This window comes from Streptomyces javensis, from assembly GCF_039525925.1.
Taxonomy (GTDB): Bacteria; Actinomycetota; Actinomycetes; order Streptomycetales; family Streptomycetaceae; genus Streptomyces; species Streptomyces asiaticus.
Genome location: NZ_BAAAIF010000071.1, coordinates 1 through 54678 on the forward strand (window position 1 = coordinate 1; position 54678 = coordinate 54678).

A 54678-nucleotide genomic window follows, 5' to 3' on the forward strand; every position below is an offset into this window, starting at 1 on the left:
CGGACGCCCTGGCGGCGGTCGGGCCCGCGATCCGGCGGCCGGTGGGGGAGAGCACCCACGCGGTCAGGTCCAGGTCGGAGCGGAGCAGGTCCAGGACCACCTCGGGGCCGCCGCCCGCGGGCCCTGACGTCATCAGCCTGCGGTGCCGGTCCACGACCGCCGCCAGATCCCCGGCCCGCTCACCGGAGACCTGGCGCACCACATGCTCGGTGATCGTGGCGAACGCGACGTCCTCGACCACGGAGAACAGCGGCAGCCGATGGCGGCCACAGGCCAGCACCAGATCCTCGGGCACGGCGCCCAGCTCCGCCTCGCCCGCCGCGAGACCCGCCACCCCGGCCGCCGCGAGGATGCGGACGAACCGCTCGGAGTCCTCCGGCTCACGCCGCCAGGCGAGCCCGGTCAGCACCAGCTCGCCGCCGGAGAGATAGCGGCTGGGGTCGCGCAGATCGGTGGTCATCACGCCGCGTACGGTGCGGTCCAGCTCGTCCTCGCCGGAGAGCAGGCGCAGCCCCAGGGTGTCGTTCTCCAGCAGTGCGCGCAGCCGCATGCGATGCCAGCCGATCTTTGTTCCGTGTCGCCGGTCGAATACCGCGAGGTTTCCGGTCCCCGCCGTTCGTTCGAATCTACAAGACCCGCCGCCTGGCCAGCCAATTGCTTCATGTCTTTGGTGACTGCACCAAGTGGCCCACACCTCGGTCTACTGGCGGTGAGCCGTGTGCAGAGTTCTTGGAGGACGCCCCCGCGCGTGGGGAGCCACGTATCGGCGGCCACGTGCGGGAAGCCCCTCCCCACGACGCCGACGCCGACGCCGACGATTCGAGAAGAGAGACCCATGGACTTCCTGCGCCCCGCCGGCTGGGAGGAGGCGCTCGCCGCGAAGGCCGAGCACCCCACCGCCGTGCCCATCGCGGGCGGCACCGATGTGATGGTCGAGATCAACTTCGATCACCGGCGGCCCGAGTATCTGCTCGACCTGACCCGCGTCGCCGAACTGGCCGAGTGGGAGACCACCGACCGTACGGTCCGGCTGGGCGCGGCCGTCCCGTACACCCGGATCATCGAGGAGCTCCGGACCGAGCTGCCGGGTCTCGCGCTCGCCGCGCACACCGTCGGCTCACCGCAGATCCGCAACCGCGGCACGGTCGGCGGCAACCTCGGCGCCGCCTCGCCCGCCGGGGACGCCCATCCCGCGCTGCTGGCGGCCGGGGCCGAGGTGGAGGTGGCGTCGGTGCGCGGCACCCGGCGGATCCCGGTCGAGGAGTTCTTCACCGGGGTCAAACGCCATGCCCTGGAGCCCGATGAGCTGATCCGGGCGGTGCACATCCGACGGGCGGACGGACCGCAGCAGTTCTCCAAGGTCGGCACCCGCAATGCCATGGTCATCGCGGTCTGCGCCTTCGCCGTCGCGCTGCATCCGCGCACCCGCACCGTGCGCACCGGCATCGGATCGGCCGCGCCCACGCCCGTGCGGGCCCATGAGGCCGAGGAGTTCCTGGGCGCGGCGCTGGAGGAGGGCGGCTTCTGGGACAGCGGCGCGCCCCTCGACCCGTCGGCCGTCCGGCGCTTCGCCGAGCTGTGCGCCGGGGCCTGCCGCCCGATCGACGACGTACGCGGCACCGCCGACTACCGCCGCCGCGCGGTGGGGGTCATGGCGCGCCGCACGCTCGGCTGGACCTGGGAGGCGTACCGCGAGGGAGAGGGGAGGACCGCACCGTGCGCGTGAACATGAGGGTCAACGGGCGGCCGTACGAGGCCGATGACGTCTGGGAGGGCGAGTCCCTGCTGTACGTGCTGCGCGAGCGGCTGGGGCTCCCCGGTTCCAAGAACGCCTGTGAGCAGGGCGAATGCGGTTCCTGCACGGTCCGTCTCGACGGGGTGCCGGTCTGCGCCTGCCTGGTGGCGGCGGGGCAGGCCGAGGGGTGCGAGGTGGTCACCGTCGAGGGGCTCGCGGACCACGCCCGGCAGCGGTCCGAGCCATCCCGCCCCGAGCCGTCCCGCCCCGGGCAGGTCGCCCCGCTGGCACCGGTCCAGCAGGCGTTCATCGACGCCGGCGCCGTCCAGTGCGGCTTCTGCACCCCCGGACTGCTCGTGGCCGCCGACGAGCTGCTGGAGCGCAATCCCGACCCCTCCGACGCCGACATCCGCGAGGCGCTCTCCGGCAACCTCTGCCGCTGCACCGGCTACGAGAAGATCCTGGACGCGGTCCGGCTCGCGGCCGCCCGCACCGGGGAGGCGGTCTGACCGTGGCAGCCGACCGCACCACCAGCGCCCCCACCACCCTCACCCAGGCCACCGGCGCCACCCGGGGGACCGTCGGCGAGTCCACCCTGCGCCCGGACGGCACCCTCAAGGTGACCGGCGAGTTCGCGTACTCCTCGGATCTGTGGCACGAGGACATGCTGTGGGGCTTCACCCTCCGCAGCCCGTACGCGCACGCCGCTATCCGGTCCATCGACACCGCCGGGGCGCTCGCCCTGCCCGGGGTGTACGCCGTCATGACGCATGACGACCTGCCCGCCGCAACCCACTACGGCCTGGAGATCCGCGACCAGCCGGTGCTCGCCAAGGACCGGGTCCGCTTCCACGGCGAGCCCGTCGCGATCGTCGCCGCCGACCACCCCGAGACCGCGCGCCGCGCCGCCGCCCGGATCGCGGTGGAGTACGAGGAGCTGCCGCTGGTCGTGGACGAGGCCACCGCGACCGCGCCGGACGCACCGCTGCTCCACCCCGGCCGCCGGGACCACCACGCGTCCCACGTCCCGCATCCGAACATCGTGCACCGCCAGCCCATCCGGCGCGGCGATGTGGCCGCCGCCCGGGCCCGCGCCGATGTGGTGGTCCGCCGGGATTACGAGGTGGGCATGCAGGACCAGGCGTTCCTCGGCCCGGAGTCGGGGCTCGCGGTGCCCGCCGAGGACGGCGGGGTGGACCTCTACATCGCCACCCAGTGGCTGCACGTCGACCGCGACCAGCTCGCCCCGGTGCTCGGGCTGCCCGCCGACAAGGTGCGGCTGACGCTGTCCGGCGTCGGCGGGGCGTTCGGCGCGCGCGAGGACCTGTCCATGCAGGCCCACGCCTGTCTGCTGGCGCTGCGCACCGGAAAGCCCGTCAAGATCGTCTACAACCGGTACGAGTCCTTCTTCGGCCATGTCCACCGCCACCCCGCCAAGCTCACCTACGAACACGGCGCGACCCGCGACGGCACCCTGCTCTACGTCCAGTGCCGGATCGTCCTGGACGGCGGCGCGTACGCCTCCTCCTCCCCGGCGGTGGTCGGCAACGCCGCCTCCCTGTCCATCGGCCCCTACGTCGTCGAAAATGTGGACGTCGAGGCCATCGCCCTCTACTCCAACAACCCGCCCTGCGGAGCGATGCGCGGCTTCGGCGCCGTCCAGGCGTGCTTCGCCTACGAGGCGCAGATGGACGCGGTGGCGGCCGAACTCGGCCTGGACCCGGTGGACTTCCGGCAGCGCAACGCCATGGCGCAGGGCGCCACCATGCCCACCGGGCAGGTGGTCGACTCCCCGGCGCCGGTCGCCGAGCTGCTGCGCCGCGTCAAGGCGCTGCCGATGCCGCCCGAGCGCGCCTGGGAGGCGGCGGGCGGCCCGGTGGACGTACGGGCCCTGCCGGGCGGGCTGTCCAACACCACCCACGGCGAGGCCGTGGTGCGCGGGGTGGGCTATGCGGTCGGCATCAAGAACGTCGGGTTCTCCGAGGGCTTCGACGACTACTCCACGGCCCGGATCCGGCTGGAAGTGATCGGTGGCGAGCCGGTCGCCCTGGTGCACACCGCGATGGCCGAGGTCGGCCAGGGCGGGGTCACCGTGCACGCCCAGATCGCCCGCACCGAGCTGGGCGTCGACCGGGTCACCCTCCACCCGGCCGACACCCGGGTCGGCTCGGCGGGCTCCACCTCCGCGTCCCGCCAGACGTATATGACGGGCGGCGCCGTCAAGCACGCCTGCGAGGCGGTCCGGGCGGAGGTGCTGCGGCGCGGTCGCGAGCGGTTCGGCTCCGCCCACCCCGCGTGGGCGGAGCCCGAACGGCTGCGGCTGGCGGACGGCAAGGTGGTCACCGACGGCGGCGAGGTGATCGGCGACCTCGCCGGGATCCTCGGCGACGAGGCGATCGACCTGGAGCGGGAGTTCCGGCACCGGCCGACCGAGCCGTTCGATCTGCGCACCGGGCAGGGCTTCGGCCATGTGCAGTACTCGTTCTGCGCGCACCGCGCGGTCGTCGAGGTGGACACCGAGCTGGGCCTGGTCAAGGTGGTCGAGCTGGCGGCCGCGCAGGACGTGGGCAAGGCGATCAATCCGCTGTCGGTGGTCGGGCAGATCCACGGCGGTTCCACACAGGGGCTGGGGCTCGCGGTGATGGAGGAGATCGTCGTCTCGCGGGACGGGGCGCGGGTGCGCAACCCGTCGTTCACGGACTATCTGATCCCCACCATCCTGGACACCCCGGCCATGCCGGTGGAGGTGCTGGAGCTGGCCGACGACCACGCCCCGTACGGGCTGCGCGGCGTCGGCGAGGCGCCCACGCTCTCCTCCACCCCGGCCGTCGTCGCCGCGATCCGCGCCGCCACGGGCCGTCCCCTGAGGCGCGTGCCCGTCCGCCCGGAGCATCTGACCGGCACCTGAGGGCAGATTTCGCGGGCGCGGCGCGTTGACGCGAATATAGGTGGCCCGCACGTGGCCGTCCGAGGAGCTGATCACCATGCTGGACATCGCCGCCGAGCTGCACCGCTGGTGCGCGGAGGGCCGGGATTTCGCCGTCGCCACCGTGGTCTCCGTGGGCGGCAGCGCACCCCGGCTGCCCGGCGCCGCGCTCGCCGTGGACGCGGAGGGCACGGCGGTCGGCAGTGTGTCCGGCGGCTGTGTCGAGGGCGCGGTGTACGAGCTGTGCCAGGAGGCGCTGCGCACCGGCGAGAGCGTGCGGGAGACCTTCGGCTACTCCGACGAGGACGCCTTCGCGGTCGGTCTGACCTGCGGCGGAGTCATAGATGTCCTGGTCAGCCCGGTGCGTGCGGCCGACCGTGAGCTGCGCCCGGTGTTCGCCGCCGCCGCGTCCGCCGCCGCCGGGGGCCGGACGACCGCGCTGGCCCGGATCGTGGACGGCCCGCCCGAGCTGCTGGGCCGCGCCCTGCTCGTCGGCCCGGACGGCGGCTGGGACGGCACCCTGGGCGGCCACCCCGAGCTGGACCGTACGGCCGCCGCGGAGGCCCGCGCCCTGCTGGACGCCGGGCGCACCGCGACCGTGGAGATCGGCGCCGAGGGAAGCCGCTGCGGGCGGCCCGTCACGCTGCTCGCGGAGTCCAGCGTGCCGCCGCCGCGCATGATCGTCTTCGGCGCTGTGGACTTCGCGAGCGCGCTGGTGCGGATCGGGAAGTTCCTGAACTACCACGTCACGGTCTGCGACGCCCGTCCGGTCTTCGCGACCGGGCCACGCTTCCCGGACGCCGACGAGGTGGTCGTCGACTGGCCGCACCGCTATCTCGACCGGACCGAGGTGGACGGCCGCACGGTGCTGTGCGTGCTCACCCACGACCCGAAGTTCGACGTCCCGCTGCTGGAGCGGGCGCTGCTGCTGCCCGTGGCGTACGTCGGCGCGATGGGCTCCGCCCGCACCCACCGGGACCGGCTGCGGCGGCTGCGCGAGGCGGGTGTGGGCGAGCCGGAGCTGGCCCGGCTGCGCTCCCCGATCGGGCTGGACCTCGGCGCCCGTACGCCCGAGGAGACCGCGCTGTCCATCGCGGGCGAGATCGTCGCGAACCGACGGGGCGGCAGCGGTACGCCGCTGACGGGGGCCCGGACCCCGATCCACCACGACACCCGGGCGCCCTCGGACCGGATCGGCTCGGTCGCCTGAAACGCCGTCGAACGTCGCCGTCCGACACTTCGCGCACCTGAAATCGCATCAGATCACAGAAGGATCGTCTGACATAAGGCCACTCCTGAGCGGGAAAAACCCTCCGCCATCTGGCGGAGGATTCATTTGCCGGGTGCCGGTTTCTGAGTGAGAGTCAGAAACCGACCTTGGTCCTGCCGCCCCCCTGGAGTGCGCACGTGCGTAAGAGACGCAAGATCCTCACCGTGTCGACGGCCGTCGTGGCCGCGGCCACCCTGCCCCTGTTGATCAGCCCCGTGGTGAGCGCGGCCGTGCCGGAGGACGACGACGAGTCCTCGCGCGTGACCCGCCTCTACGCCCCGCCCCCCGACCGGGACTCCTACCGCCAGGTGGCCCGGCTCGCCTGGCGGGGCGACTTCCGCGACTCCGCCGGGCTCCTCGCCATGGTGCGGACACCGCATGCGGTCTGGTTCGGGGACGAGACTCCGGAGCAGGTCACGCGGCTGGTCCGCCGGACGACGCGGAGCGCGGGCTGGCAGGAGAAGCTGCCGGTCCTCGCCCTCTACAACATCCCGGGCCGCGACTGCGGCAGCTACTCGAGCGGGGGAGCGGACGGTCTCGCCGCGTACCAGGCGTGGATCGACGCCGTCGCCGAGGGCATCGGCGACCGTAAGGTGATGATCGTCCTCGAACCCGATTCGCTGGCGCTGCTGCCCTCCGACTGCGCGGACGCCTCGAACGCCGAGGAGACCGCCGTCGAGTCGCAGCAGCCCGAGCAGAACGTCGGCGGGGAGCAGTCCGCCGTCGAGGAGCAGCCCGCCGTCGAGGCATCGCCCACCGAGCTGCCGCCGCTGCCCGACCCCGGCGCCTCCACGGCCCCGCCCGCCGCGTCGGCCGCCTCCGGCACCGGCCAGGGGGCCGCGCAGGCCACGGACCCGCAGTCGACGGACTCGCAGTCGACGGACTCGCAGTCCACGGACCCGAAGTCCACCGACTCGCAGTCCGACGACCCGCAGTCCACCGACCCGCGCCCCGACGCCTCCGAGCTCCTGGCGCCCATGTTCCCCGAGTCCCTGGAGACCGCCGGCCCCGAGCCCGCCGCGTCCCAGAGCCCCGACCCCGAGCCCTCCGCCGAGCAGCCCGGCACCCTGCCCGAGCTGCCCCCGCTGCCCAAGCCAGACCCCGTGACCCCCGACTCCGAGGAGACGAGCGGCACCGGCGACCCGGACACCCCGGTGGTCGAGGACCCGGAGACCGCCGCCCGCTACTCCGAAATCAACTACGCGGTCGACGTCCTCAGCACGCTCGCCAACGCGTCGGTGTACCTGGACGCGGGCCACTCCGGCTGGCACTCCGTCAGCAGCATCGTGCCCCGCCTGATCAAGGCCGGGATCGACCGCGCCACCGGCTTCGCCCTCAATGTCTCCCACTACCAGACCGACCAGGACAGCGTCTGGTTCGGCCGGCTGGTCTCCTCCTGCCTCGCCTACGCCGACGAGGGCGGGGACCCCGAGGACTGCGCCGAGCAGAGCTGGTCGCGGCGGCACGTCCGCCGCTGGCTGCGCCACCACGTACCGGACGACCCGGCCCGTATGAAGCACTTCGTCACCGACACCAGCCGCAACGGCCAGGGTGCCTGGGCCCCGAGGGCCGCGTCGCACCAGTACAACGACGTCGAGTCATGGTGCAATCCGCCGGGCCGGGGCCTGGGCCGGCGCCCCACCACCCGTACCGGCGAGGCGCTGATGGACGCCGCGCTGTGGGTGAAGACGCCGGGCCAGTCGGACGGGCGCTGCCTGCGCGGCACCGACGGGCCCCTGGACCCGGTGCGCGGGACCGTCAACCCCGAGGCGGGGGAGTGGTTCCCTGAGCAGGCGCTGGAGCTGGTGCGCTACGCGGACCCGGCGGTCAACCTCTTCCGCCGGCCCCGCGGCCGCTGACGCCCCGCGGTCAGCCCGCCGGATTGTGCCGGACGAGGGCGTCGACCAGGCCGGACGTGGTGTTCGGGAAGTCCATCGGAACGATCCCGAGCCCGGTCCAGCCCTGTGCTTCGGCGCCCTCCAGGAACGACTTCACCCGCGGGTTCAGCCGGTCCGCGTTGGAGCGGGGCGGCAGCAGGGCCGCGGTGGAGACGTAGTTCATGAAGAGCTTGCCGGGCTGGGCCGCCGCCTTGCGGAACTGCGCCTCGATCTTCGGGTACTTGCCGATCGGCTCCGCCATGTAGTCGTCCTGGATGTCGAAGAGCGCGCCGTCGCCGTACCGCACCCCCGGCATGTTGTCCGAGTCGGCGAGCAGCACCACCCTGCCCCGGGCCTGGCCCAGGGCGGGGAGGGTGCTGTCCAGGCGGAACAGCGAGCGCCAGCCCTTGTCGTCCAGATAGATGTCGAAGATCCGGCGGAACTCCGCGGCGCTCTCCTCCGAGTACTCCTGCTTGACCCGCATCAGCACCGTCTCCGACGGATGCGCGGAGAGGAAGGAGCGGCAGGCGCCGAGCACGTCGTCGAAGTTGAGGTTCTGGTAGAAGGCGCCGTGGTGGATCGGGAAGGCGTTGTCGAAGGCGCGGCAGCGGATGTCCAGGAAGCGGATGCCGCTGGCCAGCTGGTCGGCGATGGTGGTGTTCTGACACTCCGTCCACGGACCGCCGAACCGGGCGCCGGAGTCATGGGTTCCGGGCAGGGTCAGCCGCTGCACCGGAGTGGCGTCGGCGATGGCCGACAGCCAGTCCTGGGCGGCGAGCAGCCGGGGCGGCGCCGCGGTCGCCGTCGCGGTACCGCCGACGGCGGTGACCAGCCCCGCGGTGGACAGTGCGGCCGCGCCCCTGAGGAACCCTCGCCGGTCCATACGTCCACTCCCGTCGCTCGCCCGCCGTGCCGTATCGCACGGCATCGAAGCACAAACGGCATGGAGGGGCTACGGAAAAGGGCTGAATCAGCGGTTCATCGAGGGATTCCCTAGAACCGCCGGGCCGACCGGAGAGACGCGGCCCGGAGAGGTGTGACGCCGTCAGAGCCAGCCGCGGCGCTTGAAGATGAGGTACAGGCTGACGCAGACCACCGCCATCAGCAGGATCGCGAAGGGGTAGCCCAGCACCCAGTGCAGCTCGGGCATATGGGTGAAGTTCATCCCGTAGATGGTGCCGACCAGCGTGGGCGCGAACAGGATGGCCGCCCAGGCGGAGATCTTCTTGACCTCCTCGTTCTGCTCGAAGCCCGCCTCGGCCAGCGCCCGCATCTCGGCGTTCTGCTGCTGGGTCACCAGGGTGGCGTTGACGGCGAGGATGTCGGTGAGGGCGGAGCGGAAGCCGTCCACCCGCTCGCTGGTGTGGGTGACGTGGTCGGCCACGTCCCGCAGATAGCGCTGGAGCTCCTCGTCGGTGCCGTACTTGTCGAAGCCCGCCATCAGCCCGTGCAACATCCCGACCAGGGGGCGGGTGGCGCGCTGGAACTCCACCATTTCGCGGGAGAGCTCATAGATGCGCCGCGAGACCTCGGGGTCGCCGCGGAAGACCTCGGTCTCGATCTCGTCGATGTCGTTCTGCACCCCCGCCACGACGGGTGCGTAGCCGTCCACGACCGCGTCGAGGATCGCGTACAGCACGGCCTCGGGGCCCAGCGCCAGCAGCTCGGGGGTGGACTCCATCCGCGCGCGCACCGCCGACAGGTCCGGCGCCGCGCCGTGCCGGACGGTGATAACGAAGTCGGGGCCCACGAAGACGTGCAGCTCGCCGAAGTCCACCTCCTCGGGCGCGTCGAGATAGCGGGCGGCGCGCAGCACCACGAAGAGGGTCTCGCCGTAGCGCTCCAGCTTGGGGCGCTGATGGGCCTCCATCGCGTCCTCGATGGCCAGCTTGTGCAGATCGAACTCCTCGGCGAGCGAGAGCAGCTCCCCCTCGCTCGGCCGGAACAGCCCGATCCACGCCATGGCGCCCGTCTCCTCGCGCAGCCGCCGGTAGGTGGCGGCGAGGGAGCCGGGGGTGCCGACCCGGCGGCCGTCGCGGTACACCGCGGCGTCCACCACACTGCGCTCGTCGACCTCGGGCGGGGCCCCGTCGGCCGCCGCGGCCGGCGGCTCGCCGCGCGGCGGGCCCGGGGCGGGGCGGGGTGTGGCATCGGCCCGGTCCGCCCCGGCGGGGCGCCGCCAGGGGTAGCGCTTCGTGGGACGCGGGGTGCGGCGGCGCTCGGACATAGGGGGTCCTCACCTTCCTGTCGCGAGCACTGACCTCAGTGCAGGATATCGCCCTATATGACCGTGGTGCGCCCTGGGGGAGCGGCGGGCTGCTTGACGCGATAGTTGCTTCAGGTCAAGTGTTTTTCGGAAGGGGTACCCGGAGGGGCCGCACTGGGGCCCACCGGCCCGCAGTCCCGAGGGGCCTTCGCCTACCGGGTCGCGGAAGCCGCTACTGGCGCCCACCCCCTGCCCTGCGCTGAGGACAAGTGACAGCATTGACGCTCTCCCGCCTAAAGGCGGGAGGTTCCACGGGTCGCCCCGTGGATTTCCTGCTTCGTCGCCGATTGCCCGCCCGGAGTTCTCCGTTGAGGTCTTACACCGGCTCCACAGGCCGACACTGCCCGTCCGGCAGCCAGAAGGTTCTTCGCGGCGTTCACGTCACGGTCGTGGATGGCGCCGCAGCCACACGTCCAGGTGCGGACGTGCAGCGGCATCGCCCCGGCGAGGGCGCCGCAGGCGGAGCACAGCCTGGAGGAGGGGAAGAAGCGGTCGACCGCGATCACTTCCCGCCCGTACCAGGCGGCTTTGTACTCCAGCATGCTTCGGAAGTCCGACCATGCCGCATCGCTGATGGCGCGGGCCAGGTTCCGGTTCCTGACCATGTTCCGCACGGTCAGGTCCTCGATCACGAGCGTTTGGTTCTCACGCACGAGACGAGTGGTCAGCTTGTGCAGCCCGTCATGCCGACGGTCGGTGATCCGAGCGTGGATCCTGGCGACCTTGTGCCGGGCCTTCACCCGGTTCGCCGACCCCTTTGCCTTCTTCGCGAGGCGCCGCTGGGCCAGGGCGAGCCGGGCACGGTCACGGCGCTCATGCCTGGGGTTGGCGATCTTCTCCCCGGTGGAGAGGGCCAGCAAGTGGTCCAGGCCGACGTCGATACCGACCGCCGCACTCGTGGCGGCCAGTTGCTGGATGCCGGGGTCCTCGCACAGCATCGAGACGAACCAGCGGCCGGCACTGTCCTGGGAGACGGTCACCGTGGACGGCTTCACTCCCGAGGGCAGGGGGCGGGACCACACGATGTCCAGTGGTTCGGCCATCTTCGCCAGTGTCAGCTTCCCGTCACGGAGGCGGAAGCCGCTGGTGGTGTACTCGGCGGACTTCCGGGACTTCTTCCGCGACTTGAAGCGCGGGTATTTGGCCCGCTTGGCGAAGAAGTGGGTGAACGCCGTCTGGAGGTGCCTCAGGGTCTGCTGGAGCGGGACCGAGGAGACCTCGTTGAGATAGGCCAGTTCCTCGGTCTTCTTCCACGCCGTCAGCATCGCCGAAGTGGCGTTGTAGTTGACGCGCTCCTGCCGGGCCCACGCCTCGGTCCGGGCCGCGAGCGCCAGGTTGTAGACCTTCCGGACACACCCGAAGGTGCGCGACAGCTCCGCTGCCTGCGCATCCGTCGGATAGAAGCGGTACCGATACGCCCGCTTCACACATGCCGTGGCCATGCTCACAAGCTAGCGGGCCTGCGAGTGAAGGCCAAATCCGCGGGCCAGGGCACGGGGTTCCGCCACGGCGGCGAAACCCCGCTCCTCACCCTGCGCCGCAAGAGCCCATTTCCTCTCCGCCGTGAACGGCGGAGCGACCACGGAGGAACCTGATGAATCCGGCCCACGACTTCCGCGCGGCACGGGACTTCCTGCTCGGTCACCGTGAGGACTACGCGGCGGCGTACGAGGGATTTCGCTGGCCCCGCCCGGAGCGGTTCAACTGGGCGCTGGACTGGTTCGACGGGATCGCCGGGCGCGCCGGTGACCGTACCGCCCTGCATATCGTCGAGGAGGACGGCGGCGAGGTCCGGCTGACCTTCGAGGAGCTGCGCCGCCGTTCCAACCGGGCCGCGAACTGGCTGCGCGAGCGGGGCGTGCGGGCCGGTGACCGCATCGTGGTCATGCTCGGCAACCAGGTCGAGCTGTGGGAGACCGCGCTGGCCGCGATGAAGCTGCGCGCCGTGGTCATCCCCGCCACCCCGCTGCTCGGGCCGCTCGACCTCGCCGACCGCATCGAGCGCGGCCGGGCGCGGCATGTGATCGTACGGGCCGGGGACACCGGCAAGTTCGCGGACGTGGCCGGGGATTACACCCGGATCGCGGTCGGCGGCGCCGCCGAGGGGTGGCTCGCCTACGAGGACGCCGGGACCGCCGCCATCACGGTGGACGGCACGGCGGGCGCCGCGGCCGACGGCACCGGGGGCGACGAGCCCTTCACCCCCGACGGGCCCACCCTCGCCACCGACCCCCTGATGCTGTACTTCACCTCCGGCACCACCGCCCGCCCCAAGCTGGTCGAGCACACCCACATCTCGTACCCCATCGGACATCTGTCGACGATGTACTGGATCGGGGTCGAACCGGGCGATGTCCATCTCAACATCTCCTCGCCCGGATGGGCCAAGCACGCCTGGTCCAATCTCTTCGCCCCCTGGAACGCCGAGGCCACGGTCTTCGTCCACAACTACACCCGGTTCGACGCCGCCCGGCTGATGGCCGAGATGGACCGCTGCGGGATCACCACCTTCTGTGCCCCGCCCACCGTCTGGCGGATGCTCATCCAGGCCGATCTCACCCAGCTGCGCACCCCGCCCCGGGAGGTCGTCGCCGCGGGCGAGCCGCTGAACCCCGAGGTCATCGAGCATGTGCGGCGCGCCTGGGGGGTGACCATCCGGGACGGCTTCGGCCAGACCGAGACGGCCGTCCAGGTGGCCAACACCCCCGGGCAGCCGCTCAAGCCGGGTTCGATGGGACGGCCGACCCCCGGGTTCCGGGTCGCCCTGCTCGACCCGGTCACCGGCCGGCCCGGTGCGGAGGGCGAGATCTGCCTCGACCTCACCGGCCCCGAGGGGCGCCCGGTCGGCCTGATGACCGGCTACGAGGGCGACGAGGGGCGCACCGCCGAGGCCACCGCGGGCGGCTACTACCGCACCGGGGACATCGGCTCGCGCGACGCCGACGGCTACATCACCTACATCGGCCGCGCCGACGACGTCTTCAAGGCCTCCGACTACAAGATCTCCCCGTTCGAGCTGGAGAGCGCGCTGCTGGAACACGAGGCGGTCGCCGAGGCCGCCGTCGTCCCGGCCCCCGACCCGGTGCGGCTCGCCGTGCCGAAGGCGTACATCGTCCTGGCGGAGGGCTGGGAGCCCGGCCCGGACACGGCAAAGGCGCTGTTCGCGCACTCGCGGGCGGTGCTCGCGCCGTACAAGCGGATCCGCCGATTGGAGTTCGCCGACCTCCCCAAGACGGTTTCCGGGAAGATTCGCCGGATCGAGCTGCGTGAACGCACGGCACAGGGCGGCGGTATCGAGTTTCATGAGGAAATCTGATGACTAACGCTCATATGATGACCCACCCTCACGAACGTGAAGGCGTCCGTGACCGTGACACCAAGGAGCTGCCATGACCGACCTGACGTCCGACCCACCAAGCCCAGCCGGGCTCTCCTACGCCAGTGGGGTCGGTGACCTCCCGCTGCTCGGCGACACCATCGGCGCCAACCTGGCCCGCGCCGTCGAGCTGTACGGCGAGCGCGAAGCGCTCGTCGACATCCCCTCCGGGCGCCGCTGGACCTACGCCGAGTTCGGCCGGTCGGTGGAGGAGGTCGCGCTCGGGCTGATGGCCAAGGGGGTCGCCAAGGGCGACCGGGTCGGCATCTGGGCCGTCAACTGCCCCGAATGGGTGCTGTTGCAGTACGCGACCGCCCGCATCGGCGCCATCATGGTCAATATCAACCCCGCATACCGCGTACACGAGCTGCGGTATGTGCTCCAGCAGGCGGGCATCTCGGTCCTGGTCGCCTCCACCGAGCACAAGACCAGCGACTACCGCCGGATGGTCGAGCAGGTGCGCTCGGCCTGCTCCGCGCTGCGCGACGTCATCTACATCGGCGACCGGACCTGGGACATGCTGGTGCGCGCGGGAGCCGATGTCGCCCCCGGGCGGCTGGCCGAGCGCGAGGCCCGGATCGGCTGCGACGACGCGGTCAACATCCAGTACACCTCCGGCACCACCGGCTTCCCCAAGGGCGCCACCCTCTCCCACCACAGCATCCTCAACAACGGCTTCTTCGTGGGGGAGACGGTCCGCTACACCGCCCAGGACCGGATCTGTGTGCCGGTGCCCTTCTACCACTGCTTCGGCATGGTGATGGGCAACCTCGCGGCCACCACCCACGGCGCCTGCGTGGTCATCCCCGCCCCCACCTTCGACGCCGTCGCCACCCTCTCCGCCGTCGAACGGGAGCGCTGCACCGCGCTGTACGGCGTGCCCACCATGTTCATCGCCGAGCTGGCCCTGCCGGACTTCGCCACCTTCGACCTCAGCTCGCTGCGCACCGGGATCATGGCCGGATCGCCCTGCCCGGTGGAGGTGATGCGGCGGGTGGTCGACGAGATGCACATGGCGGAGGTGTCCATCTGCTACGGCATGACCGAGACCTCACCGGTCTCCACCCAGACCCGGCCCGATGACGACCTCATGCGCCGCACCTCGACGGTCGGCCGGGTGCTGCCGCATGTCGAGGTCAAGATCGTCGACCCGGTGACCGGGGCGACCGTGCCCCACGGCACCCGCGGTGAGCTGTGCACCCGCGGCTACTCGGTGATGCTCGGCTACTGGCAGGAGCCCGAGCGGACCGCCGAGGCGATCGACTCGGCGCGCTGGATGCACACCGGCGACCTCGCGGTGATGGACGACGAGGGCTACGTCCAGATCGTGGGCCGGATCAAGGACATGATCGTCCGCGGCGGGGAGAACGTCTATCCGCGGGAGATCGAGGAGTTTCTGCACACCCACCCCAAGGTGGCGGATGTGCAGGTCGTCGGCGTACCGGACGAGAAGTACGGCGAGGAGATCCTGGCCTGCGTCATCCTGCGCGAGGGCGCCAGGACCCTCACCCGCGACGAGCTCGCCCGCTTCTGCCGGGGCCGCCTCGCCCACTACAAGGTGCCCCGCTATCTGCGGCTCATGGACTCCTTCCCGATGACGGTCAGCGGCAAGGTCCGCAAGGTCGAGCTGCGTGAGACGGCCGCCCGGGAACTGCTGCCCGAGACCCGGTCCGAGGCCGATCCGGCCAGACCGGAAGCGCTTGCCGAGCGGGCCGAGCCCCAGGCCGCGCCCAGCTGATGAGATGCGGGCCCCTCTACCACAGCAGGGGCCCACACCCCCGCGCCGGAAGCGCCACGTATCACCGGGCTCACGTCACTGAACGCCGTTCGGCAGACAGGACTTCACCCCGGATCGCGCGCCGCGGCTGAAGTAGGAGACCCGCTGGGAGGCGTCGCCGTGGTCGGAGACATCGGTCCACGGGGTCCGGTCGGCGAGCGCGGTCAGGGCGTCCGCCAGCTCCTCGGTGTCGCCGTCCTCGAAGGTGAGCGTCCCGTCCTGCGCGGCGCCGAAGAGGACCGCCCCGGCCAGGCAGTCGGCCTGGAGCTCACGGGCCAGATCGACCAACCCCGCGTCCAGCCGGTTCTGGACCGCGTGGCCCCACTCATGGGCGATCACCAGATAGACCCAGGCGTCGCCCCGCGCATGGCCCCAGCGCATCAGATCCATGTCCCACGCTATGTAGTCGCCGTCCGGGCAGTACACGGCGTTGTCGTCCGGGAGGGGCGCACCGCCGCACACCGGGGTGCCCGGGGTGTCGCCGTCGTAGGCCCCCGCGACCCGGGGCGGGCCGTAGCCGCCGGTGAACAGCTGGGACCAGTGGGTCTGCCAGTAGGCGTTGGTGACGGAGACCGCCGCCTGGATGTCCTCCTCCACGCTCCCTCCACCGTCGGGGCCCGGGCTGCCGGTCGGCGGCGCGGGCGTGCTGGAGAGCGGCCCGGGTGCGGGCGAGGAGCTCTCCACCGCGGGCGGGGGCACATCGTCGCCGCCACATCCGGTCACCAGGACGAGGGCCAGGGCGGCGGCGACAGCCGCCCATGACCTCGGGTACCACGGAACAGCCATCGTTCGGCCTCCGGCCGGTCGAGTGGATGGGACGGGTGAACGGTGGAGGGCGGTCCCTCAACGGAAGCGTTCCCCGGTCATGAGCACAAGGGCCGACCGGGTCAGCCGTCCGGCGGGCCCATCCGGATCAGCACGTCCGCCGGGTCGTTGACGGGCTGCGGGGTGCCGGTGAGGTCCATGATGAACAGCGGCAGATGCAGCGCGTCGGCGCGCGCCCGCGCCTCCCGGGCATAGCCCGCGAGCGAGAAGAAGACGCTCGTGGCCGACTTGTGGAGGCCGTTCAGCCACAGGCACTCGATGTCCCGCAGCCCGGTGGGGCGGGTGGTCGGATCGACCTGGGCGACCACGCCCGTCCCGTAGAGGTCCACCCCGGAGACGGCCCGGTCCTCGGAGGGCCGCAGGCTGTGGAAGCCGAGCCACTTCAGATACTGCGCGGCGGCGGTGACCGCGTCCCGCGCGGTGCGGATCGTGACCGGCCGGAACGCCGGGCGCCGCATCGCCGGGCCGCCGGGCCCGGCCGAAGCGCCCGGTCCGGCCGGAGGCGCGGCGGCGACGGGGACGCGGACCAGCGCGCCGCAGTCGCAGCCGAGCTCCGGCTGCGGCCAGTGGCCCTGGCGGCCGCAGGACGGGCAGTTCACCGCCACCCAGAGGTTCTCCCAGGTGCGGTGGCCGAGCTCCTCCGGACTGCCGTCGCGGACGACGGGGAGGGTGACCGGGGCGCCGCACGCACAGGGGAAGGCGGGCGGCGTGAACGACTGCTCGCGACGGCACGCGGGACAACGCACCGGCACGTTGTCTGTCATCGGGGCGCTCCGTGGGCGGAAGGCGGATGCGGTATCGGTCCATGCTCCCCGAAGCGGGCCGCCGCGGGGAGGGACTTGGGCGTTCTGTCCCCGGTAGCGGGGGCGCCGTGTTAGAGGGACGCAGTAGGTTGGCGGCGTGAGATTGAGGGTTGAGTTCACCACCGAACCGTTCGACCTCGACGAGGTGCCGCCGCACGCCGTGGCCGCCCGCGAGACCGTTCAGGCCGCCCCGCTGGACGCCGTGGACGTCGGCCCCTTCGGCAACACCGCGGAGGGCGGCACGGAGGCCGTGCTGGAGGCCGTGGACCGGCTGCTGCGCAGCTCCCTCGAAGCCGGTGCCACCCGGATCTCGCTCCAGGTCAGCGTCCTCGGGGAGGCCGAGGCGTGAGCGTACCGGCCGATCACCCCTTCGCCGCCGCGGTGAAACCGCTCGTCGACGCCATGGGCGGCGAGATGATCGCCCCCGACCGGGCCCGGGGCGACGATGTGGTGCTCTCCTGGGAGGGCCGTCCGGTGGTCGCCGTAAGGCTGCCGCATCTGTCGGACTCGCTCGACCGCATCCTCGCCGACCTCCAGCGCCGCCACGGCGTACCGCTCTCGGCCCTCGACCGCAAGACCAAGCAGTCCGTGGTCCGCCAGCTCGAGCAGCGCGGCGCGTTCTCGGTGCGCCATGGCGTCGAGACGGTCGCCGGGGCCCTCGGGGTCAGCCGCTTCACCGTCTACAACTACCTCAACCGTGAGAAGGGCGGGGACTGATCATTCCTCGTCGTTACGTGGGGGATTTCAACAAACTGTTGACGTCCGGTGCGGAAGCCTCCTAGCTTGCGAGAGTGACTTCCAGTGCACCGCCGGGGCTGGCCCGGTTCAACGCGGTGGACGACCGGGACGCCGCCGCGCTGCTCCGCGAGGTGTGCGCGAGCCGGGCCTGGGGCGCGGCGGTGGCGGCCGGGCGGCCGTACGCCACGGTCGGGGAGCTGCTCGACGCCGCCGACGCGGCCGTGGCCGGGCTGACCGCCGCCGACCTGGCCGAGGCGCTGGCCGGGCACCCGCCCATCGGGCGGCCGACACCGGGCGACGCCGCCTCGGCGCGGGAGCAGAGCGGGGTACGGGACGCGGAGCGCGCGGAGCTGCTGGAGCTGAACCTCGCGTACCAGGAGCGCCACGGCCATGTCTTCCTGATCTGCGCCACCGGCCGCACCGGCGGGGAGATGCTGGCCGCGCTGCGCGAGCGGATCCAGCACGACGCGGACACCGAGCGCGACATCGTCCGCACCGAACTGGGAAAGATCAACCGCATCCGGCTGACCCGGCTGACGGAAGCCCTGCCGGAGACCCGGGCGGAATCGCGATCGGAAGCCCGATCGGAGACCCTGGAGCCCCCGCGGGCCCCGGCGGAAGGAGAGCGGTGATGGCGAGCGGCGCCACCTCGGTGTCCACCCACATCCTGGACACCAGCATCGGCCGCCCCGCCGTGGGCGTGGTCGTCGAGCTGTCCGTCCGCTCGGGGCCCGGCGCGGAGTGGACGCCGCACGCCGACTCGCTCACCGACGCCGACGGGCGCTGCCGGGACCTGCCCGCCCTCCCCGACGGCACCACCCACGCACGGCTGCGCTTCGAGACCGGGCCGTATCTGACCCACGCCTTCTTCCCGGAGGTCGCGGTCGCCTTCGCCGTCGAGCCGGGTGAGCACTACCACGTACCGCTGCTGCTCACCCCGTTCGGCTACTCCGTCTACCGAGGGAGCTAGCACCGATGCCCACGCTCGGCCCGAACAGTTACGGCAAAGCCGAAACCCGCGTCGTCCGGGTGGTGCGCGACGGCGCCGTGCACCACCTCAAGGACCTCAATGTCTCGGTGGCGCTCTCCGGTGAGATGGACGAGGTCCACCTCTCCGGCAGCAACGCCAACGTCCTGCCGACCGACACCACCAAGAACACCGTGTACGCCTTCGCCAAGGAGCACGGCATCGACACGGCCGAGGAGTTCGGCATCCGGCTGGCCCGCCACTTCGTCACCAGCCAGGAGCCCATCCACCGCGCCCGCGTCCGCGTCGAGGAGTACGCCTGGGAGCGGATCGGGACGGCCGGGAGCGCCGAGCACTCCTTCGTCCGCCGCGGCCAGGAGGTCCGCACCGCCCAGATCACCTTCGACGGCGAGCGCTGGGAGGTGGTCTCCGGGCTCACCGGCCTCACCGTCCTCAACACCACGGACTCCGAGTTCTGGGGCTATGTGAAGGACCGCTACACAACGCTCCCGGAAGCGCGCGACCGGATCCTCGCCACCGATGTGCACGCCCGCTGGCGCTACGGCTGGAGCGAGGACACCCGGCCGACGCCGGACTGGGACCACGGCCACGCCGAGGCGCGCGGCCATCTGCTGAGCGCGTTCGCCGAGACCTACTCGCTCTCGCTCCAGCAGACGCTCTACCAGATGGGCGCGCGGGTGATCGAGCGCCGCCCCGAGATCGACGAGATACGCCTCTCGCTGCCCAACAAGCATCACTTCCTGGTCGATCTGGAACCCTTCGGCCTCACCAACGACAACGAGGTCTACTTCGCCGCCGACCGGCCGTACGGGCTCATCGAGGCCACCGTGTTGCGGGACGGCGCCGAGCCCCGGATCCCCACCGACTGACCGCCCGCACGACAGATCCCCACCGACCGATACGACGGGAGGGCCACGCGCCGTGAACCGCATCGTCATCGAGAACTGCGCCGTCGCCACCGTGGACGCCCACGACACCGAGTACGCCTCCGGCCACGTCGTCGTGGCGGGCAACCGCATCGAGTCGGTGGGCGAGGGGCGCGCGCCCGGGGGGCTCGAGGGCGTCGTCCGCCGGGTCGACGGCACGGGGCATCTGGTGACCCCGGGCCTGGTCAACACCCATCACCACTTCTACCAGTGGCTCACCCGCGGCCTGGCCCAGGACAGCAACCTCTTCGACTGGCTGGTCGCGCTCTACCCCGTCTGGGCGCGGATCGACGAGCCGATGGTCCACGCGGCGGCCCGCGGCTCGCTCGCGATGATGGTGCGCGGCGGGGTCACCACCGCCATGGACCACCACTACGTCTTTCCGCGCGGCGGCGGCGATCTGCTGGGCGCCGAGATCCGCGCGGCGCGCGAGCTGGGGGTGCGGTTCACCGCCGGCCGCGGCTCCATGGACCTCGGCACCTCCGACGGCGGACTGCCGCCGGACTTCGCCGTGGAGTCCATGGAGGACGCGCTGGCCGCCACCGAGGAGGCCATCGACACCCACCACGACCCGGCGTCCGACGCCATGCTGCGGATCGTGGTGGCGCCCTGCTCGCCCTTCTCCGTCACCACCGAGCTGCTCCGCGAGTCCGCGGCGCTGGCCCGCCGCAAGGGCGTACGGCTGCACACCCACGGCTCGGAGACGGTGGAGGAGGAGAAGTTCTGCCATGAGCGGTTCGGAATGGGGCCCACCGACTACTTCGAGTCCACCGGCTGGCTGGGCGAGGACGCGTGGATGGCCCACTGCGTCCATATGAACGACACCGACATCCAGGCGTTCGCCCGCACCGGCACCGGAGTGGCCCACTGCCCCTCGTCCAACGCCCGGCTCGCCGCCGGGATCGCCCGCGTCCCCGATCTGCTCGCCGCGGGCGTACCGGTCGGCCTCGGCGTGGACGGAACCGCCTCCAACGAATCCGGTGAGCTCCACACCGAACTGCGCAACGCGCTGCTGATCAACCGGCTCGGCGGCCACCGCGAGAAGGCGCTGAACGTGCGTCAGGCGCTGCGCCTCGGCACCCACGGCGGTGCGCGGGTGCTCGGCCGCCAGGAGGAGATCGGCTCGCTGGAGCCGGGCAAACTGGCCGACCTGGTGCTGTGGAAGCTGGACGGCCTCGGCCACTCCTCCATCGCCGACCCGGTCGCGGCCCTCGTGCTCGGCGCCCCGGCCCCGGTGACCCTGTCCCTGGTGAACGGCGCTCCGGTGGTGGAGTCGGGCCGGCTGCTCACGGCGGACGAGGACCAGATCGCGCGGGAGGCGCGCACCGAGGCGCGGCGACTGGCCCGTATCGCGGAAGAAGACTGAACGCGGGCGGCCGATTCATCGGATGGGTTGCCGAGATGGCCGCCTTACGGTCGTCACGGGCGGCCCGTCAGGGCGCTCGGGCCCCGTTGACATCCCACCTTTCCGGCTCTAGGTTCCCGTACGCGGCTGGCCAGCCCTCCTGTCCGACCACCCCACGAGCACAGGAGCCGCCATGCGTACGTCCAGACGACGGGCCGTCATCCCCCTCCGAGCGCTCAGCCTGCTGCTCGGCATGGTGCTGGCGACGATCCTCAGCGGCCCTTCCGCCGCCACCGCGGCGCCCACGACCGCGCGGGAGCCCGGACCCGGGACCGACTACGCGACCGACGATCCGTTCACCTCCGCCCGCACCGACTGGTGGCGGCAGGACCGCTTCGGGATGTTCATCCACTTCGGCGCCTACTCCCAGCTGGAGGGCGAATACCGGCGGGCGGACGGGACCGTCTGCCGAGACGCGGAGTGGATCAAGCGGAACTGCCAGATCCCGATGGACGAGTACGAGGACGCCGCCCAGGACTTCAACCCCGCGTCCTTCGACGCCAAGGCCATCGTCAAGGCGGCCAAGGACGCCGGGCAGCGCTACATCGTCATCACCTCCAAGCACCACGACGGCTATGCGATGTGGCCCACCAAGCAGAACAGCTGGAATCTCCGCGACCACTCCTCGTTCGACCAACGGCGCGACATCCTCGCCGAGTTGAAGTCCGCCGCGGACGCCGCTGGGATCAAACTCGGCTTCTACTACTCGATCTGGGACTGGCACGACCCCGACTTCGCCGACCCCGCCACCTTCCCGCGCTATGAGAAGCGGATGTACGCCCAGCTCAAGGAGTTGGTCGACGGTTATCACCCGGCGCTGCTCTGGTTCGACGGGGAATGGGACGCGGACAACCCCACCAACCGCTGGTCCGCCCAGGACGGTGAGCGGCTCCAGTCCTATCTGCACGGACTCGACCCCGATCTGATCACCAACAACCGGGTCGGCAAGCGGCGGGTGGTCGACGGCGACTACGGAACGCCCGAGCAGGAGATCCCGGACGCGCCCGTGGCCGGGCAGCTGTGGGAGAGCTGTATGACCCTCAACGGCCACTGGGGCTTCGCCAAGTACGACCAGGACTGGAAGTCGCCCACCACCCTCACCCGCAATCTCCTCGACATCGCGAGCCGCGGCGGCAACTACCTGCTGAACGTCGGCCCCGACAAACTGGGCCGGGTGCCCCAGCCCTCCGTGGACCGGCTGCGCGAGATCGGCTCCTGGCTGCGGACCTCGGGACAGGGCCGGGCGGTGTACGGGGCCGGGGCCACCGGGCTGGTCGACGAGCCGTCCTGGGGCGCGGTCAGCCGGTCGGGCAACCGGCTGTACGCGTCCGTCACCTCCTGGCCCACCGCCGGTCAGCCCCTCCACCTCACCGCGAAGGCGCCGTTCACGGTGGTCGGCGCCCGGGTGCTGGGCAGCGGACAGCGGGTCGCGGTGGCGAAGGCGGGCGACGGTTTCGACCTCACCCCCTCCGGCGGACCGGCCGACGACACCGCGTCGGTGATCGAGCTGACGGTGAAACCGGCCCCGGCCGCACCCCAGGGGCGGGGCCAGGGGCTGCGGGAGGAGGTCTTCGCCAATGAGACCTTCACCGGGCCGCCGGCCGTCACCCGGACCGACCCGACCGTCAACCACACCTGGCGGTTCGCCGGCTCCCCGGCCGCCGACGTCCCCGCCGACCACTTCGGCGTCCGCTGGACCGGCCATCTCCAGCCCCGGCACAGCGAGACCTACACGCTCTCGACCGTCTCCGACGACACCGCGCGGGTGTGGATCGACGGCCGTCTGGTCATCGACACCACCACCCCGCACGGTCCACAGGTCGACAAGGCGACCGTCGCGCTGCGCGCCGGAGCGAAGCACGCCATCCGGATCGAGTACACCGAGCAGACCGGTGAGGCCCATATGAAGCTGCTGTGGTCCAGCCCCAGCGTGCCCCAGCAGATCGTGCCGCGCACCCAGCTCTACACGCCGTAGCGACGGCAAGGGCCCCGGACCGCATCCAAGGCGGCGGTCCGGGGCCCTGGCCTTCGCGTGAACGGACCGGCTCAGTCGAGCAGTTCGTACGCGGGCAGCGTCAGGAACTCCGCGTAGTTCTCGTCCAGCGCGACCCTCAGCAGCAGATCGTGCGCCTGGCTCCACCTGCCCGCGGCGAAGGCGTCCTCGCCGACCTCCTCGCGGATCGCCGCCAGCTCCTCGGCGGCCACCTTACGGACACGATCGGCGGTGGCCTTCTCGCCGTTCTCGAAGACGACCCCCGCGTTGACCCACTGCCAGATCTGCGAGCGGGAGATCTCGGCGGTGGCCGCGTCCTCCATCAGATTGAAGATCGCGACCGCGCCGAGGCCGCGCAGCCACGCCTCGATATAGCGGATGCCCACCTGGACGGCGTTGCGCAGCCCCTGTTGGGTGGGGGCGGCGTCGAGCGAAGCGATGTCGATCAGCTCGGCGGCGGTGACGTGGACGTCCTCGCGCAGCCGCTCCTTCTGGTGCGGCCGGTCGCCGAGGACCGCGTCGAAGGAGGCGCGGGCCACCGGGACCAGATCGGGATGGGCGACCCAGGAGCCGTCGAAGCCGTCGCCGGCCTCACGGTCCTTGTCGGCCTTGACCTTGTCGAACGCGACGGCGTTGACCTCGGGGTCGCGGCGCGAGGGGATGAAGGCCGCCATGCCGCCGATCGCGTGGGCGCCGCGCTTGTGGCAGGTGCGGACGAGCAGTTCGGTGTAGGCGCGCATGAACGGGGCGGTCATCGTGACCGCGTTGCGATCGGGGAGGACGAAACCGGGACCGCCGTCGCGGAAGTTCTTGACGATCGAGAAGAGGTAGTCCCAGCGGCCCGCGTTGAGCCCGGAGGCGTGGTCGCGGAGCTCGTAGAGGATCTCGTCCATCTCGTACGCCGCCGTGATCGTCTCGATCAGAACGGTGGCGCGGATCGTCCCTTGCGGAATCCCGAGGTGGTCCTGCGCGAAGACGAAGACGTCGTTCCAGAGGCGGGCCTCGAGGTGGGACTCGGTCTTGGGGAGGTAGAAGTACGGCCCCTGGCCCCGGGTGAGCAGCCGGCGGGCGTTGTGGAAGAAGTACAGCCCGAAGTCCACGAGGGCGCCGGGGACCGGGCGGCCGTCGGCGTCGCGCAGATGGCGCTCGTCGAGGTGCCAGCCGCGCGGCCGGGTGACGACGGTGGCCAGGGTGTCGTCGGGCCGCAGGGCGTAGCTCTTGCCCTCGGGGGAGGTGAAGTCGATCCGGCGCTCATAGGCGTCGATCAGATTCAGCTGGCCGCCGATCACATTCGCCCAGGTCGGGGCGGAGGCGTCCTCGAAGTCCGCGAGCCAGACCTTGGCGCCGGAGTTGAGGGCGTTGATGGTCATCTTGCGGTCGGTGGGGCCGGTGATCTCCACCCGGCGGTCCTCGAGCGCGGGCGGGGCCGGGGCGACACGCCAGTCCGGGTCGTCCCGGATGTGGGCGGTCTCGGGGAGGAAGTCCAGGGTGCTGGTGCGGGCGATCTCGGCGCGGCGCTCCGCACGGCGCGCGAGCAGCTCGTCCCGGCGCGGGGTGAAGCGGTGGTGGAGCTCGGCCAGGAAGGCCAGGGCCGCGTCGGTCAGCACCTCTCCCTGACGCTCCAGCGGTTCGGCGTCGACGATGGCCAGCGGGGACGGCGCTGATGCGGACATGGGCTGTCACTCCTTGGGCGAGTCTCGGTTGAACGCTCGCAATACCTCTGCTTTGCGGATACTAATTTCCTCATGGTGGAAGTTCAATCTTCTGTTGAACCGTGCCTGCGCGCTGTGCCCGTCGGTGCCCCTCACTCCAGCAGCGTCAGGTCCTCGGGGGTGTCGATGTCGTCCGTACGGGCGATGTCCGAGCAGTCGACGAGCGTGATCGCGGACTGATGCGCCCGCAGATAGGCGCGTGCCCCCCGGTCGCCCACCGCACTCGCCGCGACATCCGCCCACCGGTCCGCGCCGAACAGCGCCGGATGCCCCCGCTCCCCGCCGTACGCGGCGGCCGCCAGGGTGGCCGGTGAGCGGTACGCGGCCACCACCCGCGCCACCGCCCCGGCGCCGATCCCCGGCTGGTCCACCAGCGCGACCAGCGCCGCTTTCGCCCCCGTACCGGCCAGCGAGGCGAGCCCGGCCCGCAGCGAGGAGCCCATGCCCTCCTCCCAGTCGGGGTTCTCCACCAGGACGTACCCGTCCAGCCGGGCCCGCGCCCGTACGGTCCCGGCGGCGGCGCCCAGCACGATGTGCACCGGGGCGCAGCCGCCCTCCCGCAGCGCGTGCGCGGCGTGCTCCACCAGCGGCCGCCCCCGATGCGTCAAAAGGGCCTTGGGCCGCCCGCCCAGCCGCCGGCCGCCCCCGGCCGCCAGTACGATCCCGGCGACCTGCGCGGAGTCCTCCGTCGTACGTTCCATGGGCCCTGCTTACCGCACATCGGGGCCGGGCGGGGGCTTCATCCCAGCCGGTCTGATTTTCGCTCTCCGTATAGCGCGTCGTGCACTGAGTGGCGTTAACTGATCCGCGGCCCCTTGTGTCCGAATCCACGCGAGGTGGAGGGTTGGGGCGGTCATGCGGGAGAGGGGGCAGGCTCGTGCGAGAGGGCGCGAGGGGGAGAAGGGCAGTGTTGGCCAACGAAGGCGCGAGGCTCTGGGGTGAACCCGGCGCCTTGTCAGTGGAGGGCGCCGCAGTCGTGGAAGTCAGGCGAGTGGCGGGCACCGAGGACGATCCGAGGGCGGCCGAACTGCGCCGTGCCGTGGCCCGGCTCAGGCGCGATCTGGCCGCCCACCCGGCGGAATTACCCGACCGGGCGATCGCGGACGACGAACTGGCCGCGCTCGACGCCATGGCCCGCACCGGCGCCCCGGAGCTGCACCGGCTGCGCCGCTCGCTGCTCCTCATCGCGGGCGCCCTGGGCTCGGTCAGCGCACTGGGGCCCGCCCTGACGGGCGTCCGCGCGGCGATCGACCAGTTCGGCAGTGTGCCCCGGACGGGCATAGGGAGAGACTGAGCGACCGGACAACGGACAAGGCCGCTCCGCCCGGCTCGGCGACCCCGCTCGCGCCGGGCGGTGGTTCGGGGGCTCGCTCGCGCCGGGCGGCCGGGTGGTCCGGCTCGCGCCGGGTGGTGGCCGGGCCTTCTCGCCCGGCGCCCAGGGTCAGCCTCAGCGGTTCCGTCCGCGCCGGTCAGGTGACGCCTGCGGCGGGCTGCTCCCCTCCCCGCCCCTTCCCGAAACTCGGGCTCCGCCCCAGACCCCGGGCCGGGGCTCCGCCCCAGATCCCCCTGCTCCAGGCCCCGGGCCGGTTGCGCCCTAGATCCCGGAGCAGGGCTCCGCACCTCCCCGCGGCATCGCTGTGCGGCTCCGCCGCGTGGTGGGGCTCCGCCCCAGGCCCCAGGCCCCGGGGTCCAGGGGCGGAGCCCCTGGTTACGGGAAGGGGCGGGGAGGGGAAAACATCGCTATGCGGCCGTCAGGCGCGCCGGGTGGTGGTTCGGGCGGTGGCGGCCGGTGGCGGCTCGGCGGGCCACATCGCTTGGGCGGCCCGCCGTCGCTCCCTCCGCCGTCAGGCGGACCCCGTGCTGGCCAGCGCGCCCGACAGTTCGACCGCGACCTCCTTGAGGATCGGCACGATCCGTTCCGTGGCCTCGTCGGTCACCCGGCCCGCCGGGCCCGAGATGGAGATGGCCGCCGGGGCGGGGGAGTCGGGCACCGGGACGGCGAGGCAGCGCACGCCCATCTCCTGCTCGTTGTCGTCCACCGCGTAGCCGTGCTCGTGGACCTGCCGCAGCGCCTCGAGGAACCCGTCCGGCGAGGTGATCGTCTTCTCCGTCGCCGCGGGCATACCGGTGCGGGCCAGCAGGGCGCGCACCTCCTCGGCGGGCGTGCCCGCGAGCAGCGCCTTGCCGACGCCCGTGGTGTGGGGCAGCACCCGCCGCCCGACCTCGGTGAACATCCGCATCGAGTGGCGCGAGGGCACCTGCGCGACGTACACCACCTCATCGCCGTCCAGCAGCGCCATGTTTGCGGTCTCGCCGGTCTCCTCCACCAGCCGCGCCAGATACGGCCGCGCCCAGCTGCCCAGCAGCCGGGACGAGCTCTCGCCGAGCCGGATCAGCCGGGGCCCCAGGGCATACCGGCGGTTCGGCTGCTGGCGCACATATCCGCAGGCCACCAACGTGCGCATGAGTCGGTGGATGGTGGGCAGGGGAAGTCCACTGCTGGCGGAGAGCTCGCTCAGTCCGACCTCGCCCCCGGCGTCGGCCATCCGCTCCAGCAGATCGAAGGCGCGCTCCAGGGACTGGACGCCACCGGATCCGGCGGTGGTGGCGGCGGTCTTGGACTCGGCGGACGGCACGTCGGTGTTCCTTTCACAGCGGTTGGCACCGGCCCGCACACGGTGACGATCCGCTGCCGACCGGCCACGGGCAGCCTACCGGTCCCCGGCGACGCCCACAGCGGGCTTGGAAATGCTGTCGGTGCCGGTCACGGCCGGTATGGGGGACTGGCCATGATCGGCCGATGCCGGAATACCGGGTTCCCTCGACGCCGGTGGCGGGGCTGGCTAGGTTCTCTGTACCGAAAGTCAACTTTCATCCTACGGAATCGACGTCCTGAATCACTGGACCGGAACCGCTGCGGGAGTCCCATGCGCATCCTCGTGCTGAACCCCAACACCACCGCCTCCATGACGGCCTCGATCCGGGCCATCGCGGAGGCGAGCGCGAGCCCCGGCACCGAGATCGTGGCCACCGAGCCGCTGTGGGGGCCCGAGTCGATCGAGGGCCACTTCGAGGGCTATCTCAGCGCCGCCGCCGTACTGGACCGACTGGCCACGTACGACGAGCCCTTCGACGCCCTCGTGATGGCCGGCTTCGGCGAGCCGGGCCGAGAGGGGGCGCAGGAACTCCTCGACGTACCGGTCCTCGACATCACCGAGTCCGCCGCCCAGATGGCCATGATGCTCGGCCACGCCTACGGGGTCGTCACCACTCTCGACCGGGCCGTACCGCAGATCAGGGACCGGCTGCTCATCGCCGGGCTGGCGCAGCGCTGCGCGGCGGTGCGCGGCACCGGCCTGGGCGTGCTGGAGCTGGAGGAAGACCCGGAGCGGACCGTCGAGGCCGTCGTGCGGACCGCGCGCGAGGTGGTGGAGCGGGACGGCGCCGAGGTGATCTGCCTGGGGTGCGGTGGCATGGCCGGGCTCCAGGACCAGGTCTCGGCGGCGCTGGGCGGGGTCCCGGTCGTGGACGGCGTCGCCGCCGCGGTGCGGTTCGCCGAGTCGGTGGTCGGGCTCGGTCTCTCCACCAGCAAGGTGCGCACCTTCGCCCCGCCCCGTCCCAAGGCCATCGGTGGCTGGCCTGTCAGCGCCCGGCCGTCCTGATCCCACGGGTGAGTCCGCGGGCAACGTCGGCGTAATCGAACGGCAACACCTTCAAGGCACCGTCATGCGGAAAAGTTATTCCGGACGACTCTTATGGAGGGCGCCATGGCATCACCCGTCGAACCGGACCCCCGCCTCCACAACGAAGACCTCGCGCCCGCTGTGGAGCGCAAGTGGGGAACGTACAGCATCTTCGCCATGTGGATGTCCGACACCCATGCGATCAGCAACTACACCTTCGCGGCGAGCCTGTTTGTGCTGGGGCTGCCCACCTGGGAGGTCTTCCTGTCCCTGCTGGCCGGTGTCACCATCCTCTACTGGTTCATGAACCGCATGGGCCATGCCGGCCACCGCACCGGAGTGCCCTTCCCCGTGCTGGCACGGGCCAGCTGGGGTGTGTACGGGGCCAATATCCCCGCCCTTCTGCGGGCGGTGATGGCGGTCGCCTGGTACGGCATCCAGACCTGGCTGGCGTCGGAGGCGTTGATCCTCCTCGGCGTCCAACTGGCGCCCTCGCTCGCCGAATACGACCACAACTCCGTCTTCGGGCTGTCCACCCTCGGCTGGATCGCCTTCCTGGTGATGTGGCTGCTCCAGGCGGTGCTGCTGACCCGGGGCATGGAGTTCATCCGCAAGGTGCAGGACCTCGCCACCGGCCCGGTGGTCTGGCTGGTCATGCTCGCGCTCGCCGTGTGGCTGATCGCCAAGGCGGGTGGCGACATCTCGCTCACCGACAGCCTGACCGGGCTGAGCGGGCGCGAGCAGCTCCACCAGAGCCTGATCGCGGTCAGCCTGACCGTCGCCACCTTCCTCACCCTCGTGCTCAACTACGCCGACTTCGCGCGCTTCACCCCGGACCACCGGGCCTACCGGCGCGGCAATCTGCTGGGGCTGCCGGTGAACTTCACCGCCTTCGCCGTCGTCTCGGTGCTGATGACGGCCGGCACCATCTCGGTCTTCGGCGAGGCGATCTCCGATCCGGTCCACGTCATCGCGCGGATCGACAACCCGGTGGTCACGGTGGTCGGCGCGGTGTCCTTCATGGTCGCCACCATCGGCATTAACGTCGTGGCGAACTTCGTCTCGCCCGCGTACGACTTCGCCAACCTCGCGCCGAAGTACCTCGACTTCCGGCGCGGGGGCATGATCACGGCGGTGCTCGCGATCGTGGTCATGCCGTGGAAGCTCTACTCGAGCCCGGTCGTCATCCAGTACTTCCTGGGCGCTCTCGGCGCCTTCCTCGGCCCGCTGGTCGCCGTGCTGCTCGTGGACTACTACCTGGTGCGGCGCGGAAACATCGATGTCGACGCGCTCTTCAGTGCCGACAAGGCGGGGGCGTACTACTACCGCAAGGGTTTCAACCCGGAGGCGATCATCGCTTTCGTGCCCTCCGCCACGGTCTCGGCGGTGTTGGCCCTGGTCAAGGGGTTCGAGGATGTGGCCCCGTTCTCCTGGGTCTTCGGAATGGCCATCGCCGGGGTCATCTATGCCGTGAGGTCCGCGAAGGTCCGCGTCGGTGGCGAACTGGCCGATGTACCGATTCCCTCGCAGGTCACGGCGGGCGGGGCCTTGACCGGGCCGACGACGGAGTGAAGAATGCAACGAAAACTGAATTCCGGGTAGCGGAAAATCCGGAGTTGGCGGGTGAGGAGGATGCCGGTGTCCGACGTTGACCTGGTGCTGCGCTCGGCCAATGTGGTCACGCCGGACGGCCCGCGCGCGGCCTCCGTGTCCGTCGCCGACGGCCGCATCGTGGCCGTCGGGCCGTATGACGCCCCGGATCCGGAGGGCGCGCGACTCGAAGACCTCGGCGACGACGTCCTGCTCCCCGGCCTCGTCGACACCCACGTCCATGTCAACGACCCCGGCCGCACCGCGTGGGAGGGGTTCGGCTCGGCCACCCGCGCCGCCGCGGCCGGCGGCGTCACCACCCTCGTCGACATGCCGCTCAACAGCGTCCCGCCGACCACCACCGTCCCGGCCCTGGAGGTCAAACGGGCCGTCGCCCGGCGGTCGGCCCATGTCGACATCGGGTTCTGGGGCGGGGCCGTGCCCGGGAACGTCCCGGAGCTGAGGCCGCTGCACGACGCGGGCGTCCTCGGCTTCAAGGCGTTCCTGCTCCCCTCCGGCGTGGACGAATTCCCGCCACTCGACCCCGGTCGGCTCCGGACCGCCCTCCGCGAGATCGCGGGCTTCGGCGGACTGCTGATCGTCCACGCCGAGGACGGCCGCCTCATCGACGGCGCCCCGCCGCCCACCGGCCCGCGCTACGCCGACTTCCTCGCCTCCCGTCCGCGCACCGCCGAGAACGAGGCCATCGCGGGCCTCATCGCCCTCGCCCGCGAGCTGGACGCCCGCGTCCACGTCCTGCACCTCTCGTCCGCCGACGCGCTGCCGCTGATCACCGACGCCCGCCGCGAGGGCGTCCGGATCACCGTGGAGACCTGTCCGCACTTCCTGACCCTCACCGCCGAGGAAGTCCCCGACGGCGCCACGGAGTTCAAATGCTGTCCGCCCATCAGGGAGGCCGCCAACCAGGACGCGCTGTGGGCGGGCCTGGCGGCCGGGGAGATCGACTGCGTCGTCTCCGACCACTCGCCCTGCACGGCCGACCTCAAGGTCGACGACTTCGGGCGGGCCTGGGGCGGCATCTCCTCCCTCCAGCTCGGGCTCCCCGCCGTCTGGACGGCGGCCCGGCGGCGCGGCCACACCCTCCACGACGTGGCCCGCTGGATGTCCACCGGCCCCGCCGCGCTCGTCGGTCTCGACCGCAAGGGCGCCATCGAGCCCGGTCGCGACGCCGACTTCGCGGTCCTCGACCCCGACGAGACCTTCACCGTCGACCCCGCCGCACTCCACCACCGCAACCAGGTCACCGCCTATGCGGGCAGAACGCTGTACGGCGTCGTACGGTCCACCTGGCTGCGCGGCCGGAAGATCGCCGACCACGGCACGCCGACGGAACCCACCGGCCGACTCCTGGAAAGGCAGGCCCGCACATGACCGCGCCGATCGCCCGCTTCACCGGTGACGCCGCCCCGTACGGCGGTGGCGACCCGTACGCCGACTACCGGACCGCCGAGCTCCCCTTCACCCACCTCGTGGACCTGGCCGACCGGCGGCTCGGCGGAAGCGTGATCGCGGCCAACGACGAGTTCTTCGCCGAGCGCGAGAACCTGCTGAGGCCCGAAGCGCCGCGCTTCGACCCCGAGTCCTTCGGCCACAAGGGCAAGGTCATGGACGGCTGGGAGACCCGGCGGCGGCGCGGGGCCTCGGCCGACACCCCGCATCCGGCCGAGGACGACCACGACTGGGCCCTGATCCGCCTCGGCGCGCCCGGGGCCGTCCACGGCATCGTCGTCGACACCGCCCACTTCCGCGGCAACTACCCGCGGGCGGTGAGCGTCGAGGCCACGGCCGTGGACGGCACCCCGTCCCCCGAGGAGCTCCTCGCCGACGACGTCGTGTGGACCGAACTCGTCCCCCGTACGCGGATCGGCGGCCACGCGGCCAACGGCTTCCCCGTCTCCGTACGCCGCCGCTTCACCCACCTCCGCCTCAAGCAGCACCCCGACGGCGGCATCGCCCGCCTCCGCGTCCACGGCGAGGCCGCCCCCGACCCGGCCTGGCTCACCGCCCTGGGCACCTTCGACCTGGTGGCGCTGGAGCACGGCGGCGTGGCCGAGGACGCCTCCGACCGCTTCTACTCCCCGCCCGCCAACTCCATCGGGCCGGGCCGCTCCCGCCGGATGGACGAGGGCTGGGAGACCCGCCGCCGTCGCGACACGGACCACGACTGGGTCCGCTACCGCCTCGCCGCCCAGGGGACCATCCGCGCCCTGGAGATCGACACCGGCTGCTACAAGGGCAACGCACCGGGCTGGGCGGCGCTGTACGGCCTCGACGCGACAACCGGCGCGGACCCGGCCGACCCCACGGCCCCGGCCTGGACCGAACTCCTGCCCCGCACCCGCCTCCAGCCCGACACGGTCCACCGCTTCCTCCTGGACGCGGCCCCGCCGGTGACCCACGTCCGGATCGACATCTACCCGGACGGCGGCGTGGCCCGGCTGCGGCTGCACGGCTCGCTGACGGAGGAGGGCGCGAGGTGGCTGGCCGCACGCCACGCGGAGCTGGGCGGCTGAGCAGGTCGGAGGAAGTCCGCTACGGTTCGGGCAGCGCCCCGAAGGGGCGCGGGGCTGTGTCGATATGCGGCTCCGCCGCGCGGGCGCGACCAGCCACGACGGCGCCGCAGTCGACCGACGACCCATCGCGACACTTCCAGCGGAGCGCTTAGTGGCACTTCGTCGAGCTCTAGCGCTGGTCGGCGTTGAGTGACGCGGTGTGCTCCCGTACCTGCCGCGGTGTCAGGTAGGCGTCGGTCTGTTCGAAGTGCCGCAGCGACGGCTGTTCCTCGGCGAGGAACCCGATCCGTACGAAGTCGTCGCCCGCGGCGGCGTTCAGTATCCAGTTCGTCAACGCCCGCGCCTTGGCGACATTGGTGCGCATCGCCCCCACGTGGTAGCCCCGGGTCACCGCCTGCGCGGGCATCCCGCGCAGCTCGACGCCCACCGGCTTGGCGACCGCGTCCCTCCCGCCCAGGTCGACCACCAGACCGAGGTCCCTGTGCCGGTAGGACCGAAGCGGCTCGCCGCGGAGCGTGGCGATGACGTTGTCCGCCACTGTCCTGGCCTGCCGGTGGGCGTGCTGCGCGGTGGGCGGGCAGACCGCGCCGTGCCCTCCCCTCAGGTTGGGTACGGCGGCGCCGTCGCCCAGCGCGAAGACGCCGTCGAAGCCGGGCAGCGTCATCTGCGCGGTGGCGGTGAGCCGTTGAGCGCCAGTCCGTAGCGGATCGTTGAGAATCCTGTGTTTTGAAGGCCCTTGTCGACCGTAGAAGGAATTCTCATACGGGTGTCCCTTTCACCTGTGCACTTCAGAACTCCCTGTATCTGCCCAGCGTACGCCAGGTCCACCTCGCGGCACCCGCTATGGCGTGCCGGTGAGCTGCCCATCGCGTCGTACCTTTGTTGCGGGGTCAGCGGGGCACTGATTTCTACAGGTACCGGACGCGGATGCCGGGGCCGAGGTGTTCGGTCCCGGTGACGGCCTGTGTGCTGCCCACCTCGACGGTGAGCTGTGTCGGTCATGACCGGCCGCCGAACAGGCCCCGACCTCCGTGCTTCTTGTGGGCCGCCTGCTTCGAGACGCCCAGGACAGCGGCGATCTGCGGCCACGTGGCGCCGTTGTTGCGTGCGCGGCGTACCAGCACCGCTTCGATACGTTCCATCTCGGCGCGGAGTTGCGCCACGGCGCTCAATCCCACCAACGGCTCGTCATCGGCCGTCGACGCCGCGAGCTTGGTCAGCTGTTCCACATCCATGCGTCAGCCGTAGGTGACCGCCCATAGCTCGTCAATGGACGTTGACCATAGCGGGGTGATCACAGCTGCGGACGAGGCGCTGATCGACCCCGCCCAGGACGGTGGCACTTCCCGGCGCGCTATCGGTGGCCGCCACCGCGGTGGTGACGCGCGGTGGTCCACCGTCGGTGGCGTCGATACGGTGACCGGATGGATCAGGATGAACGGCTGCTTCATTCCTCGTCGTTCGGCGCGGCGGCGGTCGCGTACGCCGAGCACCGGCCGGACTACGCGCGGGCCGCGGTGCGGTGGGCGCTTGAGCCCGCGTCCGGGGCGCGGGTGCTCGACCTCGGTGCCGGAACCGGCAAGCTGACCGCCACGTTGGTCGCGCTGGGTGCCGAAGTCATCGCGGTCGAGCCCGATTCGGCGATGCTGGCCGAGCTGCGCCGCTCGCTGCCGACGGTCCGTGCCCTGTCGGGTAGTGCCGAGGCGATACCGCTGCCGGACGCGTCCGTTGATGCCGTGCTGGCCGGCAACGCCATGCACTGGTTCGACATGGCCGTGGCGGGGCCCGAGATCGCCAGGGTCCTCGCGCCCGGCGGCGTCCTGGCAGGTCTGTGGAACGTCATGGACGACGGGGTCGAGTGGGTTTCCGGGCTCGCGCGGGTCAGTGGGAGCGCGGCCATAGGACCGCGGGACACGCCCGCCGGCTGGCGCGCCGAGACGGCGGACACGCACATTCCACGGAATGGTGTGCCCGCCCGGTTCGGCTCACCGGAGCAGGCCGAGTTCCCCCACGGGCAGCGCCGCACCGCCGACACTCTCGTCGCGACTCTCGCGACGCGCGCGGGGGTGCTGGTCATGCCGGAACGGGAACGGCAGGCCACGCTGGGCCGGATCCGCGCATTTCTCGCGAGCCGACCGGAGACCGCCCGCGGTGAGTTCACTCTCCCGATGAAGACGGGGGTGCTGCGCGTCCGGCGGTTGTGAAGCGTCCACCTCCCCCAAGTCGCCGGACGCCTCGCCCGGAACGCGCGGGGCACCGCCCCTGGCATGACCGCTCACCCCGTCGGCTTCGGGAGCCCGATCGGGTTGGGGAAGGGCAGGGCGGTGGCGCAGGCGGTGGTGAGGGGGGTGAGGAGGTGGACCAGGGTCGCCACCTGCTCGGGGGTCAGGGGGCGCCAGGGGCGTTCCGCCGCCTGGTCCGTCGCGGTCTCGGCCGTGCGGAGCAGTTCGCGTCCGGCCTCCGTCGCGGTGGTGTCCGGGGTGAGGAGGCCGCGGTCGGTCAGGCGCTGGGCGGCGGCGTCCCACTCCTGGTCGGTCCAGCCGCGATGGGGCTGGAGCTCGGCGCGGGGGACGTCCACGGCGGAACGGAGGACGAGGGCTTCGCAGCCGTCGAGACCGGCGGCGACGAGGGCCGCGACATGGCCGTCGCCGCGGTGCTCGCGCAGCAGGGTCGCCGCGTGCCACAGCCGCTCGACCGGTTTGTCGGGAAAGTCCAGTGCGCCGTTCGCGGCGGCCAGTACCCGGCCGGAACCGTCCAGGCCCGCCGCGCGGGGGACCAGGGCCTCGACGGCGCGCTCCACCTCGCGCTCGTGCCCGGCGAGCAGCCGGGTGAGGGCGGCCGCGGCGCCCGCGCGGCGGAGCTCCAGGGCCCGCTCGGGCGGGGCCAGGGACCAGACGTCGGGCAGTGCGCGGGCCACCATCGCCGGGGCGAAGGTGAAGAAGGACGCCACGATGGGCTCCGGCCCGACCGGCCCGAGAGGCGCGGCACGGCCCGCGAAGTATCCGCGCCAGAAGCCGCGGAGCCCGGCGTCCTGGTACGCGGCCCGGGCCTCCGGGGCGAAGTACGCGACCGCGTGGATCGGCTCGTAGAGGGCCCACATCGTGCGGGCGGTCGTCGCGGCGGTCGTCGCGGCGCTCGTGTTCATCGCCATGCTCCCTTCGGGGTCGAGCTTCGGGGTCGAGCTTCAGGCGCGACCCGGGGCCGGACCGCGACCCGCATTGTGCCAAGCTCACGGAACCGGGTGGTCCGGGTCGTACGTTGACCCGGATGTCTGGTTATGGCACTACCTGACACCACCTGACGCGACCCTCGAGGAGAGCTGCTGTGACCCTGCGGCAAGAGATCGTCGGCAACGCCATGCAGATGGCGGTCTGCACCCTCCACCCGGGGCAGACCGTCTACTGCGAGGCCGGAAAGTTCCTGTTCAAGACGGCGAACGTGACGATGGAGACCCGGCTGTCCGGGCCCGGTGGAGGCGGCGGTCAGGCCGCCGGGGGCAGCGGCGGGAGCGGCGCGGGCGGTGGCATGGGCGGTGGCATGGGCGGGATGCTGCGCCAGGCCATGGGCACCGCCATGCAGGTGGGGCAGCGGGCGCTGGCGGGGGAGTCGCTGGCGTTCCAGTACTTCACCGCCGGCGGTGGCGAGGGCACCGTCGGCTTCGCGGGGGTGCTGCCCGGTGAAATGCGGGCGCTGGAGCTGGACGGGACGCGGGCGTGGTTCGCGGAGAAGGACGCCTTCGTGGCGGCCGAGTCCACCGTGGAGTTTGGCATCGCCTTCCAGGGCGGTAAGACCGGGCGCAGCGGCGGTGAGGGATTCATCCTGGAGAAGTTCACCGGGCACGGCACCGTGATCATCTGTGGTGCGGGCAACTTCATCGATCTCAACCCGGCCGATTTCGGCGGCCGGATCGAGGTCGACACGGGCTGCATCGTGGCCTTCGAGGAAGGCATCCAGTACGGCGTGCAGCGCATCGGCGGGCTCAACCGCCAGGGGCTGATGAACGCGGTCTTCGGCGGCGAGGGGCTGTCGCTGGCCACGCTCGAGGGCAATGGCCGGGTGATCCTCCAGTCGCTCACCATCGAGGGCCTGGCGAACGCCCTGAAGAAGGCGCAGGGCGGCGACAAGCAGGGGCCGACGGGCGGGATGTTCTCCACCCACGCGGGGTGACGGCCCGGCCCTCGGCCCCGGCCTATTTCGCGCCCGCCACGTAGAAGAGGAAGAAGAGAAAAGCGGCGATGAAGTGGACCCCCACGAGGTAGATGAAGACCCGCACCGTGAAGGTCATCGGCGCCCGGTCCTCCTCGTTCGGGCCGGTGTTCGGGCCGGTGTTCGGGCCGGTCCGGGCCGGAGTCGCGGCATTCAGCGAGGCGGGGTTCGTCGAAGCATCGGTCGCACCCATGTCGTTCCCGTCCTTCATGGCGTACCGGGCCTTCCTCGGCGAGCGGCGTCGCCGAGACACAGCTCGGCCGCGCCGCTCTGGAGCAGCGTGTGGACGAAGAGCAGATCCACGCCGCCGGGCGAGGCGGCGGCGATGCGGTGCGGGGTGAGCGAGTCGAAATGGGCCGCGTCGCCCGCGGAGAGCGCGTGCACGGTCTCGCCGAGCGTCAGCCGCAGCCGACCCCCCAGGACGTAGAGCCACTCCTCACCGGGGTGGACCCGCACCAGGTCCTCCTGGGCGGCGGAGCGCTCCGGTACGTGCAGCCGCAGCGCCTGCATGGCCCGGCCGGAGCCGCCGGCCTGCCAGTAGGTCCAGCCGCCCGCCTCCTGCGCCTCCATGCGGTCGGCGCGTACGACCGGGTCCCGCTCCGCGGGCACCTCGCCCAGCAGGTCGGATACCGTGGTCCCGTACGTACGGGCCAGGGCCAGCAGCATCGGGAGCGAGGGCTGGCGGCGGCCCGTCTCCAGCCGGGACAGGTGCGCGGGGGAGAGCCCCACGCGATGGGCGGCGGCCTCGAGCGTAAGGCCGCTGCGTCGCCGCAGGTCACGCAGGCGGGGAGCGACGGTGGGCAGCTCGGCGGACGGTCCGCCGGGGTCACCGTCGGCCGGTCCGCCCGTGGGCCACTCGGCGGGCCCGTGGGGGAGCGGGTTCATATCTCCGGTATAGCCAGCCCTGACCTCTGAGGCAAAAAGTTTGCCTCAGAGGCAAGAAAGGGAAGAGGTTGCGCTTTCGTTACCGCTTCTGGCGCTTCGCGCAATTCTTGTGAACTCCCGGAGAACGGCGGTCACTTGGCATTGACACGACAGCGTCTACGCGCGTCATGCTATGTCTATGACAATCCCCCCACGGATCGCCCGCATCGGCGCCCTCGGCGCCCTCGTCTCGACGCTGCTCATCGGCGGCGCGGCCACCGCGGCCACCGCCGTCACCCCGGCGGCATCGCAGACCGTTGCGTCGTCGCAGGTCATCGCCGCCGTTGGCGACATCTGCTACTCGGATCTGCCCTCCCAGGCCCATGACACCCTGGACCTGATCGAGCAGGGCGGCCCCTATCCCTTCCCGCAGGACGGCACCGTCTTCCAGAACCGTGAAGGCGTCCTTCCGTCCCAGTCCTCCGGCTACTACCACGAGTACACCGTGATTACCCCGGGCTCCGACGACCGTGGCGCCCGGCGCATCGTCACCGGTAAGCAGACGGACGAGGACTACTACACCGCGGACCACTACGCCACGTTCGACCTGGTGGACCGCGGCTGCTGACACGGCCCCCGAAGACCGCCACCCCCCGCAACCGCGGCCGCTGCCCCCACCGTGGGGCAGCGGCCGCAGTGCTGCGCCCGGCCCGCCCCCGCCGTGTTCGGCCATGGCCCCGGGAACCCCGCGCGGGCCATTGTCGTTGCTTCCCGATACCGTCTCGGTAGCAGCGGACGTGCGGGGAGGCATGGTGGCGAAGGGTCCGGAAGTGGTCACGTGCGGGGAGGCAATGCTTCTCCTGCTCGCCGAACCCGGAGTTCCGCTGGACCGGGCCGTGCATTTCCGCAGGTCGGTGGCGGGGGCCGAATCCAATGTGGCCGTGGGCCTCGCCCGACTCGGCCACGGTGTGCGCTGGCTCGGCCGGGTCGGCGCCGACCCCGCGGGGGAGGCGGTGCTGCGCGAGCTGCGCGCCGACTGTGTGGACGTCGCCCACGCGATCGTGGACGACCATGCCCCCACCGGGCTGCTGATGCGCGACAGCCACGCGTACCGCGCCATTGATGTGCAGTACTACCGCATGGGCTCGGCCGCCTCCCGGCTGACGCCCGAGCAGATACGCCCCGAGGCCCTCGAAGGCACCCAACTGCTGCATCTGTCCGGCATCACGCCCATGCTCTCGCCGACCGCGGCGGCCGCGAGCCGCCGCCTGGTGGAGCTGGCCCGTGCGGCCGGGGCCAAGGTGTCCTTCGATCCGAACGTACGGCACAAGCTGGGCGGCGCGGCGCAGTGGGCCCAGACGGCGGGCCCGTTGCTGCGCGACGCCGACATCGTCCTCGCGGGGGAGGAGGAGTTGGAGCTGCTCACCGCCCAACCCGCCGACGAGGCCGCGCGGGAGCTGCTGCGCGGCGGGGCCGACGAGGTCGTGATCAAGCGCGCCGACCACTCCTCGACCGTCCTCACCGCGGACGGCGGCTGGGACCAGTCACCCCACTCGGTGCCGGTCGTCGACCCGATCGGCGCCGGTGACGGCTTCGCGGCCGGCTATCTGTCGGCGCGGCTGCGCGGTCTGCGCGTGGACCAGGCGCTCGCCGAAGCGGCGTGCGTGGCCGCCCTGGTCGTCCAGGCCGCCACCGATACGGACGGGCTGCCCACCGCCGCCGCGCGGGACCGGGCACTCGCCGAGCTGTCCAAGGGCGGGGACGCGGTGTATCGCTGAACCGACCGCGCCATCTCGACCGCGGCACCCACGGCGGCCCACCCGGAGGGCCCGGAGGCCGCGGACTCCACAACAGCACAGAGCAGCACCGGTAAGACGGACAACCCAGATACCGAGCCACCAAGCGCACACAGCACCGCGTATCGTCCACCGCACACTGAAAACGCCGCATATCCCGGAGGCGATCCGGGGCGGCATCGCCAGCAGCACCTGGGAGAGGAAGGCGGCGACCGCCGTGTACCGCTGGGAGATCACCCGGGCCGCGCTCGCGCAGCGCGTCCTCGCCATCGTCCGTAGCGACAGCTACGACCACGCCCACGCCACCGCGGACAGCCTGCTCTCCGCCGGTATCACCAGCCTGGAGATCTCGCTGACCACGCCCTTCGCCCTGGAGGCGGTCACCACCCTGATCCGGGAGGTCGGCGATGACGCGGTGATCGGCGCGGGCACGGTGCTCGATGGCGCCTCGGCCCGGATGGCGGTGGACGCGGGGGCCCGCTTCCTCGTCTCGCCGAGCCTGGACCCCGAGGTCATCCGCACCGGCCACCGCTACGGTCTGCCGGTCTTCCCCGGCGTGGCCACGCCCACCGAGGCGGTGCGCGCGATGGAGCTGGGCGCGGACGCCCTGAAGCTCTTCCCCGCCTCCGCCTACGGGCCCAGATGGGTCAGCGACGTACGGGCCGCGCTGCCGCAGGCCGCCGTGGTCCCCACCGGCGGGGTGACCCTGGCCGAGGCCCCGGACTGGGTCGCGGCCGGGGCCGTCGCCTGCGGAATGGGCTCGGCGCTGTCCGAGGGCGACCGGGACACCGTGGGCAAGCGCGCCGCCGAACTGCTGGCCCGCCTCGCGGATGTGGCGCCCCCGCTGGACCCGGCGCACGAGCCGTACTGACGACGGCGGTGCACGAGCCGTACTGACGACGGCGGTGCACGAGCCGTACTGACGACGGCGGTACACGAGCCGTACTGACGACGGCGGTACACGAGCCGTACTGACGTCCCGAGGGCGGCACGCGGCCCGTCCACCCGGTGGTCAACGGCTTCCCGTGGGCCGGGACTTCTGCCACCCTGAGCGCGCTGTGATCTTGCGGCTCGTAGCGGCCGCCCGCCCGCGCCCAGGAGGTGCCGTGAGACGTACCGTCACGCTGTCCGCCCTCGCCGCCGTGCTCGCCGCCACCGCCGCCGGTTCGGCGCTGGCCGTCGGCACGACCTCGAAACCCACCTCGACCCCGAAACCCACCTCACAGACCGAGTCGGCGACCGACTCGGCGCGGGCGAACGCCGCCGAGCGCGCCCGGCAGCGGCGCGGCACGCTGCTCGACCGGGTGCCCGAGCGCGGGGTGCTGCGGGTGTGCACCACGGGCGACTACCGGCCCTTCAGCCATCGCGACCCCAAGTCCGGCGCCTACACCGGTATTGACATCAAGATGGCCGGGGACCTCGCCAAGAGCCTGGACGCCAAGCCGCAGTACGTGCCCACCACCTGGGCCACGCTCGTGGACGACCTCGCTACCGGACGCTGCGACGTGGGCATGGGCGGGGTGTCGGTGACCCTGGCCCGCGCCCGTAAGGCGTCCTTCAGCGAGCCGTACCTCACCGACGGCAAGACGCCGATCGTGCGCTGCGAGGACAAGGACAAGTACCGGACGCTGGAGGAGATCGACCAGTCCGGCGTACGAGTCGTGGTCAACCCGGGCGGCACCAATGAGCAGTTCGCCCGGGCCCATATCAAACAGGCCACCCTCACCGTCCATCCGGACAACACGACGATCTTCGACGAGATCATCGCGGGCCGCGCCGATGTGATGATGACGGATGCCAGCGAGACCCGCTATCAGTCCGCGATCCACCCGGAGCTGTGCGCGGTCCACCCCGACGAGCCGTTCTCCTTCTCCGAGAAGGCGTACGTACTGCCGCGCGGCGACGCCCAGTTCAAGGAGTACGTCGATCAGTGGGTCCATCTGGCCACCCATGACGGTACGTACAAGAAGTACGAGGATGAGTGGATGAAGCGATGACGCGGCGGTGACGCGGCGGCGGACAGGAGTGTGACAGGGCGGCTGAAAATCTGGGCATCCCCGTACGACTCTCGCGTCCGTCGCCCTCCCGGCGGGCCCGGAGCGGGAAGATGGCCTCATGAGTCCCGCCCAGCCCGCGCGCCGCCGCTCGGACGCCGTCGCCAACCGCGCCGCCCTCCTCGACGCGGCCGAGCGGGTCCTGCTCCGCGACGGGCCCGCCGTGCCGCTGGAGGTGGTGGCGCGCGAGGCCGGGGTCGGCATCGCCACGCTGTACCGGAACTTCGCCGACCGCGAGGAGCTGTACGCGGCCGTCGTCCACCGCTCCTACGAACTCGTGGCCGCCCTCGCCCAGGAGGCCGAGGACAGCGCGGCACCGCCGCTGGACGCGCTGGCCGGTTTTCTGCACGGGCTGCTCGCCGAACGGCACCATCTCGCCCTGCCGCTGCTCGGCGCGCCCGGCCCGCTCTCGGCGGACGAGGGCGGCCTGCACTCGGCGGACGAGGCCGACCCGCTCGGTTCGCGGATCTCCCGGTCGCTGGCCGCGGTCCTGAAGCGGGGTGTCGGCGACGGCTCGATCCGCCCCGACGCCACCGCCGCCGACCTCGTGGTCACCGGCGCGATGCTCGCCCACGCCCAACTCCCGCCCGACGCCTGGGGACGCGCGGTCCGCCGTATCGCCGCGCTCGTCCTGGACGGACTGCGTGCCCGCCCCGACACCGCCCCGCTGCCCGACGGGCTCACCGGGACCGAACTGGACCGGGTCATGACCCGTGGCGCGGGGGAGGCGGCGGCCTATTAGCCTGGCCCATTAGCCTGTTGAACACAGCGGGATGCGCATTTGCGCGAATCCGGGCGCGGCCCTCGTGCGGGTGCTACACGCTGACGGATGCCGGTTGTCATGCCCCTTGGACCGGTGACCGTTTCCTCGCCCCCGGAGAGACGACATGAGCAGTCCCCTCAGCCACCCCCTCGTGCGGGCCTTTCTGTCCTCGGTCGAGCGGCAGACCGCGGCGCTTCCCGCCGCGTGGCGGGAGGAGCTGCTGGAGGACCTGCGCGAGGAGATCGTGGCGGCGCTCGCGGACGACCTCGGCGAGGACGCCGCCGGGGACGGCGATTCCGCGGAGGACGCCGCCGGGGACGGCGATTCCGTGACCGGGGATGAACGGGTGCGACAGGTGCTCGACTGGATCGGCACCCCGGAGGAGATCGCGGCGGACGCGCTGGCCGAGGAGTCCGGCAGCATCCCGCCCGAGCCGGAGGACGCCGGGGCCACCTGGGTGACGCTCGGCCTCGCCGTGCTGCCCGTACCGCTGTGCCTGGTCCCGGGCGTGGGCATACCCCTGGGGCTGGTCGCCGCCCTCGGCGCGCTCGTCCGGCTGTGGCGGTCCGCGCCCTGGGCGCGGCGCGAGAAGCGGCAGGCCACGCTGTTCGTCCTGTCGCCCCTGGTGACGGTGCCGGTGCTGGCGGTGGCGCTCTCCCTGGCGTTCGACGGGATCAGCGCCGCCTCGTTCGTGGCCTCCCTACTGATAGCGCTCACCCTGCCCGTGGTCGGCGCCATACGGCTGGCCCGGTCCGCCGCCCGGCTGCGCGAGCAGGCGGGCGTGTGACGCCTGCGGGCGGCGGCAGGCGGGCGTGTGACGCCTGCGGGCGGCGGCAAGGGGGCGTGTGACGCCCGCGGCCGCGGCTGGTGGGCGGCGTCCGCGAGCCGCGGCACCCGCACCCCGTACGACGACAGCGTTGTCGGCTCCGACTGATCACCTGTGCGTAGTTTGTCCTGACAACAGAACTTCACGACTTCCCGTCATGTGCTCATCCGGATACCCTCGGCCCGTGGCTATGGAGGAAGAAGACGCTTCGGGCGGGGCGGAGGCGCTCCAGCTCAGCGTCGACCGCAGCAGTCCGGTCCCGCTGTACTTCCAGCTGTCCCAGCAGCTCGAGGCGGCGATCGAACAGGGGCGGCTGGCGCCCGGGAGCCTGCTGGGCAACGAGATCGAGCTGGCCGGTCGGCTCGGGCTGTCCCGCCCCACCGTCCGGCAGGCCATCTCGTCGCTGGTCGACAAGGGGCTGCTGGTGCGCCGCCGGGGCGTGGGCACCCAGGTCGTACACAGCCAGGTCAAGCGCCCGCTGGAGCTGAGCAGCCTCTACGACGACCTGGAGGCGGCCGGTCAGCGCCCCGCCACCCAGGTGCTGCGGAACACCACCGAGCCCGCGACCGCCCAGGTCGCCGCCGCCCTCGGCGTCGCCGAGGGCGAGGAGGTGGTGCTGATCGAGCGGCTGCGGCTGGCGCACGGCGAGCCCATGGCCCATCTGCGCAACCACCTCCCGGTGGGCCTGCTCAAGCTGGACAGCGCCGAGCTGGAGGACACCGGGCTCTACCGGCTGATGCGCGCCGCCGGGATCACCCTGCACAGCGCCCGCCAGGCGGTCGGCGCCCGCGCGGCCACCGCCGAGGAGGGGGAGCAGCTCGGGGAGCCGGCGGGCGCGCCCCTGCTGACCATGGAGCGCACGACCTTCGACGACACCGGCCGGGCCGTGGAGTTCGGCTCCCACACCTACCGGGCCTCGCGCTACGCCTTCGAGTTCCAACTGCTCGTACGCCCCTGAGCGCCGCCGCACGCCGTGTGCCGCGCCCTTTGTCCTTGACGTGTCCCGCGTCCCCGGCTACAAGTCCTCAAGCCGTACGGGCGCCGGGGCCCTCGCCCACCCCGGCAGCCCCGGCGATGACCGGTGACGGATACTTGGGCGGCGGCCGGGACCGATCATGCGGTGCCCGGCCGTGAAGGTGACAGCGGGACGAACACACAGTGAGAAGGGCGGGTCTTCGTGGCGACGGTGCGGAGAGGGGCACGCGCGACGACCGCCGCCGTGCTCGCGGCGGTGCTGGGTACGGCGTTGGCCGGGTGCAGCGATACGGGCGGCAAGCGGGCCGAGGAGCGGGCCGCCCGGGAGGCGAACGCCGGGGGACGGGCGGCGGTCAACACCCCGAAGTGGACCTTCGCGATGGTCACCCACTCCGGAGACGGGGACACCTTCTGGGACATCGTCCAGAGCGGCGCCAAGCAGGCCGCGGTCAAGGACAACATCAAGTTCCTCTACGCCCACAACGAGGAGGGCAAGGAGCAGGCCCAGCTGGTCCAGTCCTACATCGACCAGAAGGTCGACGGCCTGATCGTCACCCTGGCCAAGCCCGACGCCATGAAGTCCGTGGTGAACAAGGCCCGCAAGGCCGGGATACCGGTGATCACCGTCAACTCCGGCGCCGAGGTGTCCAAGGCGTTCGGCGCGCTCACCCACATCGGCCAGGACGAGACCATCGCGGGCGAGGCCGTCGGGGACGAGCTCAACAAGCGGGGTCAGAAGAAGGCGCTGTGCGTGCTCCACGAGCAGGGCAACGTCGGCCTCGAGCAGCGCTGCGACGGCGCGGCCAAGACCTTCGACGGCAAGATGGAGAAGATCTACGTCGAGGGCACCAACATGCCCGATGTGCAGTCCTCGATCGAGGCCAAGCTCCAGTCGGACAAGGGCATCGACACCGTGCTGACCCTCGGCGCGCCCTTCGCGGACACCGCCGCCAAGGCCGCCGACCAGGCGGGCAGCGAGGCCGAGATCGACACCTTCGACCTCAACGCCAAGGTCGCCGCCGCGCTCCAGGACGACAAGCTCGGCTTCGCCGTGGACCAGCAGCCGTATCTCCAGGGCTATGAGGCCGTGGATCTGCTGTGGCTCAACCGCTACAACGCCGATGTGCTCGGTGGCGGCAAGCCGGTGCTCACCGGTCCGCAGATCATCACCAAGGACGACGCCGCCGAGCTCGCGTCGTACACGAAGCGGGGGACCCGATGAGCGCGGAGGCACCGCCCGCCGAGGAGACGCTCTCGAGCCCCCGGCCGGTGCGCGGCTCGCTGCCGCGCCGGCTGGTGGGCCGTCCGGAGCTGGGCGCGGTCGTCGGCGCCGTCGCCGTCTTCGTCTTCTTCTCGGTCGTCGCCGACGCCTTCCTCCAGTGGTCCAGCTTCAGCACCGTGCTGTACGCCTCCTCGACCATCGGGATCATGGCGGTGCCGGTGGCGCTGCTGATGATCGGCGGGGAGTTCGATCTGTCCACCGGGGTCCTGGTGACCAGCTCGGCGCTGATCTCCTCGATGTTCTCGTACCAGATGACGGCGAACGTCTGGGTCGGCGTCGGGGTGTCCCTGCTGGCCACCCTCGCGATCGGCTTCTTCAACGGCTATCTGCTGGTCCGCACCAACCTGCCGAGCTTCATCATCACCCTCGGCACCTTCCTGATCCTCCAGGGCTGCAATCTCGGCTTCACCAAGCTGATCAGCGACACCGTCTCCACCAAGAGCATCTCCGACATGGAGGGCTTCCCCTCCGCCCACAAGGTCTTCGCCTCGCATCTGACCATCGGGGACGTCGAAGTGCAGATCACCGTCCTGTGGTGGTTCGCCCTGATCGCGCTCGCCACCTGGATCCTGCTGCGCACCCGCGCCGGGAACTGGATCTTCGCGGTGGGTGGCGCCAAGGAGGCGGCCCGCGCGGTCGGCGTGCCCGTGGAGCGCACCAAGATCGGCCTCTATCTGGGCGTCGCGCTGGCCGCCTGGATCTCCGGCCAGCATCTGCTGTTCAACTACGACGTCGTCCAGTCCGGCGAGGGCGTGGGCAATGAGCTGCTCTACATCATCGCGGCCGTCATCGGCGGCTGTCTGCTGACCGGCGGCTACGGCTCGGCGGTCGGCGCGGCCGTCGGCGCGTTCATCTTCGGCATGACCAACAAGGGCATCGTCTACGCGCAGTGGGGCGCCGACTGGTTCAAGTTCTTCCTCGGGGCGATGCTGCTGCTCGCCACGCTGCTCAACTGGTGGGTCCGCAAGCGGGCGGAGGAGAGCAAATGAGTGTGTCCAAGACATCCATGGCATCTCAGGCATCTCCGGCACCCCGGGCGGCCCTGGTCGCGCTGAACGACATCAGCAAGTACTACGGCAACGTGAAGGCCCTGGAGGGCGTCTCCCTCGAGGTGTACGCCGGGGAGATCACCTGCGTCCTCGGGGACAACGGCGCGGGCAAGTCCACCCTCATCAAGATCGTCGCCGGGCTGCACCAGCACGACGGCGGCACCCTCGCCATCGAGGGGGAGGAGACCCGGCTGGGCTCCCCGCGCGAGGCCCTCGACCGCGGGATCGCCACGGTCTACCAGGACCTCGCCGTGGTCCCGCTGATGCCGGTGTGGCGGAACTTCTTCCTGGGCTCGGAGATCCACAAGGGCCGCGGACCGCTCCGCCGCCTCGATGTGGAGGCGATGCGCACCACGACCCACCGCGAACTGCTGCGCATGGGCATCGATCTGCGCGATGTCGACCAGCCCATCGGCACCCTCTCCGGCGGCCAGCGCCAGTGCGTGGCCATCGCCCGCGCCGTCCACTTCGGCGCGAAGGTGCTCATCCTGGACGAGCCCACGGCGGCGCTGGGCGTCAAGCAGTCCGGGGTCGTGCTCAAGTACGTCGCGGCCGCCCGGGACGCGGGCCTCGGCGTGGTCCTCATCACCCACAACCCGCACCACGCCTATCTCGTCGGGGACCGCTTCGTGCTGCTCAAGCGCGGCGCCATGGCGGGCAGCCACGCCAAGGACGAGATCGCCCTGGAGGAGCTCACCCGGCAGATGGCGGGCGGCAGCGAGCTGGAGCAGCTCAGCCATGAGCTGGCCCGCACCCCGGCCCCCGATCTGTCGGGAGGGGTCGCCAAGGGCTGAGCCGGTTCGCCGAGGGGTGAGCGAGGTCGAGCGGGGTCGCCGAGGGTTGAGCGGGTTCGCCAATGGCTGAGCGGCCGGGTCGTCGGCCGTGTTCCGGTGGGCCCCGGGGGCCGCGCGCCGTAGGCTCGCCATGCGGCATGAGGCGCGGGTGAGGCACAATCGCACGGCGGGCCACACCCGCCACGACCGACGCACCCGAGGCCGCGCGGCCTCCCGAGACCCCCGCAGGGACGACGAACTCTTGCGAGCACGTACCCGCAGCGACCGCACCCCCCGCACCGGCGAGGGGGCCGGCCGATGAGCATCTACCGCGAACGAGTGCACCGGGGCTCGGCCCGGGCCACCGTGCTGCGGACCGTCGGCACCCGTGAGCGCCGCTCGCACCTCAGCGCGCCCCGGGTGCCCACGGTCGGCATCGACATCGGCGGCACCAAGGTGATGGCCGGGGTCGTCGATGCCGACGGCAACATCCTCGAGAAGCTGCGCACCGAGACCCCGGACAAGTCCAAGAGCCCCAAGGTCGTCGAGGACACCATCACCGAGCTGGTGCTGGACCTCTCCGACCGGCACGATGTGCACGCCGTGGGTATCGGTGCCGCGGGCTGGGTGGACGCCGACCGCAACCGCGTGCTGTTCGCCCCGCACCTGTCCTGGCGCAACGAACCGCTGCGCGACCGGCTCGCGGAGCGGCTGGCCGTCCCGGTCCTGGTCGACAACGACGCCAACGCCGCCGCGTGGGCGGAGTGGCGGTTCGGCGCCGGACGCGACGAGGACCATCTCGTCATGATCACCCTCGGCACCGGGATCGGCGGCGCGATCCTGGAGGACGGCCAGGTCAAGCGCGGCAAGTACGGGGTTGCCGGGGAATTCGGCCATATGCAGGTCGTCCCGGCCGGCCATCGCTGCCCGTGCGGCAACCGCGGCTGCTGGGAGCAGTACAGCTCCGGCAACGCCCTGGTCCGCGAGGCCCGTGAACTGGCCGCCGCCGAATCGCCGGTGGCCTACGGGATCAACGACCGGGTCGGCGGCAACATCCAGGAGATCACCGGGCCGCTGATCACCGAGCTGGCCCGCCAGGGCGACGCCATGTGCGTCGAACTGCTCCAGGACATCGGCCAGTGGCTCGGCGTCGGCATCGCCAATCTCGCCGCCGCCCTCGACCCCTCCTGCTTCGTCATCGGCGGCGGCGTCAGCGCCGCCGACGACCTGCTGATCGACCCCGCCCGGAACGCCTTCCGGCGCACCCTCACCGGCCGCGGCTACCGGCCGGAGGCCCGGATCGTCAAGGCGCAGCTGGGCCCCGAGGCCGGGATGGTCGGCGCCGCCGACCTCGCCCGGCTGGTCGCCCGCCGCTTCCGCCGCGCCAACCGCCGTCGCGTCGAGCGCTACGAGCGCGCCGGGTCCTCCTCCCCGCTGCGGCTGGCGCCGCGCAGTCAGGCAGGCCGCGAATGACCGCCGCCGACCAGCGGCCCGGCGCCGCGATGCCCCCGGCCGACGGTATGCGCCCGGGCGGGCCCACACCGGGCGGGCCGATGTCCGGCGGGCCCGTGCCCGGCGGCGGCCGCCCGCCCCGCCGCTGGCTCAAGATCATTGTCATCTTCCTGCTGATCGCGATCCCGGCGGGCTACCTGGTGATCTCCGCCATCCAGAGCCGCAACGGCGGTGAGGACAAGGCGGAGGCGGCGTCGGCCAAGGGCCTCAGCGCGGGTTATCCGACCCGGGTGCAGCGACGCATATACGACGTGCCGGTGCCGCCGTACTCCAAGAAGGTCGCCTTCTACGAGACCAACTCCTGGAAGGTCAGCTCGCTGTACGTGCAGTTCGTCACGGACCGCGACGGCCTCGACTCGTTCCTGAAGAAGCTCGGCACCCGCCGCTCCGCCCTGGACAAGGGCGAGGTGACCATCACCAAGGAGCAGGCCGGGAAGGTCGGTTGGCAGGTCGGAGAACCCGGTCACGACTGGGCGGGGATGTTCATCAAGCGACAAGATCCGCAACCCAAGCTGAGGATCACGGTCAAGTTCGATAACCCGGCGCATCCGAAGGTTTACGTGGTCTCCACGGTCACGCCGTAAGTCCTTCACCTTCCGGGCGCATCGCGCCCGAAAACCCCGCCACCCGTGTCGGATACCGTTTTCGGGTGAGCGAGACGAAGACACTTCAGTACCGGACCGACGGCCCCGAGGACGGGCCCGTGCTCGTCCTCGGACCGTCGCTGGGCACCACCTGGCACATGTGGGACCGCCAGATACCCGAGCTCTCCCGCCACTGGCGCGTCCTCCGCTTCGACCTCCCCGGCCACGGCGGCGCCCCCGCCCATCCGGCCCCCTCCGTGGCGGAGCTCGCCGCCCGGCTGCTGGCCACCCTCGACCAGCTCGGCGTCGAGCGCTTCGGCTACGCGGGCTGCTCGATCGGCGGGGCCATCGGCGCCGAACTGGCCCTGCGACATCCCCATAGAGTGGGCTCACTCGCCCTCGTCGCCGCCTCCCCGCGCTTCGGCACCGCCGACTCCTTCCGGCAGCGCGGCGTCGTGGTCCGCACCAACGGCCTCGACCCGATCGCCCGCGCCACCCCCGAGCGCTGGTTCACCCCCGGCTTCGCCGCCGCCCAGCCCGCCATCGTCGAGTGGGCCGTCCAGATGGTCCGCACCACCGACCCCGGTTGCTACATCGCCGCCTGCGAGGCCCTCGCCGCGTTCGACATCCGCGCCGAGCTCAGCCGGATCGGCGTCCCCACCCTCGTGGTGGCCGGCGCCGACGACCAGGTCACCCCGGCCGCCGACGCCCGCGTCCTGGTCGCCGGGATCGCCGACGCACGGCTCGCGCTGGTTCCCGGCGCCTCCCATCTCACCCCGGTCGAGCAGCCGATGGCCGTCACCGATCTGCTGGTGCGCCACTTCTCCAGCTCCTGGCAGAGCCCGGACCACTCGACCGGGATGACCGCGATCCCCGCGCCCCCGCCCAAGCCCGTGCTCTCGCCGATGCCGCCCGGCGCCGAGGTCGTCGGTCTCGGCCACAACGTGCCCGAACCGCTGCTGGACGCCCGCGCCGACGCGTACGACCAGGGCATCAAGGTGCGCCGCGAGGTGCTCGGCGACGCCCATGTGGACCGGGCGCAGTCCCTGGCCGACGAGTTCACCGGCGACTTCCAGGACTTCATCACCCGCTACGCCTGGGGCGAGGTGTGGACCCGGCCCGGAATCGACCGGCGGATCCGCAGCGTGGTCACCCTCACCGCCCTCGCCGCCCGCGGCCACCTCGACGAACTCGCCTTCCACACCCGGGCCGCGCTGCGCAACGGGCTCACCCCCACCGAGATCAAGGAGGTGCTGCTGCACACCGGCGTCTACTGCGGGGTGCCGACGGCGAACTCCGCCTTCGCCGTGGCCCAGCGGATCATCCGCGAGGAGACCAGCCCCGAGGGCTGAGCCCGGAGGCTGAGCGGAAAGGCCCCGCGGGCCAGTGCGGTCAACGGGGGCCGCGGTAGCACAATGATCTCCATGAAGCTCACCAAGAAGGGCCATGCCTGCGTCCGGATCGAGAAGGACGGGCAGACGCTCGTCATCGACCCCGGAGCCTTCAGCGAAGCGGACGCCGCGGTCGGCGCGGACGCGATCCTGGTCACCCACGAGCACCTCGACCACTTTGACGAGGAGCGGCTGCGCACGGCGCTCGACGCCAACCCCGCCGCCCAGATCTGGACGCTCCACAGCGTCGCCCACCACATCTCCGCGGCCTTCCCCGGGCGGGTGAACACCATCGGGGAGGGCGACAGCTTCACCGCGGCGGGCTTCGACATCGAGGTCCACGGCCAGCTGCACGCCATCATCCACCCCGATATCCCCCGGATCACCAATGTGGGCTATCTGCTGGACGGCACGCTCTTCCACCCCGGTGACGCCCTTACCGTGCCCGCCGGGCACCGGGTGGACACGCTGATGCTGCCGGTGCACGCGCCCTGGAACAAGTTCGCCGAGATCCTCGACTACGTCCGCGCGGTCGGCCCGCGCCGGGCCATCGACATCCACGACGCCCTGCTGTCCGACGTCGCGCACACGGTCTACGGGCGGATGCTCGGCCCCGAGGGCCCCGGCACGGAAGGCGCCGAGCACCTGCGGCTCACCCCGGGCGAATCCCTCACCCTCTGAGGGCCGGACCCGCTGTCGGACCCGGGATGTAGGTTGTGCCCTATGCGCATCGCGACCTGGAACGTCAATTCGATCACCGCCCGGCTGCCCCGGCTGCTGGCCTGGCTGGAGAGCAGCGGCACGGACGTCCTGTGCGTCCAGGAGACCAAGTGCGCCGAGTCCGCCTTTCCGCACGAGCCGCTGCGCGAGCTCGGCTACGAGGCCGCGGTCAACGCCACCGGCCGGTGGAACGGAGTGGCACTGCTCTCCAAGGCCGGGCTCGCGGACGTCACCGTGGGCCTCCCCGGCGGGCCGGACTACGACGGCGGACAGGAGCCGCGGGCGATAGGCGCCACCTGCGGCCCGGTCCGCCTCTGGTCGGTCTATGTGCCCAACGGCCGGGAGATCGGCCACCCCCACTACGACTACAAGCTGCGCTGGCTGGAGGCGCTGCGCACGGCCGTCGCCGGGGACGCGGCCGGTGAGCGCCCCTTCGCGGTCCTGGGCGACTTCAATGTGGCGCCGACCGACGAGGACGTCTGGGACCGCTCCGCCTTCGACGGGCTGACCCATGTGACGGACCTGGAGCGCGAGGCCCTGGCGGCGCTGCGCGAGTCGGGTCTTTCGGACGTGGTGCCCCGGCCGCTGAAGTACGACCGCCCCTTCACCTACTGGGACTACCGCGAGCTGGGCTTCCCCAAGAACCGGGGCATGCGCATCGACCTGGTCTACGGGAACGAGACGTTCGCCAAGGCGGTCGGCGACGCGTATGTGGACCGCGAGGAGCGCAAGGGCAAGGGCGCCTCCGACCACGCCCCGGTCGTCGTCGACCTGGAGGTGTGACCCCGCGGCGGGATGTCCTGGCGAGGAGGGGGAGCCCCGGAGGCTCCCCCTACCCGGTTACCCGGTCAGCTTCCGCAGGTCGATCGACTCCGCCATCGCCCGCAACCCCGCGTCGCCCGGGTGCAGATGATCCCCGCTGTCATAGGCGGGCAGGATCCGCGCCGGGTGCTCGGGGTCCCGTACCACCGCGTCGAAGTCCAGCACGGCGTCGAACACCCCGCCGTTGTCCCGGATGAAGGCGTTGACGGCCGAGCGCCGCGCGTCCGCGTCCGCCGTGCACAGCGACTCGCCCTCGCACGGGGCGATGGTCGCCCCGACCACCCGCAGCCCGCGCTCCCGCATCCGCGCCGCGACCGACCGCAGCCCCGTGATCAGCTCCTCGGCCGAGCTGCCCCACCGCAGATCGTTGATGCCCTGGAAGACGACGACCGTACGGGCCCCGGTCTGGGCGAGCACATCCCGCTCCAGCCGGTGCTGGCTGCTGACCCCGCCGGTGTCCGTGGAGACGCCCTCGCCCGGATAGCGGTCGGCCACCACGCGGTTGGCGGAGATGCCCGCGTTGAGCACCCCGTACGCCGGGACCTCGGACTGGCCCCGCAGCCGCCGCGCGAGCACATCGGGCCAGCGGCGGTTGGCGTCGTTGGTGGACTTGGTGCCGTCGGTGATCGAGTCGCCGAGGGCCACCACCGAACCCGGGCCGCCCCGCACATCGACCCCGGTCAGGAACGGCCAGGTGGTGAGGGTGCCGGTGTAGGACTCGGCGCCCGGCTCGGCCGTCCGGTCACCGCTGCCCGCCGCGCTCAGATACGACCGCTGGGTGGCCTGGCTGTGCACCGGCACCGCCGCGACCGGACCCGGCAGATGGATGCTCACCAGCAGATTGGCGTCCGCCGGAACCGGGAAGTCCACCGGATCGCTGAACACCTGCGCGCCCGCGGGGATCGAGGCCCCCGGCCGCCCGCCGAAGGTCAGCGGCACCGGTGACCCCTGCGCCGCCGCGCCGCTCGCCTGGAGCGCGACCGTCGCATGCCCGATCTCCACGGGCGCCGCGGCGAATGTGTTCTCCAGCCGGACCCGGGCCCTCGGCCCGCCCGCGCTGGTGTGCACCACCAGCCGCAGCGTCTGATCGGTCCACGGCCCGACCTTGGTGTACCCGGCGGTGCTCGCCGCCCAGCTCCCGGTCCAGCCGTACGCGGGCTGCCGCAGCGACGCGGCGAAGACATGGAGGTCGGCCGCCGGGCCCGGGTCCCTCGGCAGCACCACCGACGTGACCTCGTGGCCGCGCTCCAACGGCACCGTCACCGCGTACAGCCGGGCCGTCTCCTGCCGCTGCCCGGCGGCGGTGTTGAGATGGGGGAGGCCCACGGCCTTGGTGGCGGCGGGGCCCGCCCGCCAGTCCGGCGCGCTCAGCGTGTACGGATGGCTCGACCCGTCGCGGTAGCGCACCGTTCCGACGCCGCTCGCTCCGGCGCCGGGCCCGTTCGGCGAACTGCTCGCCACCAGGAAGGTGAGCGCCTCGCCCCGGCCGCGCAGCCGCACCGCCTGACCGTCGGCGATCACATTGTCCGGCCGTGCCCCCGCACTCCGCGGCCAGGTCAGCCGCACCGCGTCCAGGGCGATATCGCGCCCCGGGGTCCAGCCGGCGGCCCGCAGGTCCTGCGCGGAGAGCGAGGCGCCCGCGCCGTCGAAGTCGGCGTCACCCGGGCGGGTGTCATCGCTGACCGCCCGGTTGTCGAAAAGCCGCTCCAGAGGGAGCGGCTTGTGGGTCGGCACACTGGCCGGTGCGGCGGAGGAGGGTGCGATGAGTGCGAGTGTGACACCTCCCGCGACGATCCCGGCGGTTGTCCACGGTCTCGCGACGCGCATATGTGTCCCCTCTCGCAACCAACCCGACCGGTGATTCGACAGGTGCCCGGAGAACGTATGGAGGCAGATGGGTGTCGTCAAGACAAGCATCGGGTCACGGCTCACAACTGGCATCCGGTCACAGCTCATACCGCGCGCCCTGTGGTGCGCCGGTGGCCTGGATGCCACGCTGAGCGGTATGAACATCTCCTTCTTGGGCAACTGGCGCAAGCGACGTGGCCCCGCCTCGGGCGCGGCCCTGATGGGTGCCCAGGAGGAGGACCCCCAGGGCGTCGCCCAACTGCTCTCCGAATGCGAACTCCTGCGTGCGCGGGCCTCCGACGCGGGCATCGGGCTCGATGACTCCACGGCCTCCCTGGAAGCGCTGGACCAGATGGCGCCGCGCTGGCGCGACGACCCGGACGAGCTTCCCTGGCTCGGTAACGACGCCGGTCTCTACCTGGGCACGGTCATCGTCCGCACCGTCCCCGGGGCCGTCTGGCAGGTGTGGCCCGACGGCCGACCCGTCGTCAGGCTGGCCTCCGGCCGCGAGGTCGACGTCGTGGAGGCCGGCCAGCAATGGGCCGCCGACGGCGCCCCCGAACTGTGCCAGCGCTACGCGGAGGTCGCCGAGGCCTAGGGCGCGTCCGGCGGATCTTTCCCCTCCCCGCCCCTTCCCGAAACCGGGGCTCCGCCCCAGACCCCGAAACCGGGGCTCCGCCCCGTACCCCGTGCCGGGGCTCCGCCCCGTACCCCGTGCCGGGGCTCCGCCCCGTACCCCGTGCCGGGGCTCCGCCCCGTACCCCGTGCCGGGGCTCCGCCCCGTACCCC

Annotated in this window: 51 protein-coding genes and 1 pseudogene; 37 read left to right on the forward strand and 15 right to left on the reverse strand. The window is 72.0% G+C overall.

Annotated features, from left to right (window positions below; genetic code table 11):
- On the reverse strand, window positions 1-550 hold a 550-nt coding region (locus ABD329_RS38980), incomplete at its 3' end, for a PucR family transcriptional regulator ligand-binding domain-containing protein (RefSeq protein ID WP_344317616.1).
- A 285-nt stretch (window positions 551-835) separates the two neighbouring features.
- On the opposite strand from ABD329_RS38980, the gene ABD329_RS38985 reads away from it, so the two are divergent.
- From ABD329_RS38985 to ABD329_RS39005, 5 genes are all read left to right on the forward strand, one after another.
- A complete protein-coding gene (locus ABD329_RS38985; RefSeq protein ID WP_198281201.1) occupies window positions 836-1726 on the forward strand; it encodes an FAD binding domain-containing protein in 891 nt (296 codons plus the stop codon).
- Complete coding sequence (locus tag ABD329_RS38990; protein WP_210610065.1) at window positions 1717-2244, forward strand: (2Fe-2S)-binding protein; 528 nt, start codon at window positions 1717-1719, stop codon at window positions 2242-2244. Before ABD329_RS38985 ends, ABD329_RS38990 begins: the two co-directional genes overlap by 10 nt.
- A 2-nt stretch (window positions 2245-2246) precedes the next feature.
- Entirely contained in the window at window positions 2247-4643 is a 2397-nt protein-coding gene (gene pucD, locus ABD329_RS38995; RefSeq protein WP_198280355.1) for a xanthine dehydrogenase subunit D, read from the forward strand.
- A 76-nt stretch (window positions 4644-4719) separates the two neighbouring features.
- Window positions 4720-5871 carry an XdhC family protein gene (locus ABD329_RS39000; protein ID WP_198280357.1) on the forward strand — a complete coding sequence of 384 codons (1152 nt, stop codon included), beginning with the start codon at window positions 4720-4722 and terminating at the stop codon, window positions 5869-5871.
- Window positions 5872-6068: 197 nt separating this feature from the next.
- The gene (locus ABD329_RS39005; RefSeq protein ID WP_309142875.1) at window positions 6069-7790 is read left to right on the forward strand and encodes a glycoside hydrolase family 6 protein; all 1722 of its coding nucleotides are present in this window, start codon (window positions 6069-6071) and stop codon (window positions 7788-7790) included.
- A gap of 10 nt (window positions 7791-7800) precedes the next feature.
- Here the strand turns inward: ABD329_RS39005 and ABD329_RS39010 are convergent, their stop codons facing one another.
- From ABD329_RS39010 to ABD329_RS39020, 3 genes are all read right to left on the reverse strand, one after another.
- Window positions 7801-8691: a phosphatidylinositol-specific phospholipase C gene (locus ABD329_RS39010; RefSeq protein ID WP_198280354.1), complete on the reverse strand. Its 891-nt coding sequence runs from the start codon at window positions 8689-8691 to the stop codon at window positions 7801-7803.
- A 162-nt stretch (window positions 8692-8853) separates the two neighbouring features.
- Window positions 8854-10035 (reverse strand): magnesium and cobalt transport protein CorA, encoded by a 1182-nt coding sequence (locus ABD329_RS39015; protein ID WP_344317617.1) that lies wholly within the window; start codon window positions 10033-10035, stop codon window positions 8854-8856.
- A 272-nt stretch (window positions 10036-10307) separates the two neighbouring features.
- Window positions 10308-11516, reverse strand: a complete 1209-nt coding sequence (locus ABD329_RS39020; RefSeq protein ID WP_198278061.1) for an RNA-guided endonuclease InsQ/TnpB family protein — start codon at window positions 11514-11516, stop codon at window positions 10308-10310.
- A gap of 152 nt (window positions 11517-11668) precedes the next feature.
- Here ABD329_RS39020 and ABD329_RS39025 point away from each other — a divergent pair, with 152 nt between their 5' ends.
- Complete coding sequence (locus ABD329_RS39025; RefSeq protein WP_198278060.1) at window positions 11669-13390, forward strand: AMP-binding protein; 1722 nt, start codon at window positions 11669-11671, stop codon at window positions 13388-13390.
- A gap of 73 nt (window positions 13391-13463) precedes the next feature.
- Window positions 13464-15188: an AMP-binding protein gene (locus tag ABD329_RS39030; RefSeq protein ID WP_198278059.1), complete on the forward strand. Its 1725-nt coding sequence runs from the start codon at window positions 13464-13466 to the stop codon at window positions 15186-15188.
- A gap of 75 nt (window positions 15189-15263) precedes the next feature.
- On the opposite strand, the gene ABD329_RS39035 is transcribed toward ABD329_RS39030, so the two are convergent.
- A complete protein-coding gene (locus tag ABD329_RS39035; protein WP_198278058.1) occupies window positions 15264-16013 on the reverse strand; it encodes a neutral zinc metallopeptidase in 750 nt (249 codons plus the stop codon).
- A 101-nt stretch (window positions 16014-16114) separates the two neighbouring features.
- The gene (locus ABD329_RS39040; protein WP_344317618.1) at window positions 16115-16816 is read right to left on the reverse strand and encodes a hypothetical protein; all 702 of its coding nucleotides are present in this window, start codon (window positions 16814-16816) and stop codon (window positions 16115-16117) included.
- Window positions 16817-16952: 136 nt separating this feature from the next.
- On the opposite strand from ABD329_RS39040, the gene ABD329_RS39045 reads away from it, so the two are divergent.
- The 7 genes from ABD329_RS39045 (at window position 16953) to ABD329_RS39075 (ending at window position 22887) form a co-directional block, all read left to right on the forward strand.
- The gene (locus tag ABD329_RS39045) at window positions 16953-17204 is read left to right on the forward strand and encodes a hypothetical protein (protein WP_037949323.1); all 252 of its coding nucleotides are present in this window, start codon (window positions 16953-16955) and stop codon (window positions 17202-17204) included.
- The gene (locus ABD329_RS39050) at window positions 17201-17572 is read left to right on the forward strand and encodes a helix-turn-helix domain-containing protein (RefSeq protein ID WP_037949321.1); all 372 of its coding nucleotides are present in this window, start codon (window positions 17201-17203) and stop codon (window positions 17570-17572) included. Before ABD329_RS39045 ends, ABD329_RS39050 begins: the two co-directional genes overlap by 4 nt.
- A 74-nt stretch (window positions 17573-17646) precedes the next feature.
- Window positions 17647-18225: a 2-oxo-4-hydroxy-4-carboxy-5-ureidoimidazoline decarboxylase gene (uraD, locus tag ABD329_RS39055; RefSeq protein WP_198278056.1), complete on the forward strand. Its 579-nt coding sequence runs from the start codon at window positions 17647-17649 to the stop codon at window positions 18223-18225.
- Window positions 18225-18563, forward strand: a complete 339-nt coding sequence (gene uraH / locus ABD329_RS39060; RefSeq protein WP_198278055.1) for a hydroxyisourate hydrolase — start codon at window positions 18225-18227, stop codon at window positions 18561-18563. The genes uraD and uraH overlap by 1 nt, the downstream gene beginning before the upstream one ends.
- Before the next feature lie 5 nt (window positions 18564-18568).
- The gene (gene pucL, locus ABD329_RS39065) at window positions 18569-19450 is read left to right on the forward strand and encodes a factor-independent urate hydroxylase (protein WP_198278054.1); all 882 of its coding nucleotides are present in this window, start codon (window positions 18569-18571) and stop codon (window positions 19448-19450) included.
- Between the two features lie 52 nt (window positions 19451-19502).
- Window positions 19503-20873 carry an 8-oxoguanine deaminase gene (locus ABD329_RS39070; protein ID WP_198278053.1) on the forward strand — a complete coding sequence of 457 codons (1371 nt, stop codon included), beginning with the start codon at window positions 19503-19505 and terminating at the stop codon, window positions 20871-20873.
- Window positions 20874-21045: 172 nt separating this feature from the next.
- Complete coding sequence (locus ABD329_RS39075; RefSeq protein ID WP_198278052.1) at window positions 21046-22887, forward strand: alpha-L-fucosidase; 1842 nt, start codon at window positions 21046-21048, stop codon at window positions 22885-22887.
- Window positions 22888-22958: 71 nt separating this feature from the next.
- Here the strand turns inward: ABD329_RS39075 and aceB are convergent, their stop codons facing one another.
- Window positions 22959-24578: a malate synthase A gene (aceB, locus tag ABD329_RS39080; RefSeq protein WP_198278051.1), complete on the reverse strand. Its 1620-nt coding sequence runs from the start codon at window positions 24576-24578 to the stop codon at window positions 22959-22961.
- A 131-nt stretch (window positions 24579-24709) separates the two neighbouring features.
- Window positions 24710-25318: a nucleotidyltransferase family protein gene (locus tag ABD329_RS39085; protein WP_198278050.1), complete on the reverse strand. Its 609-nt coding sequence runs from the start codon at window positions 25316-25318 to the stop codon at window positions 24710-24712.
- Between the two features lie 275 nt (window positions 25319-25593).
- On the opposite strand from ABD329_RS39085, the gene ABD329_RS39090 reads away from it, so the two are divergent.
- Window positions 25594-25911 (forward strand): DUF5955 family protein, encoded by a 318-nt coding sequence (locus ABD329_RS39090; RefSeq protein WP_037949307.1) that lies wholly within the window; start codon window positions 25594-25596, stop codon window positions 25909-25911.
- A 550-nt stretch (window positions 25912-26461) separates the two neighbouring features.
- Here ABD329_RS39090 and ABD329_RS39095 read toward each other — a convergent pair.
- Complete coding sequence (locus tag ABD329_RS39095; RefSeq protein WP_198280142.1) at window positions 26462-27253, reverse strand: IclR family transcriptional regulator; 792 nt, start codon at window positions 27251-27253, stop codon at window positions 26462-26464.
- Window positions 27254-27544: 291 nt separating this feature from the next.
- Between ABD329_RS39095 and ABD329_RS39100 the strand changes: the two genes are divergently transcribed.
- The 4 genes from ABD329_RS39100 (at window position 27545) to alc (ending at window position 32424) form a co-directional block, all read left to right on the forward strand.
- Window positions 27545-28279: an aspartate/glutamate racemase family protein gene (locus tag ABD329_RS39100; RefSeq protein WP_198280143.1), complete on the forward strand. Its 735-nt coding sequence runs from the start codon at window positions 27545-27547 to the stop codon at window positions 28277-28279.
- Between the two features lie 105 nt (window positions 28280-28384).
- Window positions 28385-29872 (forward strand): NCS1 family nucleobase:cation symporter-1, encoded by a 1488-nt coding sequence (locus tag ABD329_RS39105; protein ID WP_246618890.1) that lies wholly within the window; start codon window positions 28385-28387, stop codon window positions 29870-29872.
- A gap of 60 nt (window positions 29873-29932) precedes the next feature.
- Window positions 29933-31282: an allantoinase AllB gene (gene allB, locus ABD329_RS39110; protein WP_198280145.1), complete on the forward strand. Its 1350-nt coding sequence runs from the start codon at window positions 29933-29935 to the stop codon at window positions 31280-31282.
- The gene (gene alc / locus ABD329_RS39115; protein WP_198280146.1) at window positions 31279-32424 is read left to right on the forward strand and encodes an allantoicase; all 1146 of its coding nucleotides are present in this window, start codon (window positions 31279-31281) and stop codon (window positions 32422-32424) included. The genes allB and alc overlap by 4 nt, the downstream gene beginning before the upstream one ends.
- Window positions 32425-32593: 169 nt before the next feature.
- On the opposite strand, the pseudogene ABD329_RS39120 reads toward alc, so the two are convergent.
- A pseudogene (locus ABD329_RS39120) lies at window positions 32594-33109 on the reverse strand (NAD(P)/FAD-dependent oxidoreductase); the annotation flags it as partial.
- Window positions 33110-33422: 313 nt separating this feature from the next.
- Window positions 33423-33659 carry a hypothetical protein gene (locus ABD329_RS39125; protein WP_198280147.1) on the reverse strand — a complete coding sequence of 79 codons (237 nt, stop codon included), beginning with the start codon at window positions 33657-33659 and terminating at the stop codon, window positions 33423-33425.
- A gap of 189 nt (window positions 33660-33848) precedes the next feature.
- Between ABD329_RS39125 and ABD329_RS39130 the strand changes: the two genes are divergently transcribed.
- Window positions 33849-34628: a class I SAM-dependent methyltransferase gene (locus tag ABD329_RS39130; protein WP_198280148.1), complete on the forward strand. Its 780-nt coding sequence runs from the start codon at window positions 33849-33851 to the stop codon at window positions 34626-34628.
- Window positions 34629-34699: 71 nt separating this feature from the next.
- Here the strand turns inward: ABD329_RS39130 and ABD329_RS39135 are convergent, their stop codons facing one another.
- A complete protein-coding gene (locus ABD329_RS39135) occupies window positions 34700-35569 on the reverse strand; it encodes an SCO6745 family protein (RefSeq protein ID WP_344317621.1) in 870 nt (289 codons plus the stop codon).
- A 179-nt stretch (window positions 35570-35748) separates the two neighbouring features.
- Here ABD329_RS39135 and ABD329_RS39140 point away from each other — a divergent pair, with 179 nt between their 5' ends.
- A complete protein-coding gene (locus ABD329_RS39140) occupies window positions 35749-36591 on the forward strand; it encodes an AIM24 family protein (protein WP_344317623.1) in 843 nt (280 codons plus the stop codon).
- A gap of 22 nt (window positions 36592-36613) precedes the next feature.
- Here the strand turns inward: ABD329_RS39140 and ABD329_RS39145 are convergent, their stop codons facing one another.
- Window positions 36614-36823: a DUF6126 family protein gene (locus ABD329_RS39145; protein ID WP_344317624.1), complete on the reverse strand. Its 210-nt coding sequence runs from the start codon at window positions 36821-36823 to the stop codon at window positions 36614-36616.
- Window positions 36824-36837: 14 nt separating this feature from the next.
- Complete coding sequence (locus ABD329_RS39150; RefSeq protein ID WP_344317625.1) at window positions 36838-37515, reverse strand: helix-turn-helix domain-containing protein; 678 nt, start codon at window positions 37513-37515, stop codon at window positions 36838-36840.
- Between the two features lie 178 nt (window positions 37516-37693).
- Between ABD329_RS39150 and ABD329_RS39155 the strand changes: the two genes are divergently transcribed.
- The 15 genes from ABD329_RS39155 to ABD329_RS39225 all read left to right on the forward strand — a co-directional run bounded on the left by ABD329_RS39155 (window position 37694) and on the right by ABD329_RS39225 (window position 52002).
- Window positions 37694-38122, forward strand: coding sequence for a ribonuclease (locus tag ABD329_RS39155; protein ID WP_344317626.1), 429 nt, complete (start codon window positions 37694-37696; stop codon window positions 38120-38122).
- A gap of 181 nt (window positions 38123-38303) precedes the next feature.
- Window positions 38304-39272 carry a sugar kinase gene (locus ABD329_RS39160; protein WP_198279222.1) on the forward strand — a complete coding sequence of 323 codons (969 nt, stop codon included), beginning with the start codon at window positions 38304-38306 and terminating at the stop codon, window positions 39270-39272.
- A gap of 235 nt (window positions 39273-39507) precedes the next feature.
- A complete protein-coding gene (locus ABD329_RS39165) occupies window positions 39508-40161 on the forward strand; it encodes a bifunctional 4-hydroxy-2-oxoglutarate aldolase/2-dehydro-3-deoxy-phosphogluconate aldolase (protein ID WP_198279221.1) in 654 nt (217 codons plus the stop codon).
- A 235-nt stretch (window positions 40162-40396) separates the two neighbouring features.
- The gene (locus ABD329_RS39170) at window positions 40397-41287 is read left to right on the forward strand and encodes a transporter substrate-binding domain-containing protein (RefSeq protein ID WP_198279220.1); all 891 of its coding nucleotides are present in this window, start codon (window positions 40397-40399) and stop codon (window positions 41285-41287) included.
- Between the two features lie 118 nt (window positions 41288-41405).
- Window positions 41406-42086, forward strand: a complete 681-nt coding sequence (locus ABD329_RS39175; protein ID WP_198279219.1) for a TetR/AcrR family transcriptional regulator — start codon at window positions 41406-41408, stop codon at window positions 42084-42086.
- Window positions 42087-42231: 145 nt separating this feature from the next.
- Window positions 42232-42894 (forward strand): HAAS signaling domain-containing protein, encoded by a 663-nt coding sequence (locus tag ABD329_RS39180; RefSeq protein WP_198279218.1) that lies wholly within the window; start codon window positions 42232-42234, stop codon window positions 42892-42894.
- Window positions 42895-43123: 229 nt separating this feature from the next.
- Entirely contained in the window at window positions 43124-43891 is a 768-nt protein-coding gene (locus ABD329_RS39185; protein WP_198279224.1) for a GntR family transcriptional regulator, read from the forward strand.
- A gap of 228 nt (window positions 43892-44119) precedes the next feature.
- Complete coding sequence (locus ABD329_RS39190; RefSeq protein ID WP_441005576.1) at window positions 44120-45130, forward strand: sugar ABC transporter substrate-binding protein; 1011 nt, start codon at window positions 44120-44122, stop codon at window positions 45128-45130.
- Window positions 45127-46179: an ABC transporter permease gene (locus tag ABD329_RS39195; protein ID WP_198279216.1), complete on the forward strand. Its 1053-nt coding sequence runs from the start codon at window positions 45127-45129 to the stop codon at window positions 46177-46179. Before ABD329_RS39190 ends, ABD329_RS39195 begins: the two co-directional genes overlap by 4 nt.
- On the forward strand, window positions 46176-47033 hold the full coding sequence (locus ABD329_RS39200; protein WP_198279215.1) for an ATP-binding cassette domain-containing protein: 858 nt from the start codon (window positions 46176-46178) through the stop codon (window positions 47031-47033). Before ABD329_RS39195 ends, ABD329_RS39200 begins: the two co-directional genes overlap by 4 nt.
- Window positions 47034-47330: 297 nt before the next feature.
- Window positions 47331-48485 (forward strand): ROK family glucokinase, encoded by a 1155-nt coding sequence (locus ABD329_RS39205; protein ID WP_020867702.1) that lies wholly within the window; start codon window positions 47331-47333, stop codon window positions 48483-48485.
- A complete protein-coding gene (locus ABD329_RS39210) occupies window positions 48482-49108 on the forward strand; it encodes a hypothetical protein (protein ID WP_246618740.1) in 627 nt (208 codons plus the stop codon). The genes ABD329_RS39205 and ABD329_RS39210 overlap by 4 nt, the downstream gene beginning before the upstream one ends.
- A 65-nt stretch (window positions 49109-49173) precedes the next feature.
- The gene (pcaDC, locus tag ABD329_RS39215) at window positions 49174-50460 is read left to right on the forward strand and encodes a bifunctional 3-oxoadipate enol-lactonase/4-carboxymuconolactone decarboxylase PcaDC (RefSeq protein WP_344317629.1); all 1287 of its coding nucleotides are present in this window, start codon (window positions 49174-49176) and stop codon (window positions 50458-50460) included.
- Between the two features lie 72 nt (window positions 50461-50532).
- Window positions 50533-51180 carry an MBL fold metallo-hydrolase gene (locus ABD329_RS39220; protein ID WP_198281248.1) on the forward strand — a complete coding sequence of 216 codons (648 nt, stop codon included), beginning with the start codon at window positions 50533-50535 and terminating at the stop codon, window positions 51178-51180.
- 42 nt (window positions 51181-51222) lie between these two features.
- Complete coding sequence (locus ABD329_RS39225; RefSeq protein WP_198281247.1) at window positions 51223-52002, forward strand: exodeoxyribonuclease III; 780 nt, start codon at window positions 51223-51225, stop codon at window positions 52000-52002.
- 57 nt (window positions 52003-52059) lie between these two features.
- Here ABD329_RS39225 and ABD329_RS39230 read toward each other — a convergent pair whose 3' ends face one another.
- Window positions 52060-53868: an SGNH/GDSL hydrolase family protein gene (locus ABD329_RS39230; RefSeq protein ID WP_198281246.1), complete on the reverse strand. Its 1809-nt coding sequence runs from the start codon at window positions 53866-53868 to the stop codon at window positions 52060-52062.
- A 178-nt stretch (window positions 53869-54046) separates the two neighbouring features.
- Here ABD329_RS39230 and ABD329_RS39235 point away from each other — a divergent pair, with 178 nt between their 5' ends.
- Window positions 54047-54487 (forward strand): DUF6278 family protein, encoded by a 441-nt coding sequence (locus ABD329_RS39235; RefSeq protein WP_198281245.1) that lies wholly within the window; start codon window positions 54047-54049, stop codon window positions 54485-54487.
- The last annotated feature ends 191 nt before the right edge of the window (window positions 54488-54678 follow it).

Bases quoted from the DNA above. Each gene is read 5' to 3' on its own strand.
- ABD329_RS39180 (WP_198279218.1), top strand. From the start codon at position 42,232: ATGAGCAGTCCCCTCAGCCACCCCCTCGTGCGGGCCTTTCTGTCCTCG.
- ABD329_RS39040 (WP_344317618.1), bottom strand. From the start codon at position 16,816: ATGACAGACAACGTGCCGGTGCGTTGTCCCGCGTGCCGTCGCGAGCAG.
- ABD329_RS39000 (WP_198280357.1), top strand. From the start codon at position 4,720: ATGCTGGACATCGCCGCCGAGCTGCACCGCTGGTGCGCGGAGGGCCGG.
- ABD329_RS39030 (WP_198278059.1), top strand. From the start codon at position 13,464: ATGACCGACCTGACGTCCGACCCACCAAGCCCAGCCGGGCTCTCCTAC.
- ABD329_RS39195 (WP_198279216.1), top strand. From the start codon at position 45,127: ATGAGCGCGGAGGCACCGCCCGCCGAGGAGACGCTCTCGAGCCCCCGG.
- ABD329_RS39200 (WP_198279215.1), top strand. From the start codon at position 46,176: ATGAGTGTGTCCAAGACATCCATGGCATCTCAGGCATCTCCGGCACCC.
- ABD329_RS39150 (WP_344317625.1), bottom strand. From the start codon at position 37,515: ATGAACCCGCTCCCCCACGGGCCCGCCGAGTGGCCCACGGGCGGACCG.
- ABD329_RS39175 (WP_198279219.1), top strand. From the start codon at position 41,406: ATGAGTCCCGCCCAGCCCGCGCGCCGCCGCTCGGACGCCGTCGCCAAC.
- ABD329_RS39185 (WP_198279224.1), top strand. From the start codon at position 43,124: ATGGAGGAAGAAGACGCTTCGGGCGGGGCGGAGGCGCTCCAGCTCAGC.
- ABD329_RS39145 (WP_344317624.1), bottom strand. From the start codon at position 36,823: ATGGGTGCGACCGATGCTTCGACGAACCCCGCCTCGCTGAATGCCGCG.
- ABD329_RS39230 (WP_198281246.1), bottom strand. From the start codon at position 53,868: ATGCGCGTCGCGAGACCGTGGACAACCGCCGGGATCGTCGCGGGAGGT.
- ABD329_RS39210 (WP_246618740.1), top strand. From the start codon at position 48,482: ATGACCGCCGCCGACCAGCGGCCCGGCGCCGCGATGCCCCCGGCCGAC.
- ABD329_RS39105 (WP_246618890.1), top strand. From the start codon at position 28,385: ATGGCATCACCCGTCGAACCGGACCCCCGCCTCCACAACGAAGACCTC.
- ABD329_RS39010 (WP_198280354.1), bottom strand. From the start codon at position 8,691: ATGGACCGGCGAGGGTTCCTCAGGGGCGCGGCCGCACTGTCCACCGCG.
- ABD329_RS39130 (WP_198280148.1), top strand. From the start codon at position 33,849: ATGGATCAGGATGAACGGCTGCTTCATTCCTCGTCGTTCGGCGCGGCG.
- ABD329_RS39035 (WP_198278058.1), bottom strand. From the start codon at position 16,013: ATGGCTGTTCCGTGGTACCCGAGGTCATGGGCGGCTGTCGCCGCCGCC.
- ABD329_RS39155 (WP_344317626.1), top strand. From the start codon at position 37,694: ATGACAATCCCCCCACGGATCGCCCGCATCGGCGCCCTCGGCGCCCTC.
- ABD329_RS39235 (WP_198281245.1), top strand. From the start codon at position 54,047: ATGAACATCTCCTTCTTGGGCAACTGGCGCAAGCGACGTGGCCCCGCC.
- aceB (WP_198278051.1), bottom strand. From the start codon at position 24,578: ATGTCCGCATCAGCGCCGTCCCCGCTGGCCATCGTCGACGCCGAACCG.
- uraH (WP_198278055.1), top strand. From the start codon at position 18,225: ATGGCGAGCGGCGCCACCTCGGTGTCCACCCACATCCTGGACACCAGC.
- alc (WP_198280146.1), top strand. From the start codon at position 31,279: ATGACCGCGCCGATCGCCCGCTTCACCGGTGACGCCGCCCCGTACGGC.
- ABD329_RS39085 (WP_198278050.1), bottom strand. From the start codon at position 25,318: ATGGAACGTACGACGGAGGACTCCGCGCAGGTCGCCGGGATCGTACTG.
- ABD329_RS39075 (WP_198278052.1), top strand. From the start codon at position 21,046: ATGCGTACGTCCAGACGACGGGCCGTCATCCCCCTCCGAGCGCTCAGC.
- pucL (WP_198278054.1), top strand. From the start codon at position 18,569: ATGCCCACGCTCGGCCCGAACAGTTACGGCAAAGCCGAAACCCGCGTC.
- ABD329_RS39225 (WP_198281247.1), top strand. From the start codon at position 51,223: ATGCGCATCGCGACCTGGAACGTCAATTCGATCACCGCCCGGCTGCCC.
- ABD329_RS39015 (WP_344317617.1), bottom strand. From the start codon at position 10,035: ATGTCCGAGCGCCGCCGCACCCCGCGTCCCACGAAGCGCTACCCCTGG.
- ABD329_RS39020 (WP_198278061.1), bottom strand. From the start codon at position 11,516: ATGGCCACGGCATGTGTGAAGCGGGCGTATCGGTACCGCTTCTATCCG.
- ABD329_RS39025 (WP_198278060.1), top strand. From the start codon at position 11,669: ATGAATCCGGCCCACGACTTCCGCGCGGCACGGGACTTCCTGCTCGGT.
- ABD329_RS39220 (WP_198281248.1), top strand. From the start codon at position 50,533: ATGAAGCTCACCAAGAAGGGCCATGCCTGCGTCCGGATCGAGAAGGAC.
- ABD329_RS39100 (WP_198280143.1), top strand. From the start codon at position 27,545: ATGCGCATCCTCGTGCTGAACCCCAACACCACCGCCTCCATGACGGCC.
- ABD329_RS38985 (WP_198281201.1), top strand. From the start codon at position 836: ATGGACTTCCTGCGCCCCGCCGGCTGGGAGGAGGCGCTCGCCGCGAAG.
- ABD329_RS39205 (WP_020867702.1), top strand. From the start codon at position 47,331: ATGAGCATCTACCGCGAACGAGTGCACCGGGGCTCGGCCCGGGCCACC.
- ABD329_RS39135 (WP_344317621.1), bottom strand. From the start codon at position 35,569: ATGAACACGAGCGCCGCGACGACCGCCGCGACGACCGCCCGCACGATG.
- allB (WP_198280145.1), top strand. From the start codon at position 29,933: ATGCCGGTGTCCGACGTTGACCTGGTGCTGCGCTCGGCCAATGTGGTC.
- ABD329_RS39160 (WP_198279222.1), top strand. From the start codon at position 38,304: ATGGTGGCGAAGGGTCCGGAAGTGGTCACGTGCGGGGAGGCAATGCTT.
- ABD329_RS39125 (WP_198280147.1), bottom strand. From the start codon at position 33,659: ATGGATGTGGAACAGCTGACCAAGCTCGCGGCGTCGACGGCCGATGAC.